Source organism: Streptomyces sp. NPDC088124 (assembly GCF_040685895.1).
In the GTDB taxonomy this organism is placed as follows: Bacteria; Actinomycetota; Actinomycetes; order Streptomycetales; family Streptomycetaceae; genus Streptomyces.
This window is the reverse complement of record NZ_JBFBJB010000010.1, coordinates 115,343-173,013: the sequence shown is the minus strand read 5'-3', so window position 1 is coordinate 173,013 and position 57,671 is coordinate 115,343. Positions and strand designations below refer to the sequence as shown.

General features: G+C 71.6%; 44 protein-coding genes (2 of these 44 running past the window's edge). 16 read left to right on the top strand and 28 right to left on the bottom strand.

Features of this window, described 5'->3' with window-relative positions:
• Window positions 1-1,683, bottom strand: partial view of a glycoside hydrolase family 2 TIM barrel-domain containing protein gene (locus tag AB0P17_RS11025; RefSeq protein WP_365809670.1) — the 5' portion only. 720 nt of this gene lie to the left of the window's left edge; the window shows 1,683 of its 2,403 coding nt (coding positions 1-1,683); its start codon is at window positions 1,681-1,683; the stop codon falls past the left edge of the window.
• A 957-nt stretch (window positions 1,684-2,640) separates the two neighbouring features.
• On the opposite strand from AB0P17_RS11025, the gene AB0P17_RS11020 reads away from it, so the two are divergent.
• Together AB0P17_RS11020 and AB0P17_RS11015 are read left to right on the top strand one after the other, a co-directional pair.
• The gene (locus AB0P17_RS11020; RefSeq protein ID WP_365809667.1) at window positions 2,641-3,561 is read left to right on the top strand and encodes a helix-turn-helix domain-containing protein; all 921 of its coding nucleotides are present in this window, start codon (window positions 2,641-2,643) and stop codon (window positions 3,559-3,561) included.
• A gap of 258 nt (window positions 3,562-3,819) precedes the next feature.
• Window positions 3,820-5,001, top strand: coding sequence for an MFS transporter (locus AB0P17_RS11015; RefSeq protein WP_365809666.1), 1,182 nt, complete (start codon window positions 3,820-3,822; stop codon window positions 4,999-5,001).
• A 74-nt stretch (window positions 5,002-5,075) separates the two neighbouring features.
• Here the strand turns inward: AB0P17_RS11015 and AB0P17_RS11010 are convergent, their stop codons facing one another.
• Complete coding sequence (locus AB0P17_RS11010; protein ID WP_365809664.1) at window positions 5,076-5,363, bottom strand: hypothetical protein; 288 nt, start codon at window positions 5,361-5,363, stop codon at window positions 5,076-5,078.
• Between the two features lie 314 nt (window positions 5,364-5,677).
• On the opposite strand from AB0P17_RS11010, the gene AB0P17_RS11005 reads away from it, so the two are divergent.
• Window positions 5,678-5,962, top strand: coding sequence for a LuxR C-terminal-related transcriptional regulator (locus AB0P17_RS11005; protein ID WP_365809663.1), 285 nt, complete (start codon window positions 5,678-5,680; stop codon window positions 5,960-5,962).
• A 105-nt stretch (window positions 5,963-6,067) separates the two neighbouring features.
• On the opposite strand, the gene AB0P17_RS11000 is transcribed toward AB0P17_RS11005, so the two are convergent.
• On the bottom strand, window positions 6,068-7,891 hold the full coding sequence (locus AB0P17_RS11000; RefSeq protein WP_365809661.1) for a 1-deoxy-D-xylulose-5-phosphate synthase: 1,824 nt from the start codon (window positions 7,889-7,891) through the stop codon (window positions 6,068-6,070).
• 66 nt (window positions 7,892-7,957) lie between these two features.
• Window positions 7,958-8,158 carry a hypothetical protein gene (locus AB0P17_RS10995; protein WP_365809659.1) on the bottom strand — a complete coding sequence of 67 codons (201 nt, stop codon included), beginning with the start codon at window positions 8,156-8,158 and terminating at the stop codon, window positions 7,958-7,960.
• A 376-nt stretch (window positions 8,159-8,534) separates the two neighbouring features.
• Between AB0P17_RS10995 and AB0P17_RS10990 the strand changes: the two genes are divergently transcribed.
• On the top strand, window positions 8,535-9,443 hold the full coding sequence (locus tag AB0P17_RS10990) for a methyltransferase domain-containing protein (RefSeq protein ID WP_365809657.1): 909 nt from the start codon (window positions 8,535-8,537) through the stop codon (window positions 9,441-9,443).
• A 211-nt stretch (window positions 9,444-9,654) separates the two neighbouring features.
• Window positions 9,655-10,485, top strand: coding sequence for a methyltransferase domain-containing protein (locus AB0P17_RS10985; protein WP_365809655.1), 831 nt, complete (start codon window positions 9,655-9,657; stop codon window positions 10,483-10,485).
• A 359-nt stretch (window positions 10,486-10,844) separates the two neighbouring features.
• On the opposite strand, the gene AB0P17_RS10980 is transcribed toward AB0P17_RS10985, so the two are convergent.
• Entirely contained in the window at window positions 10,845-12,104 is a 1,260-nt protein-coding gene (locus AB0P17_RS10980; RefSeq protein WP_365809654.1) for a cytochrome P450, read from the bottom strand.
• Window positions 12,105-12,520: 416 nt separating this feature from the next.
• Here AB0P17_RS10980 and AB0P17_RS10975 point away from each other — a divergent pair, with 416 nt between their 5' ends.
• The 9 genes from AB0P17_RS10975 (at window position 12,521) to car (ending at window position 26,152) form a co-directional block, all read left to right on the top strand.
• Window positions 12,521-13,603: a polyprenyl synthetase family protein gene (locus tag AB0P17_RS10975; RefSeq protein WP_365809652.1), complete on the top strand. Its 1,083-nt coding sequence runs from the start codon at window positions 12,521-12,523 to the stop codon at window positions 13,601-13,603.
• Window positions 13,600-14,772, top strand: coding sequence for a cytochrome P450 (locus tag AB0P17_RS10970; RefSeq protein ID WP_365809651.1), 1,173 nt, complete (start codon window positions 13,600-13,602; stop codon window positions 14,770-14,772). Before AB0P17_RS10975 ends, AB0P17_RS10970 begins: the two co-directional genes overlap by 4 nt.
• Before the next feature lie 10 nt (window positions 14,773-14,782).
• Window positions 14,783-15,679 (top strand): UbiA family prenyltransferase, encoded by an 897-nt coding sequence (locus AB0P17_RS10965; RefSeq protein WP_365809650.1) that lies wholly within the window; start codon window positions 14,783-14,785, stop codon window positions 15,677-15,679.
• 14 nt (window positions 15,680-15,693) lie between these two features.
• The gene (locus tag AB0P17_RS10960; protein WP_365809648.1) at window positions 15,694-16,524 is read left to right on the top strand and encodes an arylamine N-acetyltransferase; all 831 of its coding nucleotides are present in this window, start codon (window positions 15,694-15,696) and stop codon (window positions 16,522-16,524) included.
• Complete coding sequence (pabB, locus tag AB0P17_RS10955; RefSeq protein WP_365809695.1) at window positions 16,524-18,614, top strand: aminodeoxychorismate synthase component I; 2,091 nt, start codon at window positions 16,524-16,526, stop codon at window positions 18,612-18,614. Before AB0P17_RS10960 ends, pabB begins: the two co-directional genes overlap by 1 nt.
• A complete protein-coding gene (locus AB0P17_RS10950) occupies window positions 18,611-19,540 on the top strand; it encodes a diiron oxygenase (protein ID WP_365809646.1) in 930 nt (309 codons plus the stop codon). Before pabB ends, AB0P17_RS10950 begins: the two co-directional genes overlap by 4 nt.
• A 91-nt stretch (window positions 19,541-19,631) precedes the next feature.
• Entirely contained in the window at window positions 19,632-20,870 is a 1,239-nt protein-coding gene (locus tag AB0P17_RS10945; RefSeq protein ID WP_365809645.1) for a cytochrome P450, read from the top strand.
• Between the two features lie 27 nt (window positions 20,871-20,897).
• Entirely contained in the window at window positions 20,898-22,559 is a 1,662-nt protein-coding gene (locus AB0P17_RS10940; protein WP_365809643.1) for a carbamoyltransferase N-terminal domain-containing protein, read from the top strand.
• A gap of 203 nt (window positions 22,560-22,762) precedes the next feature.
• Window positions 22,763-26,152 (top strand): carboxylic acid reductase, encoded by a 3,390-nt coding sequence (gene car / locus AB0P17_RS10935; RefSeq protein ID WP_365809641.1) that lies wholly within the window; start codon window positions 22,763-22,765, stop codon window positions 26,150-26,152.
• A 45-nt stretch (window positions 26,153-26,197) separates the two neighbouring features.
• Here car and AB0P17_RS10930 read toward each other — a convergent pair whose 3' ends face one another.
• Together AB0P17_RS10930 and AB0P17_RS10925 are read right to left on the bottom strand one after the other, a co-directional pair.
• The gene (locus AB0P17_RS10930) at window positions 26,198-26,359 is read right to left on the bottom strand and encodes a hypothetical protein (protein WP_365809639.1); all 162 of its coding nucleotides are present in this window, start codon (window positions 26,357-26,359) and stop codon (window positions 26,198-26,200) included.
• A 15-nt stretch (window positions 26,360-26,374) separates the two neighbouring features.
• Window positions 26,375-26,941, bottom strand: coding sequence for a hypothetical protein (locus tag AB0P17_RS10925; RefSeq protein ID WP_365809637.1), 567 nt, complete (start codon window positions 26,939-26,941; stop codon window positions 26,375-26,377).
• Window positions 26,942-27,133: 192 nt separating this feature from the next.
• On the opposite strand from AB0P17_RS10925, the gene AB0P17_RS10920 reads away from it, so the two are divergent.
• Window positions 27,134-27,778 carry a phosphatase PAP2 family protein gene (locus AB0P17_RS10920; protein WP_365809635.1) on the top strand — a complete coding sequence of 215 codons (645 nt, stop codon included), beginning with the start codon at window positions 27,134-27,136 and terminating at the stop codon, window positions 27,776-27,778.
• Between the two features lie 7 nt (window positions 27,779-27,785).
• Here AB0P17_RS10920 and AB0P17_RS10915 read toward each other — a convergent pair whose 3' ends face one another.
• The 21 genes from AB0P17_RS10915 to AB0P17_RS10815 form a co-directional block, all read right to left on the bottom strand.
• Window positions 27,786-29,195 (bottom strand): glutamate-1-semialdehyde 2,1-aminomutase, encoded by a 1,410-nt coding sequence (locus AB0P17_RS10915; RefSeq protein WP_365809633.1) that lies wholly within the window; start codon window positions 29,193-29,195, stop codon window positions 27,786-27,788.
• Between the two features lie 6 nt (window positions 29,196-29,201).
• Window positions 29,202-29,753 carry a dTDP-4-dehydrorhamnose 3,5-epimerase gene (gene rfbC / locus AB0P17_RS10910; protein ID WP_365809632.1) on the bottom strand — a complete coding sequence of 184 codons (552 nt, stop codon included), beginning with the start codon at window positions 29,751-29,753 and terminating at the stop codon, window positions 29,202-29,204.
• Between the two features lie 86 nt (window positions 29,754-29,839).
• Window positions 29,840-31,072: a polysaccharide pyruvyl transferase family protein gene (locus AB0P17_RS10905; RefSeq protein WP_365809630.1), complete on the bottom strand. Its 1,233-nt coding sequence runs from the start codon at window positions 31,070-31,072 to the stop codon at window positions 29,840-29,842.
• Window positions 31,069-32,016, bottom strand: a complete 948-nt coding sequence (locus tag AB0P17_RS10900) for a glycosyltransferase family 2 protein (protein ID WP_365809629.1) — start codon at window positions 32,014-32,016, stop codon at window positions 31,069-31,071. Before AB0P17_RS10900 ends, AB0P17_RS10905 begins: the two co-directional genes overlap by 4 nt.
• Entirely contained in the window at window positions 32,013-33,341 is a 1,329-nt protein-coding gene (locus AB0P17_RS10895) for a hypothetical protein (RefSeq protein WP_365809627.1), read from the bottom strand. Before AB0P17_RS10895 ends, AB0P17_RS10900 begins: the two co-directional genes overlap by 4 nt.
• A complete protein-coding gene (locus AB0P17_RS10890; RefSeq protein ID WP_365809625.1) occupies window positions 33,338-34,621 on the bottom strand; it encodes a DUF4910 domain-containing protein in 1,284 nt (427 codons plus the stop codon). The genes AB0P17_RS10895 and AB0P17_RS10890 overlap by 4 nt, the downstream gene beginning before the upstream one ends.
• Complete coding sequence (locus tag AB0P17_RS10885; protein ID WP_365809624.1) at window positions 34,609-35,634, bottom strand: SDR family oxidoreductase; 1,026 nt, start codon at window positions 35,632-35,634, stop codon at window positions 34,609-34,611. The genes AB0P17_RS10890 and AB0P17_RS10885 overlap by 13 nt, the downstream gene beginning before the upstream one ends.
• 3 nt (window positions 35,635-35,637) lie before the next feature.
• On the bottom strand, window positions 35,638-36,285 hold the full coding sequence (locus tag AB0P17_RS10880; RefSeq protein WP_365809622.1) for a PIG-L family deacetylase: 648 nt from the start codon (window positions 36,283-36,285) through the stop codon (window positions 35,638-35,640).
• On the bottom strand, window positions 36,282-37,109 hold the full coding sequence (locus tag AB0P17_RS10875) for a glucose-1-phosphate cytidylyltransferase (protein ID WP_365809620.1): 828 nt from the start codon (window positions 37,107-37,109) through the stop codon (window positions 36,282-36,284). Before AB0P17_RS10875 ends, AB0P17_RS10880 begins: the two co-directional genes overlap by 4 nt.
• On the bottom strand, window positions 37,106-38,341 hold the full coding sequence (locus AB0P17_RS10870) for a class I SAM-dependent methyltransferase (protein ID WP_365809619.1): 1,236 nt from the start codon (window positions 38,339-38,341) through the stop codon (window positions 37,106-37,108). The genes AB0P17_RS10875 and AB0P17_RS10870 overlap by 4 nt, the downstream gene beginning before the upstream one ends.
• On the bottom strand, window positions 38,338-39,612 hold the full coding sequence (locus AB0P17_RS10865) for a glycosyltransferase (protein ID WP_365809617.1): 1,275 nt from the start codon (window positions 39,610-39,612) through the stop codon (window positions 38,338-38,340). The genes AB0P17_RS10870 and AB0P17_RS10865 overlap by 4 nt, the downstream gene beginning before the upstream one ends.
• 2 nt (window positions 39,613-39,614) lie before the next feature.
• The gene (locus tag AB0P17_RS10860) at window positions 39,615-40,883 is read right to left on the bottom strand and encodes an O-antigen ligase domain-containing protein (RefSeq protein ID WP_365809615.1); all 1,269 of its coding nucleotides are present in this window, start codon (window positions 40,881-40,883) and stop codon (window positions 39,615-39,617) included.
• Between the two features lies 1 nt (window position 40,884).
• Window positions 40,885-42,402, bottom strand: a complete 1,518-nt coding sequence (locus tag AB0P17_RS10855) for a right-handed parallel beta-helix repeat-containing protein (protein WP_365809693.1) — start codon at window positions 42,400-42,402, stop codon at window positions 40,885-40,887.
• A gap of 69 nt (window positions 42,403-42,471) precedes the next feature.
• Window positions 42,472-44,397, bottom strand: coding sequence for an alginate lyase family protein (locus AB0P17_RS10850; RefSeq protein ID WP_365809691.1), 1,926 nt, complete (start codon window positions 44,395-44,397; stop codon window positions 42,472-42,474).
• A 47-nt stretch (window positions 44,398-44,444) separates the two neighbouring features.
• Window positions 44,445-46,640, bottom strand: coding sequence for a bi-domain-containing oxidoreductase (locus AB0P17_RS10845; protein WP_365809614.1), 2,196 nt, complete (start codon window positions 46,638-46,640; stop codon window positions 44,445-44,447).
• Window positions 46,641-46,714: 74 nt separating this feature from the next.
• Window positions 46,715-48,649, bottom strand: coding sequence for an asparagine synthase (glutamine-hydrolyzing) (asnB, locus tag AB0P17_RS10840; protein WP_365809612.1), 1,935 nt, complete (start codon window positions 48,647-48,649; stop codon window positions 46,715-46,717).
• Window positions 48,650-48,652: 3 nt separating this feature from the next.
• A complete protein-coding gene (locus AB0P17_RS10835) occupies window positions 48,653-50,194 on the bottom strand; it encodes a Wzz/FepE/Etk N-terminal domain-containing protein (RefSeq protein WP_365809610.1) in 1,542 nt (513 codons plus the stop codon).
• Window positions 50,191-51,558 (bottom strand): Wzz/FepE/Etk N-terminal domain-containing protein, encoded by a 1,368-nt coding sequence (locus AB0P17_RS10830; RefSeq protein ID WP_365809609.1) that lies wholly within the window; start codon window positions 51,556-51,558, stop codon window positions 50,191-50,193. Before AB0P17_RS10830 ends, AB0P17_RS10835 begins: the two co-directional genes overlap by 4 nt.
• Window positions 51,555-52,820 (bottom strand): glycosyltransferase family 4 protein, encoded by a 1,266-nt coding sequence (locus AB0P17_RS10825; RefSeq protein WP_365809608.1) that lies wholly within the window; start codon window positions 52,818-52,820, stop codon window positions 51,555-51,557. Before AB0P17_RS10825 ends, AB0P17_RS10830 begins: the two co-directional genes overlap by 4 nt.
• Window positions 52,810-54,135 (bottom strand): nucleotide sugar dehydrogenase, encoded by a 1,326-nt coding sequence (locus AB0P17_RS10820; protein WP_365809607.1) that lies wholly within the window; start codon window positions 54,133-54,135, stop codon window positions 52,810-52,812. Before AB0P17_RS10820 ends, AB0P17_RS10825 begins: the two co-directional genes overlap by 11 nt.
• Window positions 54,136-54,217: 82 nt before the next feature.
• Window positions 54,218-55,696 carry a sugar transferase gene (locus tag AB0P17_RS10815; RefSeq protein ID WP_365809605.1) on the bottom strand — a complete coding sequence of 493 codons (1,479 nt, stop codon included), beginning with the start codon at window positions 55,694-55,696 and terminating at the stop codon, window positions 54,218-54,220.
• 669 nt (window positions 55,697-56,365) lie between these two features.
• On the opposite strand from AB0P17_RS10815, the gene AB0P17_RS10810 reads away from it, so the two are divergent.
• Window positions 56,366-57,671, top strand: the beginning of a protein-coding gene (locus AB0P17_RS10810) for a hypothetical protein (protein ID WP_365809603.1). Its footprint extends 2,924 nt past the window's final position; 1,306 of the gene's 4,230 nt are visible here — the first part of the coding sequence; it begins with the start codon at window positions 56,366-56,368; its stop codon lies beyond the right edge, outside the window.

The window sequence follows — 57,671 nt, the reverse complement described above, 5'->3', positions numbered from 1 at the left end:
CATCCACTGCGTCTGCAGGTGCCACCGGTCGAAGTCCTCCGTCGGCGGGAGGTGCCGGGCGAGGTTGCGCGCGAGCTTCGCGTGTCCGTCGATGGCCTTCTGATGGTGGCGCACGTTCTCGGCGTCGATGCGCAGCTCACGGTCGGTGATCGCATCTCGGAGCGTCCGCCAAGCCGCTGCGCCCTGCCAACCGAACTCGGACACGAAGCGCGGAGAGCTGTTCCGGTAGACCGCGTAGTCGTGCTCGTTCCAGGCGTCCCAGGAATGGAACGTCTGGTGGTCGGTGTCGTTCGGGTCGTGCGCCCAACTGCCCGACCAGGGGCTCCCCTCCGTGTAAGGACGGGTGGGGTCGAGCTCGCGAACGAGGTCCGGGAGCCACTCGAGGTAGTACCGCTCGCCCCAGGTGAGCTCACCTCCTGGCTGCGTCGCCCAGTCCTTGTCGAGGCGCATCCAGAGGTTCTCGTTGTTCCCGTTCCAGATGGCAAGGCTGGGATGGGAACTGAGACGCACGATGTTCTCGCGGGCCTCCGCGAGCACCTCGGAGCGGATCGGCTCCTCCTCGGGGTAGGCGGCGCACGCGAAGAGGAAGTCCTGCCACACGAGCAGGCCGAGCTCGTCGCACGCCCTGTAGAACGCGTCGCTCTCGTAGACCCCTCCGCCCCATACGCGGACGAGGTTCACGTTCGCCTCAGCGGCCTGTTCCAGACGGGTCCGGACGCGGTCGGCGGTGACCGCCCCGGGGAAGACGCTCTCGGGGATCCAGTTCACGCCCTTGACGAACAGGGGGCGCTCGTTCACCGTGACGACGAACGGGGTGCCGTGAGCATCGGGCGCCCGGTCGATGGCGACAGTTCGGAAGCCGACCCGTGTGCGGTACTCGTCGAGCTGCTCCTTCCCGGACCAGAGCGCGACACCGACCGGATACAGGTGTGGTTCGCCGAGTCCTCGCGGGTACCACCGTCGCACGTCGGGAACGGCGACGACGACGGTCGCGGAGTCCTCGCCCGGCTGGACCTCGGCGTGGACAGCCTGCCCGGCGATCTCGACCTCCAGATGGAACGGGAGTGTTGCCCCCGAGCCGGTTCGCTCGAGGTCGATGTGGGCGGTGAGGATGCCGGTGTCCTCGAACAAGCCGACCAGAGGACGGACCGCGGCGATCCGCGCCGTGCTCCACGTCTCCACCTTCACGTCGCGCCACAGTCCGCAACCCGGGAGGGTCGGTCCCCAGTCCCAGCCGAAGCTGCTCGCCATCTTCCGGATGAACGCGAAGGGCTGCGGGTAGGCGCTGGGCCGGGCTCCGAGCGCGCGCTCCCACTGCTCCGCCTCCGTGTACGCGGACGTGAATCGGACATCGACGGCATTCGTCTCGGCCGCGACCGCCGTGATGTCGAACCGGGAGGAACGATGCATGTTCCGGGTGCTTCCGACCGTCCGCCCGTTGACTGCGACGGATGCGACGGTGTCGACACCGTCGAGGACGAGGTCGATCCGCTCTGCGCCGACGGCGGCGGCGAACGTGCGGCTGAGTCCCCAGTCGCATCTCGACACCCACGAGACCTCGTCCTCGTTCTGGTCGACGAAGGGGTCGGGGATGAGGTCCGCTGCCAGCAGGTCGAGGTGGATCGCTCCCGGAACCTGCGCATCGATGGCCTGGCCGATGAGCGGGATGGCCGCTTCTGGCACCGAAGTCCGGCCGTCAGCAACGACTGTCCATGTCCAACGTCCTGCCAGGTCCAACGTCGTGCGCATGCGGACTCCTCCTCGCCGAGTCGAGCGGGTTCCAGCGTAACCTAAGCGCTTAAGTTCTGCCGGGGCAGCGGTTGTCCGCGGGTATGCGCCATCCCGTGGGTTGCTCCGGCACCTGGAGCGGATACGGACCCGGGCGATCCGCGATGAACCCGAACGAGCACACACCATCCTGGACATCGCCAACACCCCGGACAACTACGGAACTTGATCAAGCCGGGTGCCATGAGTCGATCCCGCTCGACCACCACAACGACGACATCGTCGGCAGGCGGCGTACTCCTCGCTCAAGTAATTGGGATATGCCTGACATGCTCAAGGGGCAGGGAAATTCCAAGGAAAAGAAGCGGATATAAGGCATAAAGGAACGCAACCGCGGGTAACGCATTACGAGATTCAAGTGGCCGTGTTAGGGTCTTGAGGGTCGGAGTGGCTCGCCACAGGCTCCGATGTGCCCTCGTGGACATGGACGGAGAGCGCCGTGCCGAAACCCCACACCGCTCCGGCGGGAGACTTTTCTCCGGCGTTAATGTCAATGGCTTCGGTTGGTTCTCGCGGTGCCGGATCGATTTGCCTTTCCTGGCCGGAAGCGCGGCTGATGCGCGAACCCGCGAGATGGACATGGCGTGGCCCTGTCCCGCGATGAGATGTTGCTGTGCGCGGCAGGTGGGGGCCGTTGTCCCACCCCGTGATCGTCGCTGAGAGTACTGCCCGGCTGTCGCACCGACAAAACAGATTACGGCGCTGTTCGCCTCCTGCTCGGTGGCCCGCGAAGTGGCCCTCAATATACGCCTGACCGAAAAGACCGTCAGGAACTGTCTGAGCAGCATCTACAGAAAGCGTCAGGTGCGGGCTTATGGGGTAACCGCACCATTCGGGAAGATGAGGTGAGAAATGATCGAAATGATAGGCACGTCGATATCTCCGGTCGAGGCGCTCCCCTCGACGCCGGAGGACGACAGGGTCGCCGACTTCAGGGCGAAGGTGCGGGCCGCAGGCCAGGAGTGGACCGGTAACGAGCCGGACGAGCTGGTCGAATTGCTGACCAAGGCGGCGGCCGGCGACCCGAGGCTGGCCGCCATCGTGCGGGCCGGCGGGAGCCTGCTCCAGGACTTCCTCGACGGATATCAGCAGAAAACCACCGCGGATGTCTCGCGTGATCTGGCAGGCGATCTCGCCGACGGTCATCCGGTGCCCCCGGAGGTGCTCGAAGGGCTTCCTCCTCGCTACCTGATCGCCGTGGTGCGGCTTGCGGAGCCCGGCCGCGAGGTGGACGCGTTACGCGCGGTGGCGGGAGAGGGCACGCTGCTGACGCACCGGGACGGCAACGTCGTTCTGTTCATCCCGGCAGCCGGTCCGGGCAGCGGCGAACGCTCGGTGACGAGGCTGACCCAGTGTCTTGGCGGCAAGGGCTGGCTCGCGACCGCGGAACGGGACAGAGCATGCCTCGTCGACGGGTTCGACGAGGCGTCCTACGTGCTGAGGCTGGTGGTGGCGGGACTGCGCCCGAGCGGCGCCTACACGATCTCGGACGTGTTGGTCGAGTACGCGGTCACGCTGCACGAGAAGGTGCGGACCGACCTGGCCGCGGTGATCAGGCCGCTTCGGGCGCACAAGGTCCTGTGGGAGACGCTGACCGCCTTTGTCGACTCCGACTACAGCAAGAACAAGGCGGCGCGCAGCCTGTTCATCCACCGCAGCACGCTGGACTACCGCTTGAGGCGCATCGAGGACGTCACCGGCTGCGACCCGACCAGTGGCAGGGGCGCGCAGATGCTGACGGCGGCGATGATCGCCGAGGCCCTGCAGAGGTAACAGGGCCCCGCGGCGGTCCCGTACCCGATCGCGCACACTGTGGACAGGTCCGCCCCGGCAGCACTACCGCTCGGTCGGGGATTCCGGTGCGACCGGTGGCAGATTTCCATGAGTTCTCGGGTGCTTCTCCGCGAATTGCGGAAAATCGGAGCTGAGGCACGATGAACCCCGCGCGGGCGCCTAGCATTCGTTCTCCCGAGCGGAGAAACTTGAGAACTGAATGGACTGGTTCGGTTGAGTGGATCTAACAGATGGGTTGTGCTCATCGGCTCGTTCGTGGCCTACATGTTTGACGCGCTGGAAATCTTGCTGCTGTCGTTCACGTTGCCTGAGATCCGCGCCGATCTGGGACTCACGACGACACAGGGCGGCCTGCTCGCCACGGCGACGTTGCTCGGTATCGGGGTGAGCAGCCTGACGGTCGGCTGGCTCGCCGACAACTACGGCCGTAAACGGGCGTTGATGGTGTCGCTCGCCGTGTTCGGCGTGTTCACTGCGGCGATCTTGGTGGTGGACAGTTTCACGATGTTCCTGGTGCTGCGTTTCGTGGCGGGTCTGGGACTCGGAGGGGTCTGGGGAGCGGTGTCGACCTACGTGGTCGAGACGTGGCCGGCCGCGCAACGGGGACGTGCGGTCGCGTTCGTGCTCAGCTCGTTCTCGATCGGCGGGGTGGTCGCCGCGGCGCTGTCGGGTGCGTTGCTGCCGGACTGGCGCCTGGCGTTCTTCATCGGCGGGGTGGGCGTGGTGATCCCGCTGGTCGTCGTCGGACTGTTCTTCCGCGAGTCGGCCGAGTGGGTCGAGCAGAAGACCACGCCGGTGAAGGTGACGGAGATCTTCGCTCCGGAACTGCGCAGGAACACGGTGCTCGGTGCGACCGTGGCATCGCTCGCGATGTTCGGGGCGTGGGGCGCGTCCACGTGGCTGCCGACGTACCTGCAGGCGGACAAGGGCATCCCGGCCGCGACCGTCGCGGTGTTCATGACGGTGCTCAATCTCGGGATGTTCGTCGGCTACAACGTCTTCGGGCTGATCAGCGACCGGATCGGCCACAAGTACGCACTGGTGCTGTCACTGGCCGGTGTGGCACTGACCTTGCCCCTGTACGTGGTCGCCGCCGACCGCACGACGTTGCTGTGGCTGGGTCCGATGTTCGCCTTCTTCGCCGCTTACGCGGGCGTCTTCGGGGTGTACATGGGTGAGTTGTTCCCGACCAGGGTGCGGATGACCGGCGCCGGATTCGCTTACAACGTCGGGCGTGGTGTGTCCGCGTTCGCTCCGCTCACGCTGGGGGTGCTGGCTGTCAACGTGGGGTTCGGTGCCGGTCTGCTGGTGTGCGCGGGCTTCATGGCGTGCGCGGCGATCGCCATGACGTTCCTGCCCGACCTGCGCGCCGCGCCCCAGCCGCAGGCCTCAGCCTCGGCTTCAGCGGTACGCAGCTGACAGCCGGCACTGGCGCCTCGTCAGAGAAGCGTTTCGACAGCTGAGCCGCCACTTCGTGTGGCGGCTCAGGCATCTCACTTCCGGTCCGGCGGATCGGTGTCACCGGTCCGCCACAGGTAGCTGCGCACCGAGAGCGACGCGGCGCGCATGGCTGCCCGGATGTCGTCGAGGTCCTCGCCGGCGAGTTCGCCACGCTCCCGGGTGAGCGTGGGCAGAATCAGCCTGGCCGCCTCCAGCAGACACAGCATCGCGTCCAGTTGTGCGCTGGCCGGCAGTCTGCTCAGGTCCTCGTACAGGGTCCGGATCAGGGTGTCCGGTTCTGCCGGCGCCGCGGTCCTGGTACCGCGCGCGAAGTCCGTCACGGCCGTTCCTCGAAGCTGCTCCACTGCGGGCACAAGGCTGAGTCTCCTCGCCGGGGTTGGATGCGCGGGAACTGATGATCTTCATGTCGTAGCTCGTCGGCCAATGCCATTCCCCGGCACACGTCAATACGAACAAGGCCGGGGTTCCGCAAATTTGGGAGGGAGTTCCGAGGCGGACGGAAACTGGCGGGTTGCGACGGCGCAACAGTGACAGGAGTGGGTGGTCCACCTAGGATCTGGTTCCAGTACTTCTTGCTCTGCATTTCTCCGTTTGCGGTCCTGGCCCAGTCGGCTGTACGGAATGGATGGGTGCCATGGTTAATGATCAGAACCGCTGCGAAGTGTCCCGGCCGGTCGATGGCTGGGTTCTCAGCTCGGTCCAGGCCAGGATCCTGGAGGGTGTCGCGGCCGGCTTCTCCAGCGGGCGGCTTTCGAGAGAGTTGCACCTCAGCTCGAAGACCATCGACTATCACGTCCGCGTCATGTCCGACAAGCTGCAGACGCCGAATCGTGTCTCGTTGGTTTCAAGAGCGTTCGTCCTCCAGATTCTGCGAACGGATTCGTGGCCCCCGCGCATCGCTTCCGACACGGTGGATTAACGCTTGGCGGTTCGCGAGATCGTCATCCGTGCGTTCATGCGGCAACTGTATTTCGTGTCATGTTTCCCGGGCGTTTACTTTGTCTCGCTGCTTGATCGATGGTCGTCAATGTTCCTCTCCTGAGTGAACCGGCCAGGTGCCCGGGTCGTCGATGCCCGTCGACGCCGGTGCGGCGTCGAGGCCGGTCAGCAGCTCCACCATGACCCTGGTGATGTTCTGCGCGGTCAGCCCGCAGGCGGCGAGTACCTCGGCCCTGGAACCGTGGCTGAGGAACCGCCTCGGGATGCCGAACTCGCGCAGCGGGGTGTGCACGTCGGCGTCCCGCAGCGCCTGCGCTGTCGCGGAACCGACGCCACCCGCGCGGCTGTTGTCCTCGACGGTGAGCGCGAGCCGGTGGCGGCGGGCCAGGTCTGCCAGTGCGGGGTTGACCGGGGTGACCCACCTCGGGTCCACCACCGTCACCCCGATGCCCTGTGCCCGGGCACCGTCGGCGACGGTGATCGCGAGCCCGGCCAGCGCACCTACCGCGATGATCAGCACGTCCAGCCGGCCGGAACGGCGCAGCACGTCAATCCCGTTGAACGTGGCGGTGGCGGGCAGGTCCTCACCGGCGGGGCCTTTGGGGAACCGCAGCAGTGTCGGACTTTCGCGCCACGCCACCGCCTCGGCCAGCAGTTCGGCCAGCCGGGTGCCGTCCCGCGGCGCCGCGATCCGCAGCCCCGGCACCACCTGCAGCACCGAGAGGTCCCACATGCCGTTGTGGCTCGGCCCGTCGTCGCCGGTCACCCCGGACCGGTCGAGGACGAACGTCACCGGGCGGCGGTGCAGCGCGACGTCCATGAGCAGTTGGTCGAGCGCGCGGCTGACGAACGTGGAGTAGATGGCCACCACCGGGTGCACGCCGCCCACGGACAACCCGGCGGCCATCGTGACCGCGTGCTGCTCGGCGATACCGACGTCGATCACCCGGTGCGGGAACCTGCGCTGGAGCGGCAGGAGCCCGGTCGGCTCCGCCATCGCCGCCGTGATCGCCACGAGGTCGTCACGCTGCTCGGCCAGTTCGACCAGCTTCTCGCCGAACACCGACGTGAACGACGGGGGCGACGCCTTCAGTGCCCGCCCGGTGTGCGGGTCCATCGGTTTGACGGCGTGGCCGAGGTCGAGGTCGTTGGTCTCGGTGTGCCGGTACCCCTTGCCCTTGGCGGTGATCACATGCACCACCACGGGCCCGCCCAGCGCGACCGCGTGGCGCAGGGAGTCCTGGACGGCGGAGAGGTCGTGACCGTCGACGGGGCCGACGTAACCGAGCCCGAGTTGTTCGAACACGCCAGGACCGCGCCCGGCGCGCAGGTCGGCCAGGTGCTCGGCCAGCCCGCCGACGGTCGGCGCGTAGGAGCGTTGGTTGTCGTTGAGCACGATGACGAGCGGGCGCTCCGGCCCGCCCGCGATGTTGTTGAGCGCCTCCCAGGCCATGCCGCCGGTCATCGCGCCGTCGCCGATGACCGCGACGGTCGCCCGGCCGCGCCGGCCGAGGTGGGCGTCCGCCCTGGCCAGCCCGTCCGCATAGGACAGTGCGGTGGACGCGTGCGAGTTCTCCACCAGGTCGTGCTCGGACTCCTCCCGGCTCGGGTAGCCGGAGACCCCGCCCGTCTTGCGCAGCCGGTCGAACCCGGCCTGGCGGCCCGTGAGGATCTTGTGCACGTAGGACTGGTGCCCGGTGTCCCACAGCAACCGGTCCCGCGGGGACTCGAACACCGTGTGCAACGCGATGGTCAGCTCGACCACACCCAGGTTGGGCCCGAGGTGTCCCCCGGTCGCGGAGACCCGCTCGATCAGGAACGCGCGGATCTCGCCGGCGAGGTCGCGGAGCTCCCCGGCGGTCAGTTCACGAAGCCGCGCCGGGTCGCCCACGGATTTCAGCAGCGTCATCTCGAACAGTGCTCCTCACCGGGTGTGGTGGGCGGCCGGGGCCGCCCTCTCGGTCGGTCCGGGCGGTCACGGCACGTCCGCCGCTCCGGTCAGCCGCGAGGGCGGGGAGAACACGATGTCCTCGGTCGCCACCGGCGTTACGGACGTGTCCGCGTTCCCCCGTACCTGCGGGGAGACCCCGTGCGCGGAGAAGACACACACCGCGCGGCGCACGCCGGCACACAAACTGCGCGGCTCGGCCAGCAGGACCTGCTTACCGCCACTCATTCCCACTCCGTTCCGTGCCATGACGTCCGTGCGGGAACGCCTGGCTCCGCGTTGCCGAACAGGGCATCCACGCCGGTCGGCAGAAACCGAGTCCTTCTCGGGAAGTCTTGTCTGCTGTTGGGGGCTGCTGTTGGGGGCCGGCTTAATTGCAGGACTCGAATACGGTCCCGGTGCCGCCCGGCAGTCATCATTCCGCAGGCTAGCCCGATCCGGGCCCTGGCCCCGTCTTCTTTGGGGTTTTTCCTAAAGCGGAAGATGCCCACGCCGTTTCGTTGACAGGGTCAGAGGTGTCCCCCCAGGATGGCATCCAATAGCTGCCACTCAATTTAAGCTTGTCGAACCGCGTTGCCGGCATCCGAGCTCTGGAGGAGTGACTGTGTCAAATCTGGATGAACTCGCAAGTTCTCGGACAGTGCTGGAGCCTCAGGACGAGGTAAGAATAGTCGGCCAGTACTACGACGACAAAACGACGAGGCTTGTTCGCAAATACGGGCCCGGACCCAGGATTCACTACCACGTAGGTCACTACCCCTCCTCCAAAACGCCGCTGAATATCGAGGATGCGACGGCGGACGACATTCGGCGCAGCATACGGACCCACCAAGAGGGTCTGCTGCGGTACGCGGCCAAGATCTGGGGCGCGGAACACCGGCTGTCGGGGCGGATCCTGGATGTCGGGTGCGGCCTCGGCGGGGGCTCGCTCTTCTGGGCGCAGGAGTACGGCGCCGACGTCACGTCGGTCACCAACGCGCCGGAACACGCGCCGATCGTAGAAGGGTTCGCGCGGGAGGCCGGCGTGGGCGAGAGGGTCCGCACCGTGGTCAGTGACGCCAACCATCTCTCCTTGGACGACGGCCCCTACGACGCGGCGGTGGCCATCGAGAGCAGCGGATATTTCAACCGGCCCCAGTGGTTCGAGCGGCTGTCGCACGCGCTCCGCCCCGGTGCGAGTGTCTGCGTCGAGGAAGTCTTCATCACCCGCCCGCACGGGGCCGATGTATGGGCCGAGTACTTCTACACGAAGCCGGCCACGGTACGCGACTACGCGGAAGCCGCGCAGGCCGCCGGTTTCGAGCTGGTCGACGATGTCGACGCCACGTCGGAAACCCTGCCGTTCTGGGAGGAGAGTGCCGCCTGGACGAAGGCGGTACTGGAGAGCGACAGCAGCCTTTCGGCGGTCGAGCGCAGGCAGTTGAGGATATCGCTGCTGGCGAACCAGGCACTCGGCGCCGAATGGGGGGCGGGGGGCCTCCGGCTGGGTTTCCTGCGCTTCGAACTGAAGTGAGCGGAGAACGCACGGGCGGATTCCCGGAATCCACGCGCCACCTGACGGACCATGCGGCCGTCCGCGGTGGTCAGTAGATCACGCAGGCGCCCGGCCGGGATCGCCCGGCCGGGCGCAAGCGGGTTTCCGCCCGCCTTTCGATGTGCTCACCGGCGGTACGGCAGAACCGCCGCCGACTTCCCGCCACCTTCACGACGATACGGAGTTCCTCATGACGGTCGAGCAGTTTCCCGCTCCCAGCGATGTCGCCACCATGTACGACGGGATCGGCCAGATCTACGGTTCCGCGTGGGGCCCCAACAAGCACTACGGATACTGGGAGAACGACGCCGACGACAGCTCCGTCGAGGAAGCCACCGACCGCCTGACCGACATGATGATCTCGGGCATCGCCGCCCGGCCCGGCCAGCGCGTCCTGGACATCGGCTGCGGCATCGGCCATCCCGCGCTGCGGCTCGTCCGCGCCTGTGACGTGAACGTGGTGGGTATCTCCGTCAGCCATGTCCAGGTGGCGAAGGCCAATGAACTCACCGCCGAGGCCGGACTCGCCGACCGGGCCACGTTCCAGTTCACGGACGCGATGAACATGTCCTTCCCCGACGGCTCGTTCGACGCGGCCTGGGCGTTCGAGTCCATGTGGCACATGCCCGACCGCGGCCAGGTGCTCGCCGAGGCCGCCCGCGTCCTGCGCCCCGGCGGTCGCCTCGCCGTCGCCGATGTCATCGAACGCGGCCCGGTCAGCCCGGAGGGACGCGCGGTCCTGGACCACATCTGCGCGAACTACGCGGTGCGCTCCCTCGGCACGATCGACGAGTACCGTACGGCGCTGGCCGCCAACGGCTTCGTCGACGTGGAGATTCGCGACATCAGCGACAACGTCGGCCGTACCCTCGACCTCATGGCCGACGCCGTGGAGACCGTCCGGGACAAGCTGACCGCCCTGGTCGGCGAGGAACAGGCCACATCGCTCATCGACTTCATGCGGCTCTCCGCGGCCACCCCGGAGAGCGGCTACGTCTACTTGACCGCGGTCCGCGCCTGACCGCGTCAGCCGTTCTCGACGATGGGTCCGCCGGCCGCCACGGGCGGCCGGCGGACCCGTCACTCGTAGGCCCATCGCCCGCCCGGACAAGCGGAAACGGCCCGCCAGTTCGACTGGCGGGCCGTCACAGTACGTCGAGGCCAGGGCCTCTCGTCTGGATCATGCTGGGCTCGCGTGCCCGCAGCGACATCAGCCGCTACCGCGGCGGGCCGCGCCTCGCGGCGTTGACGGCGGATACGGGGGAGCCGACGCTCACGCGTCGCCTCCCTCCTCCGCCTTGCGATCCGCGGCACCAACGGCGACACCAGCCGCTGACGCGGCGGGCGCTCCCTGATCCAGCCTGATCCAAACGAAAGACCCTAGTCGGCATCCCGATGCCGCACCCGCAATTCGGTCAACGCCCGGAGCGGGAAGACCGGCCGGTGACGCGGCGGGAGCCCCGGTGCCAGCCGCAGCCCCGGCATCGTGGCGGCGACGGCCTGGATCGCGACCTCCAGTTCCGCGCGGGCGAATCCGGCGCCGAGGCAGAAGTGGATGCCGTGCCCGAACGCGAGATGCGTGGCGGACCCACTGCCCGGACTGAACGCGGCCGGACACGCGTGGGCGCGGCTGTCCCGGCCGGCCGCCCCGTACAGCAGCAGCAGTCGGCTCCCCGCGGCCAGGGGGACATCGCCGACCACGACGTCACGGAGCGCGGTCCGGTACATGCCCGCCAGTGGACTGTCGAATCGCAGCCCCTCCTCGACCAGTTCCCGGGTGCCGACCGTTCCGTCGACCACCTCGGCCCAGCCGCCGGGTGACCGGAGCTGCTGGAAGAAGATCGTGCCCAGCGCCTCCGCGCAGGTCATGTGCCCCGCGAAGATCAGGGTGGGGACCTGGACGGAGACCTCGTCGGCGCTGAGCGTGTGGCCCGCCCTGCCCTCGTGGAGCAGCTCGCTGATCAGGTCGTCCCGCGGCGAGGCGAGCCGCTCCCGGACGAGCGAACGGGCGAAGGCCCCGAACTCCATCAACCCGCGGGCGTGTTCACGCAGTAGTTCGGGATCGGTGTCGCTCCGCAGCATCATGAGTTCGATGCGCTGCTCGGACCAGGTGCGGCAGCGGTCGAGATAATCGTCCGGGATCCCGAGACGCCGGCAGATCACCTCCAGGGCGTACGGAACGGCGAACCCCGAGATGAAGTCGAACTCCTCCGCGGCCGCGGCGCGTTCGGCGTGGTCGGTGGCGATCGCGCGGATCGTGGGTTCGAAGGCCCTGACCCTGGCCGGCGTGAACCCGGCGTTGAGCACCTCCCTGACCCTGGCGTGCTCGGGAGGGTCGAGCGAGCCGACGGCCACGGCATCGACGCCGCGCCAGGTGCGGAACATCCGGCTCACGTCCTCAGGGAGCGCGACCGCGGGGCGGGGGTTGTGGTCGCGCGCCGAGAAGCTTCGGTCGTCCCGCAGCACGGCGACCATGTCCTCGCGCCGGGTGACGCACCACGCGCCGAGCAGCGGGGCGTAGAACACCGGCTCCGCGTCGCCGATGCCGGCCAGGAACGCGTACGGGTCGTCGCGATGTGCGCCATACGGGTCGAACGGCCTGCCTTCATGCAGTTGCTCGGAATCGGCCGATATAGACATTTCGCCTCTCAAGCTTCAGTGAACCATTCCCGGCGCCGATCAGTGAGGTTTGTAAGGGGCCGGCTCAATAGCCGGACTCGAATACGGCTCCGGTGCCGCCCGGCAGCCATCATTCCGCAGGGTAGTCGAATCCGGGTCCCGCACCGTCTTCTTTGGGGTTTTTCCTAAAGTCGAAGATGCCCACGCCACTTCGTTGACACGGCAGTGCGGCTCGTTCCAGGATGGCGGTCGGAACGATCACGTAATTCCGGGGCATCACTCCAGGTCCTGATGGCGCGTTGATGCAGCTGGTCTATACAGCTGACGCAAAATGTTCGACGCGGCGATGTTTTTCAGTGGTTCAATTCGCGAAATACCAGTGCGCGGTTCCGAGCAGGACAGGAATCGGGAAGGCGTGCGACCGGAGGAGAATCCTGATGAGCACACTCGATACCTCGTCGGCCCGGCGTCAGGCGCTCCTGTCGCCGAGTGCCGTGCGGTCCGCGGTCCTGCCCGTCGTGCGGCAGCGGGTCTCCGCGCTGGAGCCGACCCTGGCCCGGATCTGCTCGTACCACCTCGGCTTCGTCGACGAACACGGTGGCCCCAGCGGCGCGCGGAACGGCAAACTGACCCGCGCCGCCCTCATGGTGGCGGCGGCCGATGGAGTCGGCCTGCGGCCGGAGGATGTGCGGTGCCAGGCGGCGGCACTGGAGTTGCTGCACAACTCGACCCTGGTCCACGACGACATCATCGACGCGGACGAACTGCGTCGCGGCCGCCCGGCCGCCTGGAAGGTGTTCGGGGCCGGTCAGGCCATCCTGGCCGGCGACGCGTTGCAGGCGCTCGCGCTGCGGATGGTCGTCGACGACGAAGGACCCGGCCGCGCGGAGATCTCCAGCCTGTTCGCCGAAGCCCTCGGCCTGGTCCTCGCGGGCCAGGCACGCGAACTCACCGTACGGCTGGGGCCGGACACCGGCATCGCGGAGTACGACCGGATCGTGACGGAGAAGACCTCCGCGCTGCTGGAGTGCGCACTGGTGACACCCGCACTGCGGGCGGGCAGCCCGGAGCACATCCGGGCCGCCCTGCGCGGCGCGGGCAGACATCTGGGCCTCGCCTTCCAGATCCTCAACGACGTCGAGGACATCTGGGGCGACCCCACCGTGACCGGCAAGCCCGTACGCAGCGACATCCTGCGGCGCAACCCGTCTTTTCCGGTGCTGGCGGCCCTGTCCGCCGACACCCCGGCCGGCCGGCGACTGCGCCGGCTGTGGCACTCCGACGACACCACGGCGGCGCACCTCCAGGAGATGGCCGGCCTCGTCGAGGAATCCGGCGGCCGGCACACGGCCGAGCGGATCTCCCGCGGCCATCTGGACTCGGCTCTGGAGCACCTCGCACGAGCCGAGCTCTCCCCGGCCGCGTCCACCGAACTGACCGCGTTGTTCGACCGCATCGTCCATCGTGATCGTCTTCAGCAAGGTGGTCCGAACCTCGATTCCGGCGGAGGCCGTCAGTGAGTACCCCAGCTCAATTGCCTTTCGAGCAGACGAATGTGCTGCAACTCGCGCCCGGGCTGCGCACGCTCCAGTCCCAGGGCGCGGTCCACCGGGTGCGTACCGCCGAGGGCGACGAGGCATGGCTGGTCACCGGCCACGCCTGGGTGAGGCAGTTGCTCGACGACGACCGGCTCGGCCGCTCCCACCCCGATCCGGAGGCCGCGGCGAAGGACCGCGGCTCGGCCCTGCTCGCCGGCCTGCTGGGCGGCCTGGCCACCGACCACCCCCGGTTGCGCACGCTGCTGGAGCCGCACTTCTCACCCGAGCGGATGCGGGCGCTGCGGCCGTACGTGGAGAAAGCGACCGGGCAACTCCTGGACGGACTGGCCGGGCAGCAGCCACCGGTCGACCTGCGCCAGGCGGTGGCGCTGTCACTGCCGATCCAGGTGATGTGCGAGTGGCTGGGCGTGCCCCAGGAGGACAAGGACCGGTTCGGCGGCTGGACCCAGGACGCCGCCGGGGTCGGGGACCCGGCCAGGGCCCAGCGGGGACTGGGCGAGTTGTTCGGCTACTGCAGACAACTGGTCGCCGACAAACGGAAGAATCCCGGCGATGACGCGATCTCCCGGATCTGCGCGACCGACGGGGTCACCGACGACGAGGTCCTCGGGCTGACGGCGCTGCTGCTGTTCGGCGGTTACGAGACCACGGTGGCCCGGATCGGCACCTGCGTGTCGCTGCTGCTGGCCGACCCCGAGCAGTGGCAGGCGCTGCTCCACGACCCGGACCTCATCCCCGGCGCGGTCGACGAGACCCTGCGGAGGTCGATGCCCAACCCGCACAACGGCGGCATGCCCCGTTACGCGCTGACGGACTTCGAGATCGACGGGGCCGCCATCCGGACCGGCGACTTCGTGCTGCTGAACACCATCGCGGCCAACCACGACGAGACGGTCTTCGCCGACTCGGGCCGGGTCGACCTCACCCGCGACACCACGGACAGCCTCGCGTTCGGGCACGGCGCGTACTCCTGCGTCGGCGCGATGCTGGCCCGTATGCAGCTCCAGGTGGTGCTCACCCAGCTCGTCGCGCGCTTCCCGACCCTGCGGCTGGCTGTCGGTGTGGAGGAGCTCGAGCTGCGCCACAACACGCTGATCGGCGGGTTGATCCAACTTCCGGTGACATGGTGATTGGATCCTGATGCTGCACAAGATATCCACGGGCGTCGTCACGAAGAGCCCGGACACGGTCCGTTCCTATCTCCTGCTGATGCGGCTGGACAGGCCCACGGGGTACGTGCTCTACCTGCTGCCGGGGCTGTGGGCCGTCGCCCTCGCCCCCGGGCAACGACCCGGCCCGCTGACGGTGGTGGTGGTCGCCGTCGCCGCGGTACTGGTGCGCGGCGCGGCCTGCGCGGTCAACGACGTGATCGACAGGGAGGTCGACGCCCGAGTCGCCCGTACCGTCTCCCGGCCCGTCGCGTCGGGGGCCATCAGCGTCGGGAACGCGCTCCTGTTCGCCGCCGCACAGGGTGTGGCCGCGCTGCTGGTCCTGGCGGTGGCGAACGTGGAGACGGCCTTGGTCGTCGCCGCCTCGTACCCGCTGATCGTCGCGTACCCCTATATGAAGCGCGTCTTCTTCTGGCCCTCGGCGTTCCTGGCGCTGGTGATGAGCGTCTACGTGCTGATCGGCTGGACGGCGGTGACGGGGAGCGTCGACTACCCGCTCGCGGTGTACGGCCTGTACGCCGGCGGGGCCTTCTGGACCCTGATCCACGACGCGATCTACTCCCATCAGGACAAGGAGTACGACCGGGACATCGGGGTCAAGTCATCCGCCCTGCTGTTCGGCGAGGCCACCAAGACATGGCTGGCGGTCTTCATCGCGCTCAGCGTCGGCGGCGTGCTGTGGGCCGGCTCCCAGACGTCGATCGGGTGGGCGTTCTACCTTGTCGTCGCGGTCGCCGGGGTCTATCTCTCCACTCTGCTCGTACGGGTGGACCTGGACGATCCGAAATCGTGCTGGGACGCCTTCGTCGCCAACACCTACTTCGGCTGGATCGTTCTCGCGGCCGTGATCGCCGGGCGGCTCACATGAACGATGAGCTCCGTGTGACGGATTCGATGTGGCAGGGGAGCGGCGTCGACCTGGACGCCTACCTGACCCGCGTGGGCCACCGGGGCGACGTGGCTCCGGACCTCGCCACGCTGCGGGGCCTGGGCACCGCCCACGTCGACGCGATCGCCTTCGACAACCTCGACGCGGTACTCGGGCGCACGGCGGTGCCGCTGGACCTGGAGAGCGTCCAGGAGAAGATCGTACGGCGGGGCCGCGGCGGCTGGTGCCTGGAACAGGTCGTGCTGATGGCGGCCGTACTGGACCGCATCGGGTTCACGTTCACGGCGTTCGCCGGCCGGACACGGATCCGCACCGCGAACAGGTTCGGGCCGGCCCTGCACGTGGCCCTGTGCGTGGAGCTCGACGGTGAACGCTGGCTCCACGACGTGAGTTTCGGTGGCTACGGGCCGCACGAGCCGATCCGGCTCGCGGAGAACGCGCGGCTGGACGGCGACTGGCCGTTCGACCTCGTGCGGGAGCCGACCGGTGAACACGTGCTGCGGTTCCTGCGGCCGGAGGGACCGGCGGAGCTCTACGGCTTCACCACGGACGTGCGCTATCCGTCGGACTTCGAGCTCCTCAACCACTTCTGCCTCACCCATCCGCGCTCGCCGTTCAACCACCGGATGGTCCTCCAGCGCACACGGCCCGACGTGCGGCACGTCCTCGCCGGCAGCACCCTCACGGAAATACGTCCCGCGCAGCCGGCGACCATCCGGGAACTCGATCGGGAAGAGCTGCTCTCCGCTCCCGAGGAGATCTTCGGGATCACCCTGGAACCGGGCGACGTCCAGGCGCTCGGGAAAATCTTGGACGGTCCATGATGCGTACCCTGCTGCTGGACAACTACGACTCGTACACCTTCAACCTGTACCAGTTGATCGCCGACATCAACGGCCAGGAGCCGGTCGTCATGGTCAACGACGACCCCAGGCTCTCCAGCCTGCGGCTGGAGAACTTCGACAACATCGTGGTCTCACCCGGCCCGGGACGGCCGCAGAACCCCCGGGACGTCGGCCTCCTCGGCGACCTGCTGCGCCGCACCACACTGCCCGTGCTGGGCGTCTGCTTCGGCCATCAGATGATCGCGCACCTGGCCGGAGCGTCGGTGGCCGCCGCGCCCGAACCGAGACACGGGCACCTCGCCAAGGTCTCCCACGAGGGAGATCCGCTGTTCGCCGGCATTCCGCGTGAATTCGTCGCGGTCCGCTACCACTCGCTGTGCGTGCGCGAGCCCCTGCCCGGGGAACTCGTCGCCACCGCGTGGGCGGACGACGGCGTGATCATGGCGCTGCGCCACCGCGATCTGCCGCAGTGGGGCGTGCAGTTCCACCCCGAGTCGATCGCGTCCCAGTACGGGCGTGAGATCCTGCGGAACTTCGCCGGACTGACCCGCCGGACGCGGCACGGACAACGGCCGTCCGCCACCGCCACCGACACCGTCACCGTACGGTCCGACGAGGCGCCCGGCGCGGTCGAGGCACTGGGGATCATCAGCACGGCCGTGTCGACCGCCGCCGATTCCGAGGCCATTTTCCTCAAGCTCTTCGACGCCGTCCCGTACTGCTTCTGGCTGGACAGCAGCCGGGTGGAGGAGGGCCTGTCCCGGTTCTCGTTCCTCGGCGACACGTCGGGTCCGCTCAGCGAGGTCCTGACCTACCGCACCGGCAGCGGGGCGGTGGAAGTGCGCGACGCGAACGGAGTCCACCGTGTCACCGGCAGTGTGTTCGACGTCCTCGATCAGCGGCTGCGCGAACGGCGCGTCCCCGACGCGGACCTGCCGTTCGACCTGACCGGAGGCTACGTCGGCTACTTCGGCTACGAACTCAAGGCCGAATGCGGGGCCACGCCCGGCCACACCGCCGAAACGCCGGACGCCGTCTGGATGTTCGCCGATCGCGTCATCGCGGTCGACCACCAGGAGGGACTGACCTACCTGGTGGCCGTCCACGACGAGAGGACCCGGCACGACGCGCAGGAGTGGGTGGACCGGACGTCCGCGCTCCTGACGGGCCTGAACCCGGCCGCCGCCGAGCCGCCGCGCGAACCCGCCGCCGGCCCGCCCCCGCGTGCCGAGGAGTACCTCGGCCGCGACCGGAGCCGGTACCTGGCGGACATCAGCGAGTGCCGACGGGAGCTGAACCGGGGCGAGAGCTACGAGATCTGCCTGACCAACACGTTGCACATGCCGTTCCATGACGACGACACGTCCTTCTACCTGAGGCTGCGCCGGGCGAACCCGGCACCGTACGCCGCGCTCCTGCGCCTCGACGACGTCACGGTCTTCAGCTCCTCGCCCGAGCGGTTCCTGCGCATCGAGAGGGACCGCACGGTCACCAGCAAGCCGATCAAGGGCACGGCCCCTCGCGACGCCGACCCGGTGCGCGACGCCGAACTGGCCGCCACCCTCGCCTCCAGCGCCAAGACCCAGGCCGAGAACCTGATGATCGTCGACCTGCTGCGCAACGACCTGGGCCGGGTGTGCGAGGTGGGCAGCATCGAGGTCGACCCGTACCTGGCCGTCGAGAGCTACGAGACCGTGCACCAACTGGTCTCCACCGTTCATGGACGGCTCAATGACGGGGTCAGCGCGCTGGACTGCGCCCGGCGGTGCTTCCCGGGCGGTTCGATGACCGGGGCGCCGAAGCTGCGCACCATGGAGATCATCGACCGCTTGGAGACGGAGGCCCGGGGGGTCTACTCCGGCGCCCTCGGCTACTTCGGCCTCTCCGGTGGCACGGACCTGAACATCGTGATCCGCACCGCGGTCCGCGTCGGCGACCGGTTGACCATCGGAGCCGGCGGGGCGATCGTCCTCGACTCCGACCCGCAGGAGGAGTACGAGGAGATGCTGCTCAAGGCGGCGGCGTCGCTCCGCGCCTGGCGTGCGCCGGCGAAGGAGGTTTCCCGATGACCGCGGAGCGTGAAGTGCCCGCGTACGAGCGCGACTTGCTGGCGCAGTTGACGCTCCGCTGGGGGAAGCGGGTGGCCGTCAAGAAGGACGAGCTCGACCTCGACGGTCACTTCGACGCGGCGCTGCCGGACTTCCCCGAACACCTCGTCCCGGTGCTGGGCCTGCCGGGTGCCGACCGGCTCGACCGGGACGCCCGCGAGCGCATCCTGTCCGCTTCGTGGATCGCCTACAACGCCAAGACCGCGGCCATCGAGGACGAGATCATCCTGCCGGCCTGCCGGTTGATGCTGCGGGAACGGATCCCCGTCCGCCGCGACGACGTCGCCGTCGACGCGCTGCACCAGACGATCATCGACGAGCACTACCACATCCTGATGTGCCACAACGCCGTCGGTGTCACCCGCAGGCGGCGCGGCCTGGAGGACGTGCGGTTCGCGCCGGGCGGCTGGTCGGTCGTCCAGGGACGGGACGCGGTCCGCGCCGGGCTGTCCGGGTTCGACCGCGACATCGTCGACATCGCGTTCTCCCTGGCCGCCGAGACGACGATCAGCGGGTTTCTCTCCGCGCTCTCCACCGCCCAGGAGATCCAGCCCATGAACCGGATCACCACCGATCTGCACCGGCGGGACGAGAGCGGACACGCGGTGGTGTTCCGCGAGTTGTGCGGCTCGCTCTACCGGAACCTGGACGGCGGACAGCAGCGGATGTTCCGCGAAGCGCTCGTCACCGGGCTCACCGCGTTCCGCTCCGCGGACCTGGAACCCTGGGTGGCCGTGGCGGCCCAGGGCGGCTTCGAGATCGACACCGGCCGGCTGAGCGCGTGGGCCGCGTCCCGTCCCGCGCCCGCGCGGGACACCGGACCGCTGCAGCTGCTCCTCGACGACCTGGGCATCAGCCACGACCTCGTCGCGATGGTCCGGCGCTGACCGCCCCGCACCGTAGTGACGAGTCGGCGCCCGACCCGCGCCCGGCGTCTCGTTCGGCGCTGAAACCCACCACACTTTCGAGGATGCGCCCATGGATCAGGAAGCCACCCTTCTGGAACTCGACGACGCCTTCGTGCAGGACCCCTACTCGGTGTACGCGAAGCTCGGCGCCGAAGGCTCGGCGCACCGGGTGCGGATGCCCCCGGGAGTCCCCGTGTGCGGCGGACTGCCGGTCTGGCTCATCACCGGGTACGAGGCGGTGCGTTCCGCACTGGCGGATCCCCGGCTGAGCACCGATCTGCACCGGATGGACGGGCTGTTCGCGCAGAACGAGCCGGACAGCGACCGACGTGCCGGTTTCTCACCGGCCATCGCCAGCCACATGCTCAACTCCGACCCGCCGGACCACACCCGGATGCGCAAGCTCGTGGCCAAGGCGTTCACCAGCCGCGCCGTCGAGGCGCTCCGGCCGGAGATCGACCGGATCACCGCGGGACTGGTCGACACCCTCGCGGACGAGGACACGGTCGACCTGCTGGACGACTTCGCGTTTCCGCTGCCGATCCGGGTGATCTGCCAGTTGCTGGGGGTGCCGGTCGAGGAGCAGGAGAACTTCAAGTCCTGGTCCAGGGCGCTCGTCTCCGGCGACTCCCCCGAAGCGGCCGCCGCCGCCACCACCGAGGTGGTCGCGTACCTCGGCGAACTCATCGCGCGCAAACGCCGCGCGCCCACCGGCGACGTGCTCTCCGCCGTGGTCTCGGCCCACGACGTCGACAACCGGCTCACCGACATCGAACTGGTCTCGACGGCCTACCTGCTGTTCGTCGCCGGTTTCGAGACCACCCTCAACGCCCTGGGCAACGGCACGCTCCACCTGATGCGGAACCTGGACCAGTGGGAGGCCCTCCGCGCGGACCGCTCCCTCCTCCCCGGCGCGGTCGAGGAGTTCCTGCGGCTGGAGAGCCCCCTGAAGCACGCCTCCTTCCGGTGTGCGAAGGAGCCCCTGACCATCGGCGGCGTCGAGATCCCGGCCGGCGACTTCGTGCTGCTGTCGATCGCCTCCGCCAACCGCGATCCGCGGCGCTTCGAGGACCCGCACGCACTGGACGTCCGCAGGCCCACCGACGGCGGCCATCTGGCCTTCGGACACGGCATCCACCACTGCCTCGGCGCGCCGCTCGCACGGGTGGAGGTACGGGCGGCGTTCGGCGCCCTGCTCGACGCGTTCCCCGCGATGAGGCTCGCGGCCGACCCCGAGGAACTGCGGTGGCGCAACAGCACGATCATTCGCGGGCTCCACTCACTGCCGGTACGGCTGAATCGCCGCTAGCGCGGCCAGAAAGGTGTGGCTGACCACATGCTCATATGCGGGATCAAGGCATCGCACGACGGCGGGGTCGCCGTCATCGGAGACGGCCGCCTTCTCTTCAGCTACGAGATCGAGAAGCTGAACAACGGCGAGCGCTACAGCTCCCTCGGAGACCTGGAACGCGTGACGGAGATCCTCGCCGCCGAGGGTCTGTCACCCGCCGACATCGACCAGTTCGTGGTCGACGGCTGGTACACGAAGGACGCCGCGGGCGAGACCGCCGTCACGGTGAACTCCGGCGGCCTGCCGGTACAGCTCCGGGTCGCACCGTACCTGGAGAGCCCCGGCGACGACGGGCCGCTGCAACGCCACACCTTCAGCGGCCATGGTTTCGACCACTACGCCGGCTACACCCATGTCGCCAACCATCTCATCGGCACGTACTGCTCAAGCCCGTTCGCCGCCCGGGGCGAAGACGCGTTCGTCGTGGTCTGGGACGGCCTCATCACACCGCGCCTCTACCGGGTGCGGGCCGCGACCCGTGAGGTGACCTTCGTCGAGTCCCTGCTGCCCGCCTTCGGAGGCAGCTTCGCGGCCTTCTGCTCGCGGTTCGAGCCGTTCCTGCTCAACACCGACGACGTCACGTCGGACACGTACATCCGCCGGCACCTCTCCGTCGCGGGGAAGGCCATGGCGTACGCGGCCCAAGGCCGGGTCGAGAGCGGTGCCTTCACCGTCTTCGACGACCTCATGGAGGAGTACCGCGACCTTCCCGTCGACAAGGTGGGCGTGCTGGGCGACAAGGTCGCCGCGAACAGGGACGAGCTGATGCCGGGCCTGTCCAACGCGGACCTCATCGCCACCTATCAGGCCTACATCGGCCACCACCTGCTGCGGCGGCTCACCTCGGCGGTGCGCAGCCGCTTCCCGGACGGTGGCCACAACCTGGTGCTCGGCGGCGGCTGCGCGCTCAACATCAAGTGGAACACCGCGATCCGGGCCAGCGGGGTCTTCCAGGAGGTCTTCGTCCCGCCCTTCCCCAACGACGCGGGGGCGGCGATCGGAACAGCGGCCTGCGAGATGTTCCGGCGCGGCCGGACGGCGCTGGAGTGGGATGTCCACAGCGGGCCGCGGATCACCACCGGCACACTTCCCGACGGGTGGCGGGCAGGGCCCTGCGACGAACGGCGGCTGGCCGCCCTCCTGCACACCGAGGGCGAACCGGTGGTCGTCCTCTCCGGCCGCGCGGAGCTGGGCCCGCGCGCTCTGGGCAACCGGAGCATCCTGGCGCCCGCGACCGACCCCCGGATGAAGGACCGGCTCAACGACATCAAGAACCGCGCCCCGTACCGGCCCGTCGCGCCCATCTGCCTGGAGGACCGCGCTCCGGAGGTCTTCGATCCCGGCACGCCCGACCCGTACATGATCTTCGAGCACCGCATGCGGCCCGGTTGGGCCGAACGCGTCCCGGCGGTCGTTCACCTGGACGGCACCGCCCGGCTCCAGACCATCGCGTCGACCCAGGACACCGACACCGCTCGTATCCTCACCGCCTACGCCGACATCAGCGGAGTACCGGTGCTGTGCAACACGAGCGCGAACCTTGAGGGACGGGGCTTCTTTCCCGACGTCGAGTCAGCGGCCAGGTGGGGCGGGACCCGTTACATCTGGTCCGAGGGGACGCTGTACACGAACCCCCGCGTGGGGTGATGTTCCCTTGCCGATCCGTGCACAGGCCCGGCTGAAATTCGCCACCTGGACCACCGGGCTCCGTCACACCCGCTGACTACACAGCACCTGTAGAATGTCGCGCCCTGGAGAACCGCCCGCCGACGCCCGGCGAGGGGACGTCGGGGGCCGACCGGCCGGCGGTCTCCGGACAAGTCCGCCACCTATGCGACGCGGAGATTGCCGTGCGACTCGCGCAAGTAATGGCAGATGCCTTTGAGCGCTACCAGGACCGGCCCGCCGTCGGTGAGCGGGCGAGGGAGTTCGTGCGGGACGCCCGGACCGGGCGCGTTTCGGCCCGTCTGCTGCCGCACTACGAAACGACCACCTACGGGCAGCTGTGGAGCCGTATCCGCGCGGTGGCGAGCGAATGGCACCACCACCCGCGGCGCCCTCTCGTCGCGGGCGACCGGGTGGCCCTCCTCGGCTTCAGCAGCCGGGACTACGCGACGCTGAACCTGGCGTGCGCCCAACTCGGCGCCGTCATGGTCCCGTTGCAGACCAGTGCGGCGACCGGACAGCTGACGTCCGTCATGGCGGAGACCGAGCCGCTCCTCGTCGCCGCGAGCATCGAACGACTGGACACCGCGACCGACCTGTCCCTGCGCACACCGTCGGTCCGGCGGCTGGTCGTGTTCGACCATCACCCGCTCGCCGAGGACCAGGCGGAGCGATTCGCCGCCGCCCGCGAGGGCCTGACCCGGGCCGGACGGGACGTGGAGGTCGTCGCCCTGTCGGAGGTCCTCGACCGCGGCGCGGCCCTGCCCGAGGTGCCGCCGTACACCCCCGGCGACGACGAGAACCCCCTCACGATGCTCATCTACACCTCGGGGAGTACGGGAACACCGAAGGGCGCGATATACCCCGAGCGGCTGGCCAGGGTGATGTGGCAGTACCGGGCGAAGCAGGCCGGCACGGACCTGGTCACCCTCAACTACACACCGATGAGCCATGTCGCGGGCCACTTCTCGCTGACGAACACACTGGCGCGCGGCGGCACCAACTGTTTCACCGCCAGTAGCGACCTGTCGACGTTCTTCGAGGACATCGCTCTCGTGCGGCCCACCGAACTGCCCCTGGTGCCGCGGGTGTGCGAGATGCTCCACCAGCTCCACCGGAGCGAGCTGGACCGGCTCATCTCCGCGGGCACCGACCCGGAGCGGGCCGCGACCGAGGTGCGCAGGCAGCTCCGCGAGGAGGTCCTCGGCGGGCGCGTCACCTGGGCCAGCTGCGGCTCCGCGCCGCTGTCGGCCACACTGACCGAGTTCACCGAGGACCTCCTCGGTATTCCCCTGCACAACGTGTACGGCTCCACGGAGGTCGTGGGCATCGCCGCCGACGGCGAGATGCTGAGCCCGCCGGTGATCGACTACAAGCTGGCCGACGTGCCCGAGCTCGGCTACTTCCGCACCGACACCCCCCACCCGCGCGGCGAGCTCCTGGTGAAGGCCGACGGCATCCCCGGCTACTACAAGCGGCCCGAGCTGACGGCGGAACTCTTCGACGAGGACGGCTACTACCGGACCGGCGACATCGTCGCGGAACTCGGTCCACGCCGTATCGCCGTCGTGGACCGCCGCAAGAGTGTCCTGAAACTGTCCCAGGGCGAGTTCGTGGCGGTCGCCAGGCTGGAATCGGTCTTCGTCGCCTGCCCGCCGGTGCGGCAGATCTTCCTCTACGGCAACAGCGAGCGCTCGTACCTGCTCGCCGTCGTCGTGCCCACCCCGGACACCCTGCGGCGGTACGGGGACGACCGGGCACGTCTCGGACAACTGCTGAGCGAATCGCTCCGGCGGATCGCGAAGGACACCGGCCTGCACTCGTACGAGATCCCCAGGGGTCTGCTGATCGAGGACGAGCCGTTCAGCCAGGCCAACGGCCTGCTCTCGGACCAGCGAAAGCTGTTGTGGCCCAAGCTGGCGGAGCGGTACGGCGAGCGACTGGAGCAGCTGTACGCCGAGATCTCGGCCCACGAGACCCAGGAGTTGCTCGACCTGCGCCGCACCGGCGGCGACCGGCCGGTGCTGGAGACGGTCCAGCGGGCCGCGCGGGCGCTGCTGGCGGGCTCGGCGACGGAGGTGAGTCCCTCCGCGCACTTCCGGGACCTCGGCGGCGACTCGCTGTCCGCGGTGTCGCTGTCGAACCTGCTGCACGACACCTTCGGTGTCCCGGTACCGGTCGACGTCGTCATCAGCCCCGCACACGACCTGCGGCAGCTGGCCGCCTACGTCGAGGCCAAACGCACCGCCACCGCGACGCGGCCCACCTTCGCGTCGGTGCACGGCGAGGACGCCACCGAGACGCACGCCAAGGACCTCAGCCTGGGCCGGTTCATCGACGCGGCGACGCTCGACGGCGCCCGCCACCTCCCGCGCCCCGCCGGGGAGCCACGCCGCGTTCTGCTGACCGGCGCGAGCGGATACCTGGGGCGCTTCCTCACCCTTGAGTGGCTCCAGCGGCTGGCCCCGGCCGGCGGCAGGCTGATCGTCGTGGTCCGCGGCAAGGACCCGGACGCCGCCCGGCAGCGGCTGGCCGATGCCTTCGGCGGCGACGACCCAGAACTGACGTGCACGTTCGAGGAGTTGGCCGAGGAGCACCTGGAAGTGCTGGCAGGAGACATCGCCGAGCCGAGGCTGGGCCTGGACGGGGCGACGTGGGAACGGCTGACCGGCGAGGTGGACCTGATCGTCCACGCGGGCGCCCTGGTGAACCACGTGCTGCCCTACCGCCACCTGTTCGACGCCAACGTCCTCGGCACCGCGGAGCTCATCCGGCTGTCCCTGACCGAACGGCTCAAGCCGGTCACGTACATCTCCAGCGTGGCCGTGTCCAGATCCCGGCGGGGACAGCCACTCGACGAGGACAGCGACGTGCGCGCCGCGCTGCCGGTCCAGCCGGTCGACGACGGGTACGCCGGCGGGTACACGACGAGCAAGTGGGCGGGGGAGGTGCTGCTGCGGGAGGCGCACGACCTGTGCGGCCTGCCGGTGACGGTGTTCCGCTCCAGCATGATCCTCGCGCACAGCCGGTACGCAGGGCAGCTGAACGTGCACGACATGTTCAGCCGGCTGCTGTTCAGTCTCCTCGCGACGGGCGTGGCCCCGGACTCCTTCTACCGGACCGGCGGCGGCGTGAGGCCGCGGGCCCACTACGACGGACTGCCCGTCGACTTCACCACGGCATCGGTCGTCGCGCTGGGACGGAGCACCTCCGGGTACCGGACCTTCCATCTGGTGAACCCGCACGACGACGGCATCTCACTCGACACGTTCGTGGACTGGCTCATCGAGGACAGCCACGGTGTCGAGCGGATCGCGGGCTACGGGGACTGGCTCGTCCGCGTCGAGGCCGCCCTGCGCAACCTGCCCGAGGCGCGGCGCCAGTACTCCGTCCTCCCCCTGCTGGGCGCCTTCCGGGAACCGGAAGAGGCCGTGCCCGGCTCGGACGTCCCGTCGGCCCGCTTCCGGGCCGCCGTCCAGGAGGCCGGCATCGGACCGGACCGGGATGTGCCGCGCCTGTCCCCGGCCCTCATCCGCCGGTACGTGACGGACCTGCGGCGCCTGATGACCGCCTGACCGGGAGACCACGCCGTATCCGGCGCGGAGGGGGCAGCGGAGGGGTCAGTCGTCACGCGCCCGCCATCGCGCCGCCTCCGCGCCGGCCTCCTTGAGCGTCAGCCCGGCGACCTGCGCCAACGGGACGTCCTTCAGCGGGCAGTCGGCATAGTGGTCGGCCCTTTCGCTCGGGGCGGCGTCACACCCGGGGCACTGTCGAGGAGGCATGGTTGCTCCTTGTCCTTAGGTCGAGTCGTGGCGGTCGGCCTGCCATGTCCGTATGACGTTGCCCAGGTAGGGCATCACCAAGGCGAGCAGCACCACGACGACCGCGCCGGCCGTGGTTCCCGCGGCCAGCCACCGCCACGCGGGTGCCGCCGTATGAGCCGGCGGTGCCAGGGCGAGACTGCTTCCCGTCGCCAGGCACAGGAGCCCCGACGAGTAACAGAAGTCGGCTCTGCGGGCCAGGCTGCTCCACTTTGCGTAGTCCCTCCGCTGATCCTGAATCAGCTCCTCGTGCAGATCGTCGGACATCTCGGAGAGCGGACCCCACCAGGCTTCGATATCGCTGCGCGAGTACAGATACTGGCGGGAGCGAACTCCCCACACCACCGCCACGACCATGAAGAGCGCGGTCAGGCCGAGTACGAGCAGCGTGGGGTCCGGCCAGCGGAACGTGGCGCGGTCCGTGATGACGAGCCCCAGCAGCGTGATGCTCGCACCACCCAGGAGGGGCGCCGCGGTCGTGTACTGCCCCTCACGCGCAGCCCACCAGTTCAGTGGCGCGGGCTTGCGCCAGGAAAGTCTCACACTGCCCCCCTCGAAGGAGGCGGTCGGCGGCTGCGCAGCCTCCCCGCCCCGACGAAATACCCGGACAAAATACAGCGCGGCCGCTGGGAGCGGAACGCCCCGAACCGGCCAAGAAGGAACGTGCCGACGCGGCGCGTCGTTGGTTAGGGTGGCGGGCGGAGGCCGGGCCGGACAGCGACCGGGGGAGGCTCGTTGACGCGTGAGGTGCTGCCGCCGTCGGCGCGCGCCCGGCTCGGGCCGATCGCGGCCCTCGCGGCGCTGGTGGTCGTCCTGCTCGGGATCCTGTACGCCGGAGACGGCGGGCCCGGCGGGGTGGACGCGCGGGTCTCCGCGGCGGTGGAAGGGGTCGGGGCGCCGTGGCGGCAGGCCGCTCTGGCCGTGGACTTCCTGGGGGAGCCCGTGGGGGCGGCGGCCCTGGTCGTGGCCGCCGTGACGGGGTGCCTGCTGGGCCGGCGTCCTCGCGCGGCGGTGCTCGTCGTCGCCGGGGCCGGGCTGACCGTGGGGACGACGACGCTGCTCAAGTCCCTGGTGGGGCGCACCATCCACGACGGGAGCCTGTCCTACCCGAGCGGGCACACCGCCTTCCTCACCGCCCTCGCCCTCGTGGCGGCGCTGCTCGCGGCCGGCCGGCCCGGCGTCGGCGGGCCGGCCGGCGCGTCACTCGTGCTCGCCGCGGCGCTGGTCGCCGGCGCCGCCATGGGCTGGGCGCAGGTCGCCCTGGGCGCGCACTATCCGACCGATGCCGTCGGGGGCTGGTGCACCGCGCTGGCGGTGGTGCCGGCGACCGCGTGGCTGGTGGACCGGGCGGCCGGTACCGGCCGGCGGGAGCGTCGCTGACCTCCCGTCACGCCCGGCGGCGGAACACGGGCTTCACCGGCCGTCCGGCCAGCCAGGGGGTGGGGTCACCGGCGTCCAGCGCCTTCCGGTACACCGCGCACGCCTGGGCCACCGCCTCGACGGTGTGATCGATGTCGGCGTCGGTGAGCGCGCTGCTCACCACGAACGACGGGGCCAGCACCCCGCCCGCGAGGAGCCGCCGCAGGAACAGGGTGCGGTACGGCTGCGACGGCCGCCGGTTCTCGTCGAGGGTGGCGAAGACCAGGTTGCTGGCCCGGCCCCGGACGACGACGTGGTCGCCGACGCCCAGGCCCGCCGCGGCCTCGCGGACACCGGCGGCCAACCGCTCGCCGAGCGCGTGCAGCCGCGCGGTGACGCCCTCTTCGGCGTAGGTGGTCTGTACGGCCATCGCGGCCGCCAGGGAATGGGTCTCCGCACCGTGCGTGGTGGACAGCAGGAACACCCGGTCGCCGGAGTGGCGCAGCCCGCCCCGCTCCATCAGTTCGCGGCGCCCGGCCAGCGCCGAGACGGCGAACCCGTTGCCCAGCGCCTTGCCGAACGTGGAGAGGTCGGGGACGACGCCGTACAGGCCCTGGGCGCCCGCCTCGGACCAGCGGAAGCCGGTGATCATCTCGTCGAAGACCAGGACACAGCCGTGCCGGTCGGCCAGCTCGCGCAGACCGGCGAGGTATCCGGGAGTGGGGTCTCCCGCGCTCGGACGGAGGGGAGAGCCGGGGGACGGCCCGGTGTGGGTGGCGGGTTCGAGGATCAGGCAGGCGATCTCGTCCCGGTACCGGGTGAGCAGTTCCTCCGTGGCGGCCAGGTCCCCGTAAGGGAAGGACACGGTCAGCTCGTTGGTCGCGGTCGGCACGCCGGCGGACATCGGCGTGGTGCCGATGAACCAGTCGTCGACGGAGAAGAACGGATGGTCGGCGCAGACGGCCACCCGCGGGCGCCCGGTGGCGGCGCGGGCGAGGCGGACCGCGGCCGTGGTGGCGTCGGAGCCGTTCTTCGCGAACTTCACCATCTCGGCGGTCGGCACCGTCGCCAGGAAGCGCTCCGCGGCCTCGACCTCCACGATGGACGGCCGGACGAAGTTGCTGCCGCGGTCGAGTTCCCGTCGCACCGCCTCGGTCACGCGGGGGTGGGCGTGGCCGAGGCTGACCGACCGCAGGCCGGAGCCGTACTCGATGTAGCGGTTGCCGTCGATGTCCCACACATGGGCGCCGCGGCCGTGGCTGATGACCGGGGCCAGGTGCTCGGGGTACTGGTCGTCGCCCTTGGCGTAGGTGTGCGCGCCGCCGGGGATCAGGGCGTGCAGCCGCTCGTTCGCCCTCCGCGACCGGGGCAGGGGGAGTTCTTCGGTGTCCGCCGCGTCCGCGGTGTGCCCGGGGTGTTCGGTGTGGCCGTTGTCCATGACGCCTCAACTCTCCTTCCGGCGCAGGTACTCGGCGAGGCCGGGTGCCTCCCGGTCCCGCCGGGACATCGAGGTGACCGGCAGCGGCCAGTCGATGGCCAGCTCCGGGTCGTCGAAGGCGATCGTCACGTCCTCGGCCGGATCGTGCGGGCGGTCGATCCGGTACGAGACGTCGGCGGGCCCGGTCAGCGCCTGGAAGCCGTGCGCGCACCCCGCCGGGATGTACAGGGTCGTCTGCGTCTCGTCGGACAGCTCGAAGAAGGCCCGGTTCCGGTAGGTCGGCGAGTCCGCCCGCAGGTCCACGACGACATCGAAGATCCGCCCGTACGAGCACCGCACCAGCTTGGCCTCACCGGCGCCGGAGCGCAGGTGCAGGCCGCGCAGCACGCCCCGGACCGAGCGGGACAGGCTGTCCTGGACGAAGGCGTCCGGGTCGAGGCCCACCGAGCGGACCACGTCGGCGTCGAAGGTGCGGCAGAAGGAGCCGCGCTCGTCGGCGTACGGCGTCGGCTCGAACAGGTACGCGCCGGCGATCGCCGGGACGTCGGTCGCTTTCATTCCGGCCGCTTTCGTTCCGACCCCTTTCATTCCGACCCCTTTCGTTCTGGTCGCTTTCGCTTCGGTCGCTTTCGTTCCTGGCGCGTTCATGAGGCCTCCCGTACGGCGTGGGCAGGGGCGGCCGCCGGGAACAGGGCCGCTGTCAGGGCGGTGAACTGGCGCTCCAGGTGCCGGGTGGCGACGAGGTTCCGCTCGGTGAGGGTCCGCCGTACCTCCGCCGATGCCCGCTCCAGCGCCCGGAACTGTTCGAGCAGCCGGCCGGCGTCGACCTCGCGGGCCGGATGGCAGTACGCGTCCAGCCCCATCCGCGCCATGAGCGCGTCGCTCTTCGCCGCGTAGCTGAGCGCGAGCGTCGGCGTGCCGGCCTTCAGCGCGCAGACCAGGTTGTGGTACCGGGTCGCCACCACGGTGTCGGCGGCGGCCGTCTCCCGCATCAGGTCGGCCAGCGAGGCCGCCCCGGCGGCGGTGACCAGCGGCGAGTCCACCGCGTCGAGGATCGCGGCGACCACCGGCGCGTCGGCCTCGTCGCCGGTGAGCAGCCGGACCGGCCTGCCGTCCTCGGCCAGGGCGCGGACGAAGCGGGTCGTTCCGTCGAGGTAGCGCCGGTGGATCTCCCCGGCCCGGGCGCGGTCGTCGTCGCCGCCGTGGAAGGCCATGACGCCGACGCAGACCCGGCCCGGCGGGCCGGCGGGCGCGCCCGCCGGCGGTGCCGGCAGGGCGAACGCGAGGTCCGGGTGGACCTCGTCGCGCGCGGTGTCCACGCCCATCGCCCGCATCGCGTCACGGGAGAGCGTGTCCCGGTACGAGCGGTAGGCGGCCAGCCGCGCCGACCAGCGCACCAGGGTCCGGGTCGGCCGGCTGCCGATCGGGGCGGCGCCGACGCCGACCAGCGCCACCCGGGTGGCGAACAGCCGGCCGGTCGCGCAGAGCAGGAACAGCGCGTACGGGAAGCCCCACGGCCGCAGCGGCAGCGTCGCCTCCAGGACGCCCATGCCCGGCACGATCACCACGTCGTGCCGCCGCACCCAGGCGGCGGTGCGGACGGCGTCGACGAGTTTGCCCAGCCCCTTCGCCGCGACCGCGCCCGCGCGCGACGCGGTCCGGTACTCCCCGCGGTACCAGTGCAGCCGCGTCGCGGGGATCCCGTACCGGGCCGTGACGGTCCCGGGCCCGCCGCACAGCGCGTCCACCACCGCCTCCGGGTGCGCGGCGCGGAGGTACCCGAGCACGGCCTCCAGCGACCCGTCGTTGCCGAGGTTGCCGGAGCCGAGCAGGCCGAACACCCCGACGCGCACCGGAGTTCCGTGCGCGGGCGTCATGTCCGCCTCCCCTCACGGCCGGCGACCAGGGCGTCGACGGAGACGGTGAGCCGGCCCGGGTCGACCGGGGCGCGGTCCTCGACCCGCTCGCCGGCGCCCGGCCGGACCCGGCCGGCCAGCCACGCGGCCAGGTGGCGGTAGCACGCGCGCCGGTCGGCGGGGGAGAGCGGCGCCCGCCGGATCGCCGCGACGAAGCCCCACACGTACTCGGCGAGCAGCCGGGGCGTCGGGTGCAGCGGGCCCGCCCGGCGCGGGTCCAGGTTGACGCACCGGGAGCGCTTGCCCGGGTTGGCCCGCTCGGCACGGGTGGGGTGGTCGCGGCGGAAGTACAGCAGCTCCGGCACCTGGTGGAAGGGGCCGCGCAGGGTGATCTCGGCGACGAACGTGCGGTCCGCGTGGTGGTAGCTGTCGTGCGGCTTCACCCGGCGCAGCATGTCGGCCCGCATCACCCCGTAGAAGTCGTCGCCCCCCGGCTCGAACAGCAGGCTGCGGAAGCGCTCCGGGGCGTACGGCGAGTCGGTGGCGAGCCCGTACGCGTACGGGACCTTCACCCGGCCCTCGCCGTCGATGACCGCCTGGCCGCTGTGCGCGAGGATCACCTCCGGCCGCTCGTCCAGCGCCTCGACACAGCGCCGCAGCAGGTCGCGGGCGTACAGGTCGTCGTGCGAGGCCCACTTGAACAGCTCGCCGCGGCACTCCGTGAACACGTGGTTGTGGTTCGGTGCGGCGCCGATGTTCCGGGGCAGCCGCAGGTACCGGACGCGCGAGTCCCGCGCGGCGTACCGGCGGCAGATGTCCTGCGTCCCGTCGGTCGAGGCGTTGTCGGAGATGACCAGTTCGAAGTCCTCGTAGGTCTGGCCGAGCAGGGCGTCGAGCGACTCGGCGAGGTACTCCTCGCCGTTGTACACGGGCAGGCCGATGCTCAGCCGGGGAAGGGCGGTCATGGCGTCCTCACTTCGCGGATGGGGTGGTGGTGGCGCTCGCGCAGGGCGGACCGCAGCTGCAGCCACCACACGGCCGAGCCGCAGAGGGTCGCCGCGGCGACGCCCCAGGCCGAGCCGAGGGTGCCGGCGGCGGCCGCCCCGCCGAGCCCGCCGCCGACGTAGCAGGCGGAGGCGAACAGCTGGCAGCGCAGGCTGCGCCGGGCCGCGCCGAGCGCGCGCAGCCCGGCCGCCGCGCCGGTGCCGAGGCCGGCGCCCGCGACGCCGAGCGTGGCCGGCACGATGAGCTCCGAGGCGGCGGGCCAGACGCCGCCGAGCACGAGCTCGCCGAACCGGTCCGGCACCAGCAGCAGCGCCGCGCCCCAGAGCAGCGCGGCGGCGGCCTGCGCGCCGCCCAGCAGGAGGCAGAAGGTGCCCAGCCGGTGCGGGGCCCTCCGTACCACCCGGGCCGCCTCCGCGACGGTGACCAGCGACAGCCCCATCAGCAGGGCGAGGAACGGGCCGAGCAGCAGCTCGGCCCCCCGGACCACCCCGACCGCGCCGACCCCGACGATCGCGCCGAGCCCGTACGCGCGCAGCTGGCTCGCGCCGCTGACACAGGTGTTCTCGACCAGGTACCGGTAGCCGAGGTCGCGGTGGTCGCGCACCCACGCGCGCGCTCCGGCCGGGCGGGGCCGGATCCCGGACTGGAGGCAGCCGTACCCGGCGGCCACCGCGGCGGACCCGCCCCAGGCGAGCAGGAAGGCGGACACACTGCCCACGCGCGCCGCCACCACCATGGCCGGGACGAGCGCCACGCCCCACACCAGGTCGTTGACGAACGCCTTCCGCCCGGCGCCGGCGGCGAAGAACGCGTACCGCCAGGCGTCCTGCAGCAGCAGTCCCGGCAGCATGAGGCCGAGGCAGGCGAACGCGGACCCCACGGCGCCGCCGACCGCCGCCCCGATCACCAGACACGCTCCGCCGATCGCGGCACCGACGCCGAGCGCGGTACCCGACGACCGGGCCACCGCCCCGCGCCAGGAGGCCTCCGGCACCCCGCTGAAGCGCACCACGAGCGGGTCGGTCGCCAGCCCGCGGGAGACGCTGAGCACCACGCCGTAGGTCACCCACGCCAGGCTGAACACGCCGAACGCGGCGAGCCCGAGCGAGCGCGCCACGTAGATCCCCACGACGAAGTTGGTCAGGCTGGAGGCCGCCTGGTCGGCTAGCCCCCAGGAGAGCCGGGCCGCGACGGCCCGGGCGGCGGTCCGCCGGGCGGGTCCGGCCGGTGCCGTCGTCTTCTTCCCCTCGGTGGTTTTCTTCTCCTCGGTGGTCATCGGCGTCATGCCTTGACCAGTCCGGCGGCACCCAGGGCGTCGGCCGCGGCGGCGACGGTGTCGAACGGCAGCCCGGACCGCTCGGCGACATCCAGCAGCGTGTGCTCGCCGTCGGAGAGGCTGAGCACCCAGAGCATGGCCATCTGCGCCTGCTTCGCGTCGCTGCGGCCGCCGAGCGAGTCGTACAGCCCACGCCGGCCCAACTGCGGCTCGCCGTACGGACTGAGGTTGACGTACCGCCGGTTGCGGTCCAGGACGGCGAACGCCTCGCGGCACAGGGCGAGCGTGTCCGCCATCGCCTCCGGGGAGACGAAGTCCAGGTTGTCCGCCGAGGTGTGGTATTCGGGGTAGCCCGCGTACGGCGTCCGGCTGAGTGAGCCCACGCCGAGATCGAAGCCGGGCGAGCAGAACTGCCGCTCGTCGTAGCCGTACGGAGTGAACTCGGCGATGTGGTGCGGGCGTTCGGAGGCGTCCAGCACATGCCGCATCACCCGGTCGATCTCCGCGTCGCCGCGCCTGCTCCGCTTGTAGTTCAGTTGGCCCGGGTCGCCGGCGCAGGCCAGCACCAGACCGTGCCTGACGTGTGCCACCCGCTCCTCGTTGCGGGCCAGCCAGGTGATCGCCCCGATGGTGCCGGGCGCGAACAGGAACCGGTAGGTGTAGTACGGCGTCGCCTCCGCCAGCGCCCGGGCCAGGAACGTCGCCACCGCGATGCCGGCCAGGTTGTCGTTGGCGAGCGACGGGTGGCAGACATGGCAGGAGACGAGCACCTCGTCGGCGACCTGCCCGGGGACCACGTGCTCGGCGTAGGTGAGGTGGCCGTCGGCGAGTGTGGAGTCGACACACACCTCGTACTCGCCGTCCGGCAGCGCGTCCAGGGTCTCCTGGGCCAGGCAGAACCCCCATTCGGGCCGGTAGTAGCTGGTGCGGTACGGGATCCAGGACGGGTGGTCCGGCAGGGTGTGCAGGTGTCCGCGCAGCTCCGCCAGCGGCATGGTCGCCGACACCGGCACGCTGTAGCCGAGCACGTGCAGACTCGACGCGGCGAAGTCGACGACCCGGTTGCCCGCGCTGTCCGCGATGTACGCGTCCCGGATGTTCCACTCCTGCGGCACCGTCCAGTCGAGCACCCGGGTCCCGGTCGGCACCTCGCGCACCTCCAGCGGGACGTACTCGCCGACGATGTCCAGGGTGGCGCGCACACCGTCGCCGGTGATGCTCCGGCACAGCGGGTACAACCGCTCCACCAACGCGTACATCTCCTCGCCCGCCGCGGTCACCGGCGCCACCGCAGGGTGTCGTCGACGGCGCCGGCGTCGGACGCCGCGCGCAGCACGGCGAGCCGGGTGAAGCGCTGCTCGAAGTCCTCCCGGGTCAGCCCGTGTTTCCGGTAGGCGTCGGCGAGTTCGAGGGCGCCCTGCTCCACCGTCCACGCGCAGTCGAAGCCGGGCACCGCGGCGCGGAACCGGGAGAAGTCCACCCGGTACGACCGCGGATCGGCACCGGTCTCCCCGGTGATCACCACCCGTGAGCCGGGTATCGCCTCCGCGACCTTGCCGGCGATCTCGGCGACCGTGACGTTGTTGATCTCGCTGCCGATGTTGAACGCCCGGTCGTGCACGGATTCCCGCGGCGCGGTCAGCGCGGCCGTGAAGGCCTGTGCGATGTCCGCGGCGTGCACCAGCGGGCGCCAGGGGGTGCCGTCGGAGAGCACCAGCACCTCGCCGGAGAGCAGCGCGTGGCCCACCAGGTTGTTCAGCACGATGTCGGCGCGCAGCCGGGGCGAGTAGCCGAAGGCGGTGGCGTTGCGCAGGAACACCGGGCTGAAGTCGCCGTCGGCGAGGGCGTGCAGATCGTCCTCCACCCGCACCTTGGACTCCGCGTACGGGGTCACCGGGCGCAGCGGGGCGTCCTCGGTCACCAGGCCGCTCTCGCCGGCGGCGCCGTAGACCGAGCACGTCGACGCGTACAGGAAGCGCCGCACCCCGGCGTCGCGGGCCAGCCGGGCCAGCGTGACGGACGCGTGGTGGTTGATGTCATGGGTGAGTTCCGGCGCCAGCGCGCCCAGCGGGTCGTTGGACAGGGCGGCCAGGTGGATCACGGCGTCCACCCCGGCCACGTGCGCGGCCGTGATGTCGCGCAGGTCCACCCGCGGCCCCGGCGGGTCCTCGGGCGGCGGGCCCAGGACGCAGTCGGCGAACAGGCCGACGTCCAGCCCGGTGACCTCGTGCCCGGCGGCCGTGAGGACGGGGGCCATCACGGTGCCCAGATAGCCCTGGTGCCCGGTCAGCAGTACGCGCACAGTTCATTCCCCCAGGTCGAGAGTGAGTTTGGTGACGGCGAACGCCTCGGCGTAGCGCGCGTGGCTTTCGATGCCGCGGATCCGGGCCAGCCCGAGGAAGGCCTCCCGGTCGTACCAGGGCCGGTGCCGTTGCGAGGGGTAGTGCTCCTGGAGCAGCCGCGCCTTCCGTTCGGCGGTCTCCGGCGACAGCGGCTGGTACGCCGCCGGACGGCCGAGGTCGCCGTCCCACTTGACGATCTCGTAGCCGAGCACGAGGTGGTCGCGGAAGGCGGTGGACATCAGCTTCGCCAGGACGCGGTGATCCTGGTGCGCGTCGTCGGTGCGCGGGGCCAGCACGAGATCCGGCTCGGTCCGCGCGCGCAGCTCCTCGACCGCGGCCTTGGCCTCGCCCCAGTGCGCCGGCAGCCGGCCGTCCGGCAGCTTGAGCACGGTCAGCCGCAGGTCGGCGCCCGGGCAGAAGGCGGTGAGCGCGGCCTGCTCCTCCCGCTCCCGCTCGCCGCCACCGCCGGAGAGCACCAGCGCGTCGACCCGGATCCCCGGCCGCGCGTGACACAGCGTCAGCAGGGTGCCGCCCGCGCCGATGGCGATGTCGTCGCAGTGCGCGCCCACCGCGACGATCCGGGTCAGGGGCCCCGCCCCGAGCCGGATCACGCCCCCGCCCCGGAGCCGTACCCGCCGCCGGTCGTGCCCGCCCCCGCGCCGTTCCGTTCCCACACGGCCCACGGGCGGTCGCCCCGGGCGTAGGCGTCGTCGAGCGCGGCCCGCTCCTTGACGGTGTCGGTCGGCTTCCAGAAGCCGCGGTGCTGGTGTGCCACCAGCCGTCCGCGCTTGGCCAGTTGGGCGCATCCGTCGGCGACCAGGTCCCCGTTCTCCGGGATGTGGTCGAAGATCTCCTGGCGGAGCACGAAGTAGCCGCCGTTCTCCCACAGCGGCAGTTCGCTCACCGCGGTGATGCCCCCCACCAGGCCGTCGTCGCCCAGGTCCACGCAGTGGAACGAGGACTGCGGCGGCACCACCATCATCGACGCGCCGGCGTCGCGCCGGGCGAACCGGTCGATCATCTGCGGCAGCGGGGCGTCGGTCAGCACGTCGGCGTAGTTGGCGAGGAACATCTCGTCGCCGTCCAGGTGGTGCCGCACCCGGCGCAGCCGCTCCCCGATCGGTGACTCGATGCCGGTCTGTGCGAACGTGATCGTCCAGGAGGCGATGTCGGTGGAGAGCAGCTCGGTCCGCCCGCCCCGCAGCACGAAGTCGTTGGACGTCGTCTCCTCGTAGGTGAGGAAGAAGTTCTTGATGTGGTGGGCCCCGTACCCGAGGCACAGGATGAACTCCGTGTGCCCGAAGTACGCGTAATAGCGCATGACGTGCCAGATCAGCGGCCGCGGGCCGACCATCGCCATCGGCTTGGGCACGTCGTCGGAGGCTCCGTTGCGCATCCGCAGCCCGTAGCCGCCGCAGAACAGTACGACCTTCATGGCTTGACCTCGACAATGCTCAGTTCCGGTATGGGAAAGACCAGCCGGCCGCCCCAGGCGTGCACGAAGGACAGTTGCTCGACCAGCTCGGCCCGCAGGTTCCACGGGAGGACGAGGACGTAGTCCGGCCGGTCGGCGGCTATCCGCTCGGGCGGCAGGACCGGGATGCGGGTGCCCGGGGTGAACCTGCCGTGCTTGTAGGGGTTGCGGTCGACCGTGTACGGGAGCAGGTCGGGCCGGATGCCGCAGTGGTTGAGCAGGGTGTTGCCCTTGCCCGGGGCGCCGTACCCGACGACCGTCTCGCCGCGCTCGGCCGCCTCGATGAGGAACCGCAGCAGGTCCCGGCGCACCTTGGCCACCCGGGCGGAGAACTCGGTGTACCCGGACAGCTCCCGCAGCCCGGCGGCCTTCTCCCGGTCCAGTACGGCGGCCACCTGCCGCGTCGGCTCGCCGGCCGCCTCGGCGGGACGGGCCCACAGCCGGACGGAGCCGCCGTGCGTGGGCAGCAGTTCGACGTCGACGAGCGCGAGCCCGCCGCTCGCCAGCGCCTGGATCGCGGACGCCACCGTGTAGTACTGGAAGTGCTCGTGATAGATCGTGTCGTACTGGTTCTCCTCGATCAGGGTCAGCAGGTGCTGCACCTCGATGGAGACCCAGCCGTCATCGGCGACCAGCGCGCGCAGCCCCCGGGTGAACCCGACCACGTCGGGGATGTGCGCGTACACGTTGTTCGCCACGACCAGGTCCGCCGGGCCGTGCTCGGCGCGGACCCAGGCGCCGGTCTCCGGGTCCAGGAACGCCGTGAGCGTGGGCACCCCCGCCTCCCGCGCCGCGGCGCCGACGTTCACCGAGGGCTCGATGCCGAGGCAGCGGATCCCGCGGTCCTTCACATGCCGCAGCAGGTACCCGTCGTTGCTCGCGACCTCGACCACGAGGGAGTCCGCGCCGAGCCCCAGCCGCCGCACGGCGCCGTCGACGAACGTCCGCGCGTGCTCCACCCAGGAGGTCGAGTAGGAGGAGAAGTACGCGTACTGCGTGAACGTCTCCTCCGGTGTGATCAGCGGAGGGATCTGCGCGAGCCAGCAGTCGGTGCAGACCCGCAGGTGCAGCGGGTACGCCGGTTCCGGCCGGTCCAGTTCGTCCGCCGCGAGAAAGCTCTCGCACGGCGGGGTCGCCCCCAGGTCGACGACGCTGGACAGCGCCGTCGAGCCGCAGAGTCGGCATCGTGTCATCTCCTGCCCCCATCCCGCCCGCGCGGGTCTCCCCGCCGCGGGCCAGTGCTTTTGTCCCCTGCCGGCGGCGGGCCTTCCCCGCCGCCGGACCGCACCGCGATCGCGGTGCGGTACCCCTCCACCAGGCGCTCCAGCCCGACGGCCGGGCTGAAGTCCCGCTCGTAACGGAGCCGGGCCGCCCGGCCCATCTCCCGGTTGCGCTCCGGCCCGGCCGTGATCCGGCGCAGACAGGACGCGAGCGAGGCGGGCTCGCCGGGCCGGTGCAGCAGCCCGGTCACGCCGTCCTCGACGAGTTCGGTGAAGGCACCGTGCCCGGCGGCGACGGCCGGGACCCCCGCCGCCATCGCCTCCACGACCACCAGGCCGAACGCCTCCAGCCAGGTCGAGGGAGCCACCACGGCGACCGCCCGAGCGAGGGCCCGCCGGCACTCCGCCGGGTCGTACAGGCCGACGTACCGCACATCGTCCCGGCCCGCCGCCCAGGCGGTCACCTCCCGCTCCAGCGGCCCCGCGCCGGCGACCACGAGCGGTACGCCCACCCCGCCGTCGGCGGCGATCCGGTCCCACGCGGCCATCAGCAGCCGCACGCCCTTGGCCTCCGCGAGCCGGCCGAGATAGAGCAGATGCTCGCCGGAGCCCGCCCGGCGGGGGCCCGGGTCGGGCACGAAGTTGTGCTTCACCGCCAGCCGTTCGGCGGGCATACCGGCCCGCACCAGGACCTCGCGCTGCGCCGCCGAGATGCAGAAGAACCGCTCCACACCGGTCCACCACCGCCGCCGGTTGACCGACAGGCCGACCGCGAGCGGCACCGTCGCCAGCCGCGAGTTCCGGTAGCAGCCGTGCCGGACGGCGGGCAGCGGCGCCGACCCGACGCACTCGGCGCACGGCCGGCCGTCCCGCCGCAGCGTGCCGGGCGGGCAGACCTGGGTGTAGTTGTGCAGCGTGGCGACGGCGGGCACGCCGGCGTCGGCGCAGGCGGCCAGCACCGCCGGCGACAGCAGCGGGAAGACGTTGTGGACGTGCACCACGTCCGGCCGCTCGGCGCGGAGCCGGGCGGCGAGCTCCGCGCGGACCGCCGGGTTCCACGGCACCAGCAGCGCCACCGCGGCCTTGCCCGGCAGGGACCGGGCGGCGATGTCGTCGCTGCGCCGCTCGAACACCCCGACCCGGTGGCCGGCTTCGCGCAGCAGCGCCACCTCCTGGTCGACGACCGTGTTCTCCCCGCTCGGCTGCGCCGAGGCGTAGCGGTTGTGCACCACGAGGACACGCATGGTCAGGTCACCTCCGGTCTCAGGGCCTCGCGCGGGACGCCCCGCCGAGAGGCTTCGGGCGCGGGCTCGGGCGCCGGTTCGGGCGCCGGTTCGGGCGCCGCGAGGGCGGGGGCCGCGGCGGGCGCCGCCAGCAGCGAGGCGGCCACGGCCAGATGCAGCAGATACGGCGAGGCGTCGCCCAGCCCGGCCTCGGTGTACGAGGCGATCGCGCAGTAGCAGATCAGGAAGAGGGCGCAGGCCCTCGACAGCGACGGCGGCCGCAGCAGCGCGACCCCGCCCAGCACGATGAAGACCGCCGCCACCACGGCGACACCGGTCACGCCCTGCTCGTGGAAGACGGCCAGCCAGCTGTTGTCGATCGGCAGCCCGCCGAACGACTTGTCGCCCAGACCCGCGCCGAACAGGAACTCCGAGGTCGTCCGCGGTGCCGCCAGCAGGGCGTCCCAGACCTTGGCCCGGCCGGTGAGGCTGGTGAAGTTCTCCTGGCTCTGCCCGCGCAGGAACCACGCCTGCACCACGGAGCCGAACCCCACCGCGGCCATGGCGGCGCACACCACCGCCCAGGCGAAGAACCGGCGGGCCGCGGCGCTGGTCAGGACGAGCGAACCGATCGCCAGGACCAGCCCGGCGACCAGCCCGAGCGTCGCCGTACGGGTATGGGTCAGCGCCAGCAGGACGAGGGACGGCACGATGACCACCGCCGCGCCGACCCGGTCGGTCCCGCGGCCCAGCACGAGCAGCACGGTGAGCCCGATGATCACCGCGGCGTACTGTCCGATCTGCGGCGGGGTGAGCGGCCACAACGCGCCGACCAGCCGCCCGCCGTAGAGCTCGGGCAGGGCCGCGCCCGGTGAGATGACCGCGCCGGCCGCCACCGACCCGAGGACCGCGAAGTACATCCGGATGTGGTGCCGGACGAAGGACGGACCGCCGTCCCACCAGCGGCTGATCAGCCACAGGGTGCCGACGAAGAGGGCCAGCCGGGCGCAGCGGAACAGCGCGCCGAACCCGGACTCCAGGTCCGCGCTGGAGATCACGCTCGGCACCAGCAGCAGGGTGAGCAGGAAGACGAAGGCACTGGCCCGGACGCGCAGCCGGAGATTGACCGCGAGCGCCAGCGCGAACGCGGCGACCAGCGCGCCCATGGTGACCATCTGGATGAGGGAGCGGGGCAGCGGGACGATGGTCCGCGCCCCGGCGGAGCCGAGCGTGTTGAGGATCAGCAGCCCCCAGACCGTCCCGACGGTCTTCGACGTGTGGTCCGCGCCCATCTCAGCCACCGTCCCGCGCGCGGAAGGTGCTCCCCGCGTCCTGCTCGTACGGAGTGGACCGCCACTGCCCGGAGTCGAGCACCCGGCTCGGGTCGTGGGCGACGAACTCCCACGGCCCGACGTAGACGTTGTCGTACCAGCGGTTGCGCTGCTCGCGGGTGATCGCCTCGGCCACCCGCTCGCCGTGGTACGGCGACCAGTCCGGATAGGTGCCGTAGTTGGCCAGCAGCGCCATGCGGCCGCACTTCGCCGCGCAGTCGACGACGGACCGGTCCAGCAGGAAGCGGTTGCCGTGGATCTCCACCCGCTGGGTCTTCCACCGGCAGTCGGAGTAGAGCGGCGCGCTGGCGATCGCCGGCCGCGCGCAGCGGCCGGTGTCCTTCACCAGCAGGGTGCAGGCACCGGACGAGGTGTTGGCCGGGCTGTTGCAGAACCGGTCGGCGTTCTCCCACAGGGTGATCCCGGACCAGTTGTCCTCCAGCACGTTCCGGTAGATCTCGATCCTGTCCGTACGGGCCCGGATCCGTGGTTCACCGCCGGACTCGGAGAGGTAGACGGTCGCGAACGGGAAGGTGTCGCCGCGGTCGGCGTACCTGCGGCCCTCGACCCAGTTGTTCCGCCGGATCGTGTTCTTCCGGATGACCGCGTTGTAGCTGGTCTCATAGATCAGCGCGGCACCGTCGTTGGCCTCCAGCAGGTTGTCCTCGATGCGGAAGTCGTTGTTGTTGGTGTCCGCCCACAGCCCGGCCCCGCGGTTGTCGTGCACCCAGTTGCCGCGTACGTCGGCGCCGTCGACGGCCCAGAACTTGACGCCGCCGGTGCAGCCGCAGCCCGGCCGCCGCCGCTCCCAGTCGTCCTTGTTGTTGCCCGTGATCTCGTTGCCCTCGACCACCAGGCCGGTGAGGCGCCCGGAGGCCTGGTACGCGTTCATGCCGTACTGGCCGTTGCCGCGCAGACAGCTGGCGCGGACCCGCTGGCGGGCACCGGCCATCAGCCCGGCGCCGGAGTTGTTCTGGATCGTCGCGTGCTCGATCACCCACCCTTCGGCCGAGTCATGGTTGACCACGCCCTCGTTGTGCGGCGCGACGAACCCCTGCACGGTCAGATGGCGGACGGTGACATCACGGGCGGTGCCGCCGAACGCGTACTGGTTGGTCTTCCGGCCGTCGAGGACCGCGCCCGGCGCGCCGACGTAGCTGTTCCCCTCCTTGGGGATGACCTGGGCGTAGCGGTCCGGTGCGAGCCGGTGCGTGCCCGGCCGGAGCCAGAACGTGGTGCCCGGGGGGCTCTTCCTGGTCTTCGCGGCCAGGTCACCGGTGACCGCGGGGTCGACCGTCACCGCGCCCGCCGGCGCCTTCGACGGACCGGCCGCGGGCTCGGCGCACACCCGGGCCACGGACGTGGTGGACGGCGTGGCGGTCGGCTCCGGCCGCGCGTCCGGCGCGCTCTCGCAGCCGGTCGCCGCCAGCAGGGCCAGCGCCAGCGGTGCCGCCGGTAACGCCCAGTGCCGCCACTGCATACGCACGCGTCGTCCTCCTCGGACTCCTCGGAGCCTGTCGTCGATCCGGCCCGACCCCCACGACCGGCCCTAACCGTGGAACCTGAGTACGGTGGTGAACCCCTCCGCGCCGCCGGTGAAGCCGGTGCCGACCAGCGTGGTGGCGGGTTCCTTGCGCCCGAAGCCGGCGGAGTACCACCCCAGCGGCGGGTCGCTCTCGCCGCGATGCGCCCGCCAGGACAGCGCTCCGGGCAGGTCGAGCGCCGCGGAGCGGTCCTCGCCGTCCCGGGTCCAGGTGAGCGCGGCCCGGTTCCCCACCAGCTCCGCGGCGATCGCCGGGCCGAGGTGGAACGCCAACTGCACGGCCCGGCGCGGGCCGCGCACCTCGTCGACCACCCGCAGCTCCCGGCTCGCGGCCGTCAGCTCCACCCGGCGGCGGTGCACGGAGCGCCGGTAACCGTCGTGCTCGGCGCACCAGCGGGCCGTCCCCCCGCCGGAGGCGCCGGACGGGTCCGCGGCCAGGACCCGGCTGCGGGCCCCCCGGGTCCACAGGAACGGGCCGCCGGAGACGGACTGGTCGGCGCCGTCCAGCCGCAGGGTGTTGTGGCCGAGGGTCGACCGGAAGTACCGCCGCCACTCGGGCTGCCCGTGGTAGCAGTACGTCCCCGGGTCGGCGAGCACGTCGACCCCGTCGTGCCGGACCTCCACGGACAGCGCGTCCGCGTGGGCGTGCGCGGCGATGGACAGGAATCCGTGCGGACCGCCGTCGCAGCGGCACCAGATCCCCGCCGGGCCCCGCAGGATGGTCATGCCCGCGTCGGCGAAATGGTCCGGCCGGCTCGCCGGGCGGGAGACGGCCCGCGCGGTCCCGTTCGCCGCGTACGGCCGGATCAGCGCGGCCAGCAGCGGGGTGCGCACATCGGTGCCGGTCACCTCCGGCCACCAGGCGAGCCGGCCGAACACGGCGTCCCCGGTGGCCAGCAGCGACGCCCAGCGGTCGGTGTCCGCGCCGTCCACGACCAGACCGTGCCCGTCGTCCGCGTCCCCCTGGCGCGGCGGCCGTAACCGGCTGTCCACGACGGCCGCGAGCGCGTCGGTCATCCGCAGCAGCACCTCCCGGACCGACGCGGGGACCGGGGCACCGGCCCGGTCCGCCTCGGCGACCGCGGCCAGGCCCAGCTCCAGCACCAGCCCGTGGTACTCGGTGGCCAGCTCCCGGTTGAGACCGGAGCCGAAGGTGTTGCTCCGCAGCTGGTGCTCCAGCGACCGCAGCGCGTCGGCCCGCCAGCGCGCCGAGGGGGGGAACCAGCCGAACGCGCAGGCCGCGGCGGCCTGCCCGGCGGCCTCGGCGATGACGTGGTTGTTCGCCGACGACCCCCGGCTGGGGAAGGCGGCCAGCCAGCGCTGGTGGTGCCAGATCTGCCGGAGCGCCACCGGGTTGGACTCGAACAGCCCGGCCGCGCCCGGCCAGCCGTCGAGCAGCCGGCGGATCCACACCCAGGACAGCAGCCGGATCCCCAGCTCGATGCCACTGGTCCAATGGACCCCGCGCAGCGGCGCGTTCGCCGCCCACCACGACCGCAGATGCGCGGCCACCCGCTCGGCGTACCGTTCGTCGCCGGTGAGCGCGTAGGCGGCGGCGAGCACGGTGAGGTACTGATGCCGGGACAGCTCCCAGATCTGCTTGATGTCCCCGACCACGTCCTCGTCCCGGTACGGCACGTCGAAGGCGTGGTCCCGCGGAGCCCGGCGCCCGGTCCTCGGGTCGTACGTCCAGTCCGGGTCGGCCAGGTCGTCGCGGTCCACCCCGAAGTACCCGCCGTGCCCGGCCATCAGCCGGTCGGCCTCGGCGACGAGCCGTTTCGCGGCGTCCGGAGGTACCGCGGTGAGCGTCCCCTCGGGCAGGACCGCGGTGAACCGGGCACCGGTCACCTCCGGGCACTCCGGGAGCGCCGACCGCCACCGCCGCCTGCGCACCGCGTCGCCCGCCCGGCCGCCGACCTCCCGCGGCCCCATCCGGGACAGCCGCCGCAGGTACCAGCCCGGACTCCCCGAGCTCACCGTCACAGCGCCCTCGCCAGGGTCACCGGAGCGGCGCCGGCCAGAGCGGCCCGTACGGCGAGCGTGGCCGCCGTGGTGGCGGCCAGCGACTCCAGCGGCACCGGCATCGGCCCGCCGGTCCGTACGGCCTTGACGAACGCGGCCAGTTCGGCGGACTGGCCCTTGTCCCGGGCCTTCGGCAGCCGGGAACTCACCCACCGCCTGCCGCGGCCGTCGTGGACGGTGGCCCGGACGAAGTCGTCGAGCCGCAGCGCCCGGCCGTCCGCGACCAGGTCCAGCGTCTCCTTGGGGAAGCCGGCCGGGCCGGTGGTGACATAGCCGATGGTGGCGGTGGAGCCGCCCGGGTAGCCCAGCACGACCTGGAGATCCTCGGCCCCGGGCGTGGTGAGCGCGTACACCGAGACCGGGTCGGCCTCCAGCAGCCAGCTCGCCGTGTCGATGAAGTGCCCGCCCTCCCCGGCGAACCGCGAGCCCTCGGTGGCGCCCCGGAGATACCAGCTGCCGTGCTCCAGCCGGCCCGCGTTGACCAGGTAGCGGAGGCTCGCCGGCCCGGTCCGGGCGCCGAACCGCTGCCTGGCCTCCCGCAGCAGCGGCGCGAACCGGCGGTTGAAGCCCACCTGCAGCCGGTCGTTGCCGGACTCCTCCACCGCCGCGAGCACGCGGGCCAGCTCGTCCTCGGTGAGGGCCAGGGGCTTCTCCACGAACACCGCCTTGCCGGCCAGCAGCGCCCTGCGGGTCAGTTCGGCGTGCGAGCTGTGGCGGGTGACCACGAACACCGCGTCGACGGACGGGTCGCCGAGCACGGCGTCGAGATCGGTGGTGGCCCCGGCGAAGCCGAACTTCCGCTGCGCGTTGGCCGCGGAGAGCGCCGTCGTGGTGACGACCGTGGCCAGCTCGACGCCGTCGCGCCGGGCCAGGTGGGGCAGCAGCATCGACGTCGCGTAGTTCCCCGCGCCGACGAACGCCAGCCGCACCGGCGCCTTCGCGGACCGGGCCGGGGCGGACACCCCGCCACCGCGCCGCACCGCGGGCACGGTCACCGCCGGGGCCTGCGCCTCCCCCGCTTCCTCTTTCCGCTCGGGGTACCGGAACAGCACCGCCACGGCCTTCAGTTCGCCGTCCCGCAGGCCCCGGTACGTCTCGACGGCGTCGTCGAAGTCGGCCGTGCGGGAGATCAGCGGCTCCACGTCGACGCGGCCGCGGGCGACGAGATCGAGGAAGCACGCCAGGTTGCGGCGCTCGGTCCAGCGCACATAGCCGATCGGGTAGTCCCGCCCCTCCAGCTCGTACTCCGGGTCGTAGCGCCCGGGACCGTAACTGCGGGAGAACCGGACGTCGAGCTCCTTCTCGTAGTACGCGTTCCACGGCAGGTCCAGGCGGCACTTGCCGATGTCGACGACCCGGCCGCGGTCCCGGCTCAGCCGGGCGGCCAGCTCGACGGGCTGGTTGCTGCCGCCGCCCGCGGCCAGATACACCTGGTCCACGCCGTGACCGCCGGTGAGTTCTGCGACGGCGTTCGCCACGGCCGCCGAGGCGGGATCGCCGCAGGCCGCCGCGCCCAGACGCTCGGCCAGCTCGCAGCGCACCGGGTCAGGGTCGGCCCCGACGACCCGGACCCCCGAGGCGGCCAGCAACTGCACCACCAGCTGCCCGATCAGCCCCAGGCCGATGACCAGCGCCACCTCGCCGAGCTGCGGCTCACCGCGGCGGACGCCCTGCAGCGCGATCGACCCCACCGTGCCGAAGGCCGCGTGCCGCGGCGCGAGGCCGTCCGGCACCGCGGCGTAGAGGTTCTTCGGCACCCAGTTCAGCTCGGCGTGCAGCGCGTGCTCGTTGCCCGCGCAGGCCACCAGATCGCCGGCCTTCACGTCGTCGATCCCGGCGCCCACCTGCTCGACCACCCCGCACAGCGAATAACCCAGCGGCGTGTAGGAGTCCAGCTTGCCCATCACCTTGCGATAGGTGGCGGGCACCCCGTTGGTGGCCACGCTCTGCACGACCTTGGCCACCTGGTCCGGCCGGGAGCGGGCCTTGCCCAGCATCGACATGCCGGCCTCGGACACCTTCATCAGCTCGGTCCCGGTGGAGATCAGCGAGTAGGCGCTGCGCACCAGCACACCGCCCGGCTTGCACCCCGGCACCGGCACGTCCAGCAGCGCCAGCTCGCCGCTCTTGTAGTTCTGCACAACCTGTTTCACTCGAAGTCCTCTTGTCTCTACGCCGTCAAGGGAGATCGCTCCGCACGGGAGATCGCCAGTCGTCAAGGGGGGCGCTACGCCGCCGGGGGCGGGCCTTGGCCGGCCCCGGAGATCGCGCCGCGATACCAGTACTCAAGGGTCAGCACGTGCCACAGATGCTTCGAGAAGTCCCGGTGCCCGGCGGCGTCCTCGGCGACCAGCCGCGCCAGCGCGTCACGCCGCAGGAACCCGGAACGGACCAGCTCCCCGTCGTGCGCGACCTCACGCACCAGCGGTGCCAGATCCCGGCTCATCCAGGCCCGCAGCGGGGCGCTGAACAGGCCCTTGGGCCGGTACACGATCTCCCGGGGCAGGACGGAGCCGGCCGCCTCCTTGAGGACCGCCTTGCCCTGCCGCCCGACGATCTTCCGGTCACCGGGCACCGCGAACGCCGCCTTCACCACCTCGACATCCACGTATGGCACCCGCACCTCCGTCGAGGCGGCCATGCTCGACCGGTCCGTGTACGCGAGGTTCAGACCCGGCAGGAACATCCGGGCGTCGCCCAGGCACATGCGGTTGACGAAGTCGTCGAGGTCGTTGTCCTGGTAGACGTCCGCGTGCTCGGTCAGTACGTCCTCGACCGTCCCGGCCAGATCCGGGTCGATCAGGGCGAGCAGCTCGTCCCGGTCGTACAGGGTGTAGCTGCGCCGGAACGCGGTCTCCTCCGGCAGATCGGCGAAGGAGAGGAACCGCTTCGCGAAGCGCACCGACCGGTACCCCCGCCGGGCCGTGGCGACCGGCAGCCGCTCCACGGCCGCGGACAGCCCGCGCCGCAGGGGCCGCGGGACGCGCTGGTAGCGCAGCGCGATCAGGTTGGCCAGGTGCTTGCGGTACCCGGCGAACAGCTCGTCGGCGCCCATCCCCGAGAGCATCACCTTGACCCCGGCCTCCCGGGCGGCCGAGCAGATCAGGAACGTGTTGATCGCGGCGGGGTCGCCGATCGGCTCGTCCAGGTGGTACGTCATCCGCGGCAGCAGGTCGAGCACGTTCGGGGCGATCTCGATCTCGTGCAGATCGACGCCGAACCGCTCGGCCACCTGACGGGCGTACCGCAGGTCGTCCGGCATCGCCTCGAACCGGGCGTCCTCGGCACGGAACCCGATCGTGTAAGCGGAGATCCCGGGGTGGTCCCGGGCCGCCAGCGCGGTCAGATAGCTGGAGTCCAGCCCGCCGGAGAGGAAGGTCGCCACGGGTACGTCGGAGAGCAGATGACGCCGGGTCGACTCCTCGACGACGGCCGCGATATCCGGCTGTTCGCCGTCCCGGGCCCGCTCCCGGGCCTCGGCGGCGACCTCCCGGAGGTGCCAGAACCGGCCGCGCTCCACCCGGCCGTCGGGCCGGCACCGCAGCCAGCTCCCCGGCGGCAGCTTCTCCGCCTCGCGGAACGCGCACCGCGAGTCCGGCACCCAGTAGTACAGCAGCGAGGCCACCAGCGCCGCGTGGTCCACCTGGAGCGAACCGCCGGTCACGGCGGCGAGCGCCTTGAGCTCGGAGGCGAACACCAGACCCTCGCCGCGCCGGAGCAGGAACAGCGGTTTGATGCCGAGCTGGTCCCGGGCGAGCACCAGCTCACCGGTCCGCTCGTCGAAGATCCCGAACGCGAACATGCCGCGCAGCCGGGGCAGGCAGTCCGTGCCCCAGCGCCGCCAGGCCTCCAGCAGCACCTCGGTGTCGGAGGTACCGCGGAAGCGCACCCCGGCGGCCGTCAGTTCGGCCCGCAGCTCGGGCGCGTTGTACAGCTCGCCGTTGTACGTCAGGACGAGGCCGCCCGAGACCATCGGCTGGGCGCCGGTCCCGGACAGGTCGATGACGGCCAGCCGGCGGTGCCCGAGGTGCACCTCGCCGTCACCGGCGGGGTGGCTGTAGCGGCCCGCCCCGTCCGGACCGCGGTGGGCGAGGACCTCGGTGAGCCGGTCGGTCACGGCCTTCCCGTCCGGCCACCGGTACGTGCCTGCGATGCCACACATGTTTTACCGTGCCTCCTGGTCGCTGTCCGTGACCCGTGCCGCCCAGCTCGGCAGCCGCTCCGTCCGCCCTCGGTCCGTCCCGTTCCGCCCGGCCGGAGGCTCGTTCCGCCCGGCCGGAGGCTCGTTCCGGCCGGGCGTCGCGGTGCCCGGCCCGTCCCACAGCGCCCCGTCGGTCCGGTCACGCGGATCGGGGTCGATCAGCACCACACCGATCACCGGGACGCGCTGGTCCGCGAGGTGCCGCGCCACGGTGTGCAGCCAGGCGGCGCTGCCGTGCCCGGCCCGTACGACGAGCACGGTGCGGGTGCCGAGGTACCGGAGGTCGGTCCACGCCGTGCCGGGCGCCACCGAGCCGACGCCGATCCGGCGCTCCTGACGCGACCCGGCGGCGGCCTCCTCGCCGCTGACCACGGCCGGGTCTCCCGGCTTCGGGCGGCGGCCGGCGAGCCCCCCGCCGGGCAGACCGTCGACGACGACCACCGGCCCCTCCGCCGCCAGTGCCCGGGCGAGGTCCAGGGCGATCGCGCCCGCGCCGCGGGCGCACCCCAACTCCAGCAGCGACACCGGCCGGTCGGAGCCGCGCACGGTGCGCGCCAGGGACGTGATGAGCCGTTCGTGTGCCGCGCGGGTCCGCCGGCGCCGCCACCGCCCGGCGGGCCGGCCGGGCAGTTCCGCGATGACCGAGGCGCCGAGGTGCGCCGCGATCTCCCGGCGCAGCACGGGGCGGTCCGCCACCACCGTGGAGACCGCGGCCACCGAGAGCCCGAGGACGAGTCCGAGGACCAGCCCGATCCCGGCGTTGGTGGCGGCGGTCCGCGGCAGGGAGTGCCGCACCGCGCGCGGCGCGTCGACGATCTGCGTGCCGGCGACGATCCGGGGCGTGCCGATGCCCGCCTCCGAGGCCCGCCGGCCGAAATCGGTGATCCGCGAGGTGAGTTCGGCCCGCCGGGCGAAGAGCGACTCCATGGCCGCCGACGCCTGCGGCCCGCTCTGCGGCGGTCCGTCCCCGATCGCCTTGTTGACCTGGGCGAGTTCGTCCCGCATCCGGTCACGCTGGTCGAGCAGCCCCTTGGCCTCGGCGTTCGCGGCCTGCCGTATCCGCCGCACATGGTCCGCGACGAACGCGTCGGCCAGCGCCCCGGCGCGGGCCACCGCCGCCGCGTCGCTGTCACCCGTCACCGTGATGTGGAGCAGGTTGTTGGTCAGGCCGGTCCCTCCGTACTCCGCCATGAAGTCCTCCGGTTTCTCCGGGGACCCGAGGGACCGCAGGGCCCGACCGGCGATCAGCGTGGTCCGCAGCAGCGCGGCGTCGGTGCGGATCAGCGTTCCGGGATCGTTCGGCTGGTCCTCCTGGTGAAGGACGAGCACCGTGGTCACCGCGGTCGGCGGCGGCGGCATCAAGGCCGCCACCGCGGCCCCGGCGAGCAGCCCCAGCAGCGCCATGGCGCACCAGAGGCGGCGCCGCCTCCGTACCGCCACCACCAGCGCCTGAAGGTCCAGCAGCGGAGCGGCGGCCGGCGGCTCCGCAGTCGTACGCACCGTCACCCCGGGCCTCCCGTCGCGTCGGCGCCCACCGCGAGCGCCGGCCCGGCGGCTTCCCGGGGACGGCCGGCGGAGCGCGTGGGACGGTCCCGTACCGCCCCGGCGACGACGACACCGACGACCTCGTGCCGGGCGTCCGCACACGCCTCGGCGAGGCCGGCGAGGTCTCCCGTGGTCCAGCTGCCCGCGCTGAGCACGACCAGGGCACCGGACTCGTCGTCGCGGTCCGGCACCATCGGCCGGGACACCGGGACCCCCACCACCCGCGGCAGCAGATCGCTCCCGGCCTCGTCGACGAGCCGTCCGGCGGCCCGGCGGGCCGTCTCGTCGCCGTCCGGGACGACGACCAGCAGCCGCCGGGGAGCCGGCAGCCGGTCCCGGAGACGGGCGCACACCCGCCGGTAGCGGATCCGCCGGCCGGCCTCGTCCCCGGACGCCGTCGGGGCCGGTACGTCCCACCGGACGTCGGCGCCCAGCAGCCCGCGGACCGTGGTCCGCGGGCCCCGGCCCTCCGGCCGGTGCGTGGGCCGTTCCCCCGGTACGTCGACGGTGCCCAGCAGCGCCGAGCCCAGCGCCGCCGCGATCTCCGGTCCGGTGCGCGGCCGGCGGCTCATCCGCGCCGCGGTGAGATGGCCGACGACCGCGAGCAGGAAGAACAGCAGCGCCCCGCCGCCGATGAGCTGTGTCCTCGTCGGCGGTGCCGCGCCGTCCGGCCGGGCCGCCGGCCCCATGACGACCATGCCGGTCTGGCCGGCGGCCGGGTCGGCCTGGTCCAGCCTGTTGATGGCCTCCTGCAGCGCGGTGCGCAGCTTCGCCAGCTCGGTACGGGTCTGCACGCTCTCCACGGTCCGCCCCGGATCGGCCGCGTCGGCCAGCTTGGTGATGCGGCGGCTGGTCTGCGCCACCATCTCCCGCAGCGCCTCGGGGCGCGCCGCCGCCTCGGGGTCGGTGCTGTCACCCGAGATCCGCGCGGCGAACGCGACGAACTGCCGGGCCACCTCGTCGGCGAGCCGCCGCGCGTGCTCCGGGGTGTCGGCCGTGCCCGAGATCCTGATGATGTTCCCGTCGGCGGCCTCGGCGCTCACCCGGTCCCGCAGCGCGCCGTCGCCGGCCCCGGCCCGGCCGAGCGCGGCGGCCGCGCGGTCGATCACCACCGAACTGGTCGCGATCTCCGCCTGGGTCAGCAGCTCGCGCTCCTCCCACGCCCCCGGCAGCAGGACCGACGCCGACGTCGTGTAGCGCGGCGGAAACACCACGGAGGCGGCGAACCCGACGAGCGCGCCCGCCACGGCGAGGAGCGTGAGCAGCCGCAGGCGCCGGCGGACGATCCGCCCGATCGTGGCCAGCCGTATCGTGTCGTCGCTCAACGGCGCGGCCTCTTCCCCGCCCGGTCCGGGCCGCCCGCCGGCGCCGGAACGCTGTCACGGCAGGCGGCGGCGTAGGCGGCGAGCAGCGCTCGCTGGGAGTTCCGCCAGGAGAGCGGCCCGCCGATCCGCTCCTGGCCGATCCGGCCCATCCGGGCCCGCCGCTCCGGATCGTCCAGCAGCAGCGCGATGAGCCCGGCGAACTCGGTCTCGTCGTCGGCGGAGGCGTAGACGGCGGCGTCACCGGCGGAGACGCGCGCCTCCCGGAGGTCGAACGAGACGATCGGCCGGCCCATCACCATGTACTCCAGGACCTTGTTCATCGTCGACACGTCGTTGAGCGGATTGCGCGGGTCGGGGGAGAGACACACGTCCGCGGTGGACAGGTAGCGCACCAGCTCGGCGTCCGGCACGCGCCCGGTGAACCGCACCTGCTCCGAGAGCCCGAGCCGCCGGGACAGCTCCACCATCGCGTCGAAGGTGTCGCCGCCCCCGACGAACACCGCGTGCCAGTCGGTCCGCCCCAGCTCGTCACGGAGCTTCGCGAGGGCCCGCAAGGCGTAGTCGACGCCGTCCTGCGGGCCCATGACACCGAGGTAGCACAGCAGATGAGGCTTGCCGCGCTTCAGCTCCGGCTCGGGCGGTACGGGGCGGAACCGGTCCGTGTCGGGCGCGCTGCGCACCACGAAGACATCCGCGGGACGCCGGCCGCCCCGCCGCACCGCGACGTCCCGGTAGCTCTCGTTCGTGGCGAGCACGATGTCCGCGGCCCGGTACGTCCGCCGTTCCAGCGCGCATACCGCGCGGTAGAGCAGGTCCTCGCCGCGGCCGAACCGGGAGAGGTACAGCTCGGGCACCAGGTCGTGCTGGTCGAAGACGAACCGCGCGCCGCGCCGCTTCAGCCACAGGGCCGGCAGGAACAGCAGGTCGGGCGGGTTGCAGGCGTGGACCACGTCGACCGGGCCGACCTTCCGGGCCAGCCGGACCGTGTGCCACAGCGCCGCTCCGTACTCCCGCAGGTAGCCGGCCGGCCCTCCGGTGGCCGCGCGCAACGGGTAGCGGTGGATCCGCACCCCGTCGATCTCCGCCTCCGGCTCCGTGTCCCGCTTGCTGCCCTGAGGGCAGATGACATGCACCTCCCAGCCCGCGTCGCGCAGCGTCGTGCACTCCTGCCACACCCGCCGGTCGAACGGTACGGAGAGGTTCTCCACCAGGATCAGCGCGCGCCGCCCCGGCCGGCCGCCGCCGCTCGCGTCACCAGGCAAGGCCCACGTACCCCGGTTCGGCCCGGCGCGCCTCGGCGTCGGGAAGGCGGACGAGGTCGACGATCACGGGTCCCTCGCCGTGGGGCAGCGCCGACAGCACGGCCGGATCCCTGGTCCCGACGAGGCACACCTCGGCGTGTTCGAGCACCTCGTCGACGGAGTCCGCGAGCAGCTGCGCGAGGTGCGGCAGCCGGGTCTCGATGTACTCGCGGTTCGCGCCGAGCAGCCGGGACAGGCTCACATTGGCGTCGTAGATCCGCAGGTCGTACCCCTTGCCGAAGAGCCGCTCCGCCAGCTCGACGAGCGGGCTCTCGCGGAGGTCGTCGGTGCCGGGTTTGAAGGACAGCCCGAACAGCCCCGCCCGGCGCTTGCCGGTGCGCTCGACCAGCTCCACCGCGCGCTGCAGATGGTCGGAGTTGGAGGGCAGCACATGGGCGAGGATGGGCACCGAGACATCGGCGCGCCGCGCCGCGTGGACGAGGCTGCGCAGGTCCTTGGGCAGGCAGGAGCCGCCGAAGGCGAAGCCGGGCCGCAGATAGGCGGGGCTGATGTTCAGCTTGCGGTCGGCCAGGAACACGTCCATCACCTGGTGCGAGTCCACCCCGAGCGCCTGGCACACCGCGCCCAGCTCGTTCGCGAAGCCGATCTTGAGGCCGTGGAACGCGTTGTCCGCGTACTTGATCGCCTCGGCCGTCGGGACCGGCACCCGGAACACCTCGCCGGGCAGGCCCTCGTACAGCTCCGCCACCACGTCGCCGCTGGCCGGGTCGAGCTCGCCGATGACGGTCTTGGGCGGGTCGAAGAAGTCCCGCACGCTCGTGCCCTCGCGCAGGAACTCCGGGTTGACCGCGACCCCGATGTCCACCCCGACCGTGCCGCCGACGTACTTCTCCAGGATCGGCACCAGCAGGTTCAGACAGGTGCCCGGGAGCATGGTGCTGCGGAACACCACGGTGTGCCGGCCCCCATTTTCGGCCCCCTCGGCCAGCGCGGCGCCGATCTCCTCGGTGACCCGCTCCAAGTACGTGGTGCACAGGCTGCCGTTGGGCTCCGACGGCGTGCCCACGCAGACCAGCGACACCTCGCTGCCCGCGATCGCCTCGCGGACGTCGCCGGTGGCCCGTAACGCCCCGGTCCGCACGCCCTCGGCGATCAGCTCGCCGATCCGCTCCTCGACCACCGGGGCCTTGCCGTCGTTGACCAGGTCGACCTTCACCTGGTTCACGTCCACCCCGATGACCTCGTGCCCCATGCCGGCCAGGCACGCGGCCGACACACAGCCCACGTAACCGAGCCCGAAAACACTGACTCTCATGACGCGTTCCTCCCCCCGGGCAGGCATCCCCGGCCCCCGGTCCGCGCGTCGGCGGGACCATTGGGTCGCAGCCCCCCGCGCATCAGTAGGCCCCCTGCCCGTAGACCACGGCACGCAGGGTCTTCCACAAGATCACTGTGTCGAGGGCGAGCGACCAGTCCTCCACATACCGCAGGTCGAGCCGGACCGCCTCCTCCCAGGACAGGTCGCTGCGTCCGCTGATCTGCCACAGGCCGGTGAGCCCGGGCTTGACCAGCAGCCGCCGCCGGATGTCCGGGCCGTACGCGGCGGACTCCTCCGGCAACGGTGGCCGCGGGCCGACGAGCGACATCGACCCGGTGAGTACGTTGAAGAGCTGCGGGAGCTCGTCGACCGAGTGCCGGCGCAGCACCGCCCCCACCCGGGTCACCCGTGGATCCCGGCGGAGCTTGAACAGCAGCCCGGCGCCCTCGTTACGGCCGGCCAGCCCGGCACGAGCCCCGTCGGCCCCGGCGACCATCGTGCGGAACTTGAACATGGTGAACTCGCGGCCGTCCTTGCCTACCCTGCGCTGGCGGTAGAACGCCCCGCCCCGGCTGTCGGCCACCACGAGCAGCCCGACGAACACCATCAGCGGCGCGAACAGCACCAGCAGGACCGCCGCGCCCAGCCGGTCGACGACCCCCTTGACCGCCCGGCGGCCCCCGGTGAAGGCCGGCATGCTGACCCGCAGCAGCGGGATCCCGAGCACCGCGTCGATGTGCAGCCGCGGGCCGGCCACCTCCATCAGTACGGGGGCGACGACCATCTCGGCGTCGCTGCCTTCGAGGTTCCAGGCCAGCCGCTGCAGCCGGTCCGGCGACCAGTGCGGGTCCGGTGTGATCGCGACGACCCGGTAGCCGTCGCGGCGGACATGGCCCGCGACGTCCGCCGGCCGGCCGACGACCGGCACACCGTCCAACTGGCCGACGTCGGGCCCGAAGCCGTCCGTCGTGCACACCGCGTCCACCCGCCAGCCGAGGTGCGGGAACTTGCGGGTCCGGGTGATCAGATCGCGTACGGTGTCCGGGCTCCCGGCGGCGAGCACCGGTCTCAGACACCGACCTTCCTTCCGCTGTCTGTGCAGCCAGAGGCGCAGCAGATACCGCGTGGTCATGGTGACGAGCGCGATCGCGGGGATCGCCACGAAGATCCAGAGTTTGATGTTGCGCGAGGTGAGAGCGATCCCGCCGAGCGCCAGTAGGACGGTCGCCGCGAAGAGCGAGCGCCCGAGTCTTCGGAACTCCTCGGCGCCCTGGCCGAGCACGGCCGGAGCCCAGGACCGTCCCACCGCGAGCGCGCCGAGCACCAGCAGCTCGGTGCCGAAGGCGAGAATCCCCCACTTCTCGTGCCAGTTGGCCGCGTCCCGGGCCCCGAAGAAAATGCCGATCGCCGCCACCACGCAGGCGGTGGCCACCGTATCCCCGGCGATCACGGTACGGCGGTACCGCTGCTCCCAGTCGAGCGCGGGCCGGCCTATCGCCCCGTTCGCCAGACGCCCGCGCGCTGACGGAAACGGGCTGAGTAATCCCCCTTGACGCACAGAACCCCCCAAGGTCCCCAGTGGATCGACGTGTTCGCCTCACACTGTTCTCCGCCCGGGAGGCCCCCACCTCCCGCACCGTTCCTCCCCCCGGGGGGACCCCCGCCCCCCGCGCATGCCGACCGGGCTGTTCGAGAGTGACGTGAACAACCCGCCCTGAGCTACCTGAACAACCCGCCCTGACGGCAATGGGCACGGAGGCCCTGCCGGACTCTCAAGGTGCGCGGAAACCCGTCGAAACCCCGGGCGCCCCCCGCGCCCAAGGCCCTCCCGGGCTCCAGGAACTGATCACCCGGCGCCTGGCGCCGGGGGCATGACTGCTGGCTTTCCATACGGCCGGACCTATAGATCATTAACAGTCACCTCGTGCCCGAAGGGCCGAAGCACGGTCAATCTAGACCATCGGGGCCAGGATGAAGAGAGGGTGTGTGGAATTTGTGGTCAGACTTTGAGGCAGGATCCACCAATCGGTCACGACCCACCGATCTCTTCCGGCCATCACGCCGCTCCAGCCCCTCCCCGGGCCCTGTGGAGGGCCGGCCGGCGAGCCGTCACACTCCGCCGAATTGTCCGCTCCGCAAGGGCGTTGTGCGTAGAGTGACGTCTTCGAGCAGCTGGGTCCGGTGCGCGTGACATGCCGTCGGACAGGGGGACCTGGGGGGACCGGCCATGGCCGCTGTACGGGGGAACGACGTCCTGGAGGCGTCACAGGTACGGGTGTACGCGAGCGACGGCGAGGTGGCCGGGGCCGGATTCCTGGTCGCCGGGGACGTGTTGTGCACCTGCGCGCATGTCGTCGTCCGTGCGCTCGGCCTGCCGGGGGAGGATCCGGAGCAACCGCCGGACGGGACGGTCGAGTTCGACTTTCCCCTGCTCGCCGATCGTCCCCGGGCCCGTGCGACGGTGGAGTCCTGGCGTACCGGCGGCGCCGATGTCGCGCTGCTGCGGCTCGGTGAACCGGTCGAGGGCGCCCGGCCCGCACCGCTGGTCGACGGGACGGACGTGTGGCGACACACCTTCCGGACGATGGGCTTCCCGGCCGGTGCCGATCACGGCGTGTGGGCCAGTGGGACGCTGCGCGCCGGGCTGGGCACCGGATGGGTGCAGATGGAAACGGACGAGCCCGGTCCGCGCATCGTGGAGGGCTTCAGCGGGGCGCCGGTCTGGGACGACACACAGAACGGCGTCGTCGGCATGACGGTCGCCGCCCACCCGGGGGAGTCCACCGCGTATCTGCTGCCCTCGGCCGATCTGGTCGACGAGGCGACCCTGGAGCCGCGGTGCCCGTTCCAGGGCCTGGCCCCGTTCACCGAGGACGCCGCGGAGTTCTTCCACGGCCGCGACGCCGACATCGAACGGCTCCTGACCGCCGTACGCAGACGTGCCCTGACGCTGGTGGCCGGGCCGTCGGGGTGCGGCAAGTCGTCGCTCGTACGGGCCGGGGTACTGCGCCGGCTGCGGGCGGCCGGGGCGGACGTCACGGTGCTGCGGCCGGTGCCGGGGGTGCGCCCGGCCGCCGTCGTCGCGCGAGCGCTGGCCCGGGTGCTGGAACCGGGGCTGGGCGAGGTCGACCGCCTCGCCAAGGCGGAGGAACTGGCGGGTCTGCTCGACGCGGGCGACGGCATCGCCTCCGAACTGCGCGCCCGGGTACTGGCCCGGAGCGGAGGCTCCCGCCATGTCCTCTTCGTGGACCAGTTCGAGGAGTACGTGGGCGCCGAACCCGCCGCGGGCCGTGAGCTCTTCGGCCTCTTCACCGACCTGGCGGGCGACGGACTGCGGATCGTGGCGACGGCACGCCCCGACTCGCTCGACGCCCTGAACACGGCCGGTACCTCCGCCCTCGTCAGCGAGGCCGTCCAGTTCCTCGCGCCGCTCGCCGGGGAGGGCCTCGAACAGGCGGTGACGGCGCCCGTCGACGCCGTACCCGGACTGTGGTTCGAAGCGGGCCTGCCGGAACGGATCGTCGCGGACGCGG

What these genes read in the sequence shown, in the direction of transcription:
- AB0P17_RS10870 (WP_365809619.1), bottom strand. Translation starts at nt 38,341, where the DNA reads ATGACACGATGCCGACTCTGCGGCTCGACGGCGCTGTCCAGCGTCGTC.
- AB0P17_RS10850 (WP_365809691.1), bottom strand. Translation starts at nt 44,397, where the DNA reads ATGGGGCCGCGGGAGGTCGGCGGCCGGGCGGGCGACGCGGTGCGCAGG.
- rfbC (WP_365809632.1), bottom strand. Translation starts at nt 29,753, where the DNA reads ATGAAAGCGACCGACGTCCCGGCGATCGCCGGCGCGTACCTGTTCGAG.
- AB0P17_RS10995 (WP_365809659.1), bottom strand. Translation starts at nt 8,158, where the DNA reads ATGAGTGGCGGTAAGCAGGTCCTGCTGGCCGAGCCGCGCAGTTTGTGT.
- pabB (WP_365809695.1), top strand. Translation starts at nt 16,524, where the DNA reads ATGCGTACCCTGCTGCTGGACAACTACGACTCGTACACCTTCAACCTG.
- AB0P17_RS10945 (WP_365809645.1), top strand. Translation starts at nt 19,632, where the DNA reads ATGGATCAGGAAGCCACCCTTCTGGAACTCGACGACGCCTTCGTGCAG.
- AB0P17_RS10860 (WP_365809615.1), bottom strand. Translation starts at nt 40,883, where the DNA reads ATGGGCGCGGACCACACGTCGAAGACCGTCGGGACGGTCTGGGGGCTG.
- AB0P17_RS11005 (WP_365809663.1), top strand. Translation starts at nt 5,678, where the DNA reads ATGGTTAATGATCAGAACCGCTGCGAAGTGTCCCGGCCGGTCGATGGC.
- AB0P17_RS10865 (WP_365809617.1), bottom strand. Translation starts at nt 39,612, where the DNA reads ATGCGTGTCCTCGTGGTGCACAACCGCTACGCCTCGGCGCAGCCGAGC.
- AB0P17_RS10965 (WP_365809650.1), top strand. Translation starts at nt 14,783, where the DNA reads ATGCTGCACAAGATATCCACGGGCGTCGTCACGAAGAGCCCGGACACG.
- AB0P17_RS10900 (WP_365809629.1), bottom strand. Translation starts at nt 32,016, where the DNA reads ATGACCGCCCTTCCCCGGCTGAGCATCGGCCTGCCCGTGTACAACGGC.
- AB0P17_RS11000 (WP_365809661.1), bottom strand. Translation starts at nt 7,891, where the DNA reads ATGACGCTGCTGAAATCCGTGGGCGACCCGGCGCGGCTTCGTGAACTG.
- AB0P17_RS10820 (WP_365809607.1), bottom strand. Translation starts at nt 54,135, where the DNA reads ATGAGAGTCAGTGTTTTCGGGCTCGGTTACGTGGGCTGTGTGTCGGCC.
- AB0P17_RS10930 (WP_365809639.1), bottom strand. Translation starts at nt 26,359, where the DNA reads ATGCCTCCTCGACAGTGCCCCGGGTGTGACGCCGCCCCGAGCGAAAGG.
- AB0P17_RS10895 (WP_365809627.1), bottom strand. Translation starts at nt 33,341, where the DNA reads ATGACGCCGATGACCACCGAGGAGAAGAAAACCACCGAGGGGAAGAAG.
- AB0P17_RS10985 (WP_365809655.1), top strand. Translation starts at nt 9,655, where the DNA reads ATGACGGTCGAGCAGTTTCCCGCTCCCAGCGATGTCGCCACCATGTAC.
- AB0P17_RS10905 (WP_365809630.1), bottom strand. Translation starts at nt 31,072, where the DNA reads ATGACGCCCGCGCACGGAACTCCGGTGCGCGTCGGGGTGTTCGGCCTG.
- AB0P17_RS10855 (WP_365809693.1), bottom strand. Translation starts at nt 42,402, where the DNA reads ATGCAGTGGCGGCACTGGGCGTTACCGGCGGCACCGCTGGCGCTGGCC.
- AB0P17_RS10875 (WP_365809620.1), bottom strand. Translation starts at nt 37,109, where the DNA reads ATGAAGGTCGTACTGTTCTGCGGCGGCTACGGGCTGCGGATGCGCAAC.
- AB0P17_RS10940 (WP_365809643.1), top strand. Translation starts at nt 20,898, where the DNA reads ATGCTCATATGCGGGATCAAGGCATCGCACGACGGCGGGGTCGCCGTC.
- asnB (WP_365809612.1), bottom strand. Translation starts at nt 48,649, where the DNA reads ATGTGTGGCATCGCAGGCACGTACCGGTGGCCGGACGGGAAGGCCGTG.
- AB0P17_RS10975 (WP_365809652.1), top strand. Translation starts at nt 12,521, where the DNA reads ATGAGCACACTCGATACCTCGTCGGCCCGGCGTCAGGCGCTCCTGTCG.
- AB0P17_RS11020 (WP_365809667.1), top strand. Translation starts at nt 2,641, where the DNA reads ATGATCGAAATGATAGGCACGTCGATATCTCCGGTCGAGGCGCTCCCC.
- AB0P17_RS10980 (WP_365809654.1), bottom strand. Translation starts at nt 12,104, where the DNA reads ATGTCTATATCGGCCGATTCCGAGCAACTGCATGAAGGCAGGCCGTTC.
- AB0P17_RS10950 (WP_365809646.1), top strand. Translation starts at nt 18,611, where the DNA reads ATGACCGCGGAGCGTGAAGTGCCCGCGTACGAGCGCGACTTGCTGGCG.
- AB0P17_RS10915 (WP_365809633.1), bottom strand. Translation starts at nt 29,195, where the DNA reads ATGGACAACGGCCACACCGAACACCCCGGGCACACCGCGGACGCGGCG.